Source organism: Listeria grayi (assembly GCF_900638015.1).
Taxonomy (GTDB): Bacteria; Bacillota; Bacilli; order Lactobacillales; family Listeriaceae; genus Listeria; species Listeria grayi.
This window is the reverse complement of sequence record NZ_LR134483.1, coordinates 1,307,844-1,365,514: the sequence shown is the minus strand read 5'-3', so window position 1 is coordinate 1,365,514 and position 57,671 is coordinate 1,307,844. Positions and strand designations below refer to the sequence as shown.

At 41.9% G+C, this 57,671-nt stretch carries 52 protein-coding genes and 1 pseudogene (2 of these 53 cut by a window edge); 7 read left to right on the top strand and 46 right to left on the bottom strand.

What is annotated here, in order from left to right; translation table 11 throughout:
- The 6 genes from cls to EL241_RS06605 form a co-directional block, all read right to left on the bottom strand.
- Window positions 1–865 carry the 5' portion of a cardiolipin synthase gene (gene cls / locus EL241_RS06630; protein WP_036104137.1) on the bottom strand. Its footprint begins 659 nt before the window's first position, so only the first 865 of its 1,524 coding nucleotides appear in the window; its start codon is at window positions 863–865; its stop codon lies off the left edge, out of view.
- A gap of 122 nt (window positions 866–987) precedes the next feature.
- Window positions 988–1,824, bottom strand: a complete 837-nt coding sequence (locus EL241_RS06625; RefSeq protein WP_036104141.1) for an oxidoreductase — start codon at window positions 1,822–1,824, stop codon at window positions 988–990.
- A gap of 67 nt (window positions 1,825–1,891) precedes the next feature.
- Window positions 1,892–2,470 (bottom strand): TetR/AcrR family transcriptional regulator, encoded by a 579-nt coding sequence (locus EL241_RS06620; RefSeq protein ID WP_126320440.1) that lies wholly within the window; start codon window positions 2,468–2,470, stop codon window positions 1,892–1,894.
- Window positions 2,471–2,549: 79 nt separating this feature from the next.
- On the bottom strand, window positions 2,550–3,059 hold the full coding sequence (locus EL241_RS06615) for an HdeD family acid-resistance protein (RefSeq protein ID WP_036104147.1): 510 nt from the start codon (window positions 3,057–3,059) through the stop codon (window positions 2,550–2,552).
- An 18-nt stretch (window positions 3,060–3,077) separates the two neighbouring features.
- Entirely contained in the window at window positions 3,078–4,217 is a 1,140-nt protein-coding gene (locus tag EL241_RS06610) for an ArgE/DapE family deacylase (protein ID WP_036104149.1), read from the bottom strand.
- An 86-nt stretch (window positions 4,218–4,303) separates the two neighbouring features.
- The gene (locus EL241_RS06605) at window positions 4,304–5,089 is read right to left on the bottom strand and encodes a ChbG/HpnK family deacetylase (RefSeq protein ID WP_036104151.1); all 786 of its coding nucleotides are present in this window, start codon (window positions 5,087–5,089) and stop codon (window positions 4,304–4,306) included.
- A 143-nt stretch (window positions 5,090–5,232) separates the two neighbouring features.
- On the opposite strand from EL241_RS06605, the gene EL241_RS06600 reads away from it, so the two are divergent.
- Window positions 5,233–6,078 carry an aldo/keto reductase gene (locus EL241_RS06600; RefSeq protein ID WP_036104153.1) on the top strand — a complete coding sequence of 282 codons (846 nt, stop codon included), beginning with the start codon at window positions 5,233–5,235 and terminating at the stop codon, window positions 6,076–6,078.
- Between the two features lie 41 nt (window positions 6,079–6,119).
- Here the strand turns inward: EL241_RS06600 and EL241_RS06595 are convergent, their stop codons facing one another.
- The 6 genes from EL241_RS06595 to EL241_RS06570 are packed head-to-tail and all read right to left on the bottom strand — an operon-like array spanning window position 6,120 to window position 13,005.
- Window positions 6,120–7,388: a 6-phospho-beta-glucosidase gene (locus EL241_RS06595; protein WP_197721054.1), complete on the bottom strand. Its 1,269-nt coding sequence runs from the start codon at window positions 7,386–7,388 to the stop codon at window positions 6,120–6,122.
- A gap of 19 nt (window positions 7,389–7,407) precedes the next feature.
- On the bottom strand, window positions 7,408–8,460 hold the full coding sequence (locus EL241_RS06590; RefSeq protein WP_052009087.1) for an SIS domain-containing protein: 1,053 nt from the start codon (window positions 8,458–8,460) through the stop codon (window positions 7,408–7,410).
- 21 nt (window positions 8,461–8,481) lie between these two features.
- A complete protein-coding gene (locus EL241_RS06585; RefSeq protein ID WP_036104157.1) occupies window positions 8,482–9,753 on the bottom strand; it encodes a PTS sugar transporter subunit IIC in 1,272 nt (423 codons plus the stop codon).
- A gap of 25 nt (window positions 9,754–9,778) precedes the next feature.
- A complete protein-coding gene (locus EL241_RS06580) occupies window positions 9,779–11,350 on the bottom strand; it encodes a PRD domain-containing protein (RefSeq protein WP_126320439.1) in 1,572 nt (523 codons plus the stop codon).
- Window positions 11,299–11,802, bottom strand: coding sequence for an HTH domain-containing protein (locus tag EL241_RS06575; RefSeq protein ID WP_126320438.1), 504 nt, complete (start codon window positions 11,800–11,802; stop codon window positions 11,299–11,301). Before EL241_RS06575 ends, EL241_RS06580 begins: the two co-directional genes overlap by 52 nt.
- A gap of 6 nt (window positions 11,803–11,808) precedes the next feature.
- A complete protein-coding gene (locus EL241_RS06570; protein WP_036104465.1) occupies window positions 11,809–13,005 on the bottom strand; it encodes an MFS transporter in 1,197 nt (398 codons plus the stop codon).
- A 153-nt stretch (window positions 13,006–13,158) separates the two neighbouring features.
- Between EL241_RS06570 and EL241_RS06565 the strand changes: the two genes are divergently transcribed.
- The gene (locus tag EL241_RS06565) at window positions 13,159–13,695 is read left to right on the top strand and encodes a PadR family transcriptional regulator (protein WP_036104466.1); all 537 of its coding nucleotides are present in this window, start codon (window positions 13,159–13,161) and stop codon (window positions 13,693–13,695) included.
- 32 nt (window positions 13,696–13,727) lie between these two features.
- Here EL241_RS06565 and pflA read toward each other — a convergent pair whose 3' ends face one another.
- From pflA to EL241_RS06450, 23 genes and pseudogenes are all read right to left on the bottom strand, one after another.
- Window positions 13,728–14,468: a pyruvate formate-lyase-activating protein gene (gene pflA, locus EL241_RS06560; RefSeq protein ID WP_003755937.1), complete on the bottom strand. Its 741-nt coding sequence runs from the start codon at window positions 14,466–14,468 to the stop codon at window positions 13,728–13,730.
- Between the two features lie 69 nt (window positions 14,469–14,537).
- Entirely contained in the window at window positions 14,538–16,769 is a 2,232-nt protein-coding gene (gene pflB, locus EL241_RS06555) for a formate C-acetyltransferase (RefSeq protein ID WP_003755939.1), read from the bottom strand.
- Between the two features lie 335 nt (window positions 16,770–17,104).
- Entirely contained in the window at window positions 17,105–17,650 is a 546-nt protein-coding gene (locus tag EL241_RS06550) for a glycerol-3-phosphate responsive antiterminator (protein WP_036104163.1), read from the bottom strand.
- An 18-nt stretch (window positions 17,651–17,668) separates the two neighbouring features.
- Window positions 17,669–19,486, bottom strand: coding sequence for a DNA mismatch repair endonuclease MutL (gene mutL / locus EL241_RS06545; RefSeq protein WP_036104166.1), 1,818 nt, complete (start codon window positions 19,484–19,486; stop codon window positions 17,669–17,671).
- A gap of 20 nt (window positions 19,487–19,506) precedes the next feature.
- On the bottom strand, window positions 19,507–22,077 hold the full coding sequence (mutS, locus tag EL241_RS06540) for a DNA mismatch repair protein MutS (RefSeq protein ID WP_036104168.1): 2,571 nt from the start codon (window positions 22,075–22,077) through the stop codon (window positions 19,507–19,509).
- A gap of 105 nt (window positions 22,078–22,182) precedes the next feature.
- Window positions 22,183–22,536: a YlbF/YmcA family competence regulator gene (locus EL241_RS06535; protein ID WP_036104171.1), complete on the bottom strand. Its 354-nt coding sequence runs from the start codon at window positions 22,534–22,536 to the stop codon at window positions 22,183–22,185.
- Window positions 22,537–22,552: 16 nt separating this feature from the next.
- On the bottom strand, window positions 22,553–23,356 hold the full coding sequence (locus tag EL241_RS06530; protein WP_003755948.1) for a TIGR00282 family metallophosphoesterase: 804 nt from the start codon (window positions 23,354–23,356) through the stop codon (window positions 22,553–22,555).
- A 43-nt stretch (window positions 23,357–23,399) separates the two neighbouring features.
- The gene (locus tag EL241_RS06525) at window positions 23,400–23,903 is read right to left on the bottom strand and encodes a GNAT family N-acetyltransferase (RefSeq protein WP_036104175.1); all 504 of its coding nucleotides are present in this window, start codon (window positions 23,901–23,903) and stop codon (window positions 23,400–23,402) included.
- A gap of 91 nt (window positions 23,904–23,994) precedes the next feature.
- Window positions 23,995–25,563 (bottom strand): ribonuclease Y, encoded by a 1,569-nt coding sequence (gene rny, locus EL241_RS06520; protein ID WP_003755951.1) that lies wholly within the window; start codon window positions 25,561–25,563, stop codon window positions 23,995–23,997.
- Between the two features lie 279 nt (window positions 25,564–25,842).
- A complete protein-coding gene (gene recA / locus EL241_RS06515; protein ID WP_003755952.1) occupies window positions 25,843–26,886 on the bottom strand; it encodes a recombinase RecA in 1,044 nt (347 codons plus the stop codon).
- A gap of 218 nt (window positions 26,887–27,104) precedes the next feature.
- Entirely contained in the window at window positions 27,105–28,346 is a 1,242-nt protein-coding gene (locus EL241_RS06510; RefSeq protein WP_036104177.1) for a competence/damage-inducible protein A, read from the bottom strand.
- 127 nt (window positions 28,347–28,473) lie between these two features.
- Window positions 28,474–29,052: a CDP-diacylglycerol--glycerol-3-phosphate 3-phosphatidyltransferase gene (gene pgsA, locus EL241_RS06505; protein WP_036104180.1), complete on the bottom strand. Its 579-nt coding sequence runs from the start codon at window positions 29,050–29,052 to the stop codon at window positions 28,474–28,476.
- A 78-nt stretch (window positions 29,053–29,130) separates the two neighbouring features.
- Window positions 29,131–30,066 carry a helix-turn-helix domain-containing protein gene (locus EL241_RS06500; protein ID WP_126320436.1) on the bottom strand — a complete coding sequence of 312 codons (936 nt, stop codon included), beginning with the start codon at window positions 30,064–30,066 and terminating at the stop codon, window positions 29,131–29,133.
- Window positions 30,067–30,100: 34 nt separating this feature from the next.
- On the bottom strand, window positions 30,101–30,832 hold the full coding sequence (gene ymfI, locus EL241_RS06495) for an elongation factor P 5-aminopentanone reductase (RefSeq protein ID WP_036104183.1): 732 nt from the start codon (window positions 30,830–30,832) through the stop codon (window positions 30,101–30,103).
- Window positions 30,833–30,992: 160 nt separating this feature from the next.
- Window positions 30,993–32,282: an EF-P 5-aminopentanol modification-associated protein YfmH gene (gene yfmH / locus EL241_RS06490; RefSeq protein WP_003755963.1), complete on the bottom strand. Its 1,290-nt coding sequence runs from the start codon at window positions 32,280–32,282 to the stop codon at window positions 30,993–30,995.
- Window positions 32,266–33,562, bottom strand: a pseudogene (gene yfmF / locus EL241_RS06485) (EF-P 5-aminopentanol modification-associated protein YfmF); the annotation flags it as partial. The pseudogene yfmF and the gene yfmH, both read right to left, overlap by 17 nt.
- A gap of 75 nt (window positions 33,563–33,637) precedes the next feature.
- Window positions 33,638–35,590, bottom strand: coding sequence for a cation:proton antiporter (locus EL241_RS06480; RefSeq protein ID WP_036104189.1), 1,953 nt, complete (start codon window positions 35,588–35,590; stop codon window positions 33,638–33,640).
- A gap of 146 nt (window positions 35,591–35,736) precedes the next feature.
- On the bottom strand, window positions 35,737–36,693 hold the full coding sequence (locus tag EL241_RS06475; RefSeq protein WP_003755968.1) for an ABC transporter permease: 957 nt from the start codon (window positions 36,691–36,693) through the stop codon (window positions 35,737–35,739).
- Window positions 36,690–37,742: an ABC transporter permease gene (locus tag EL241_RS06470; protein WP_003755971.1), complete on the bottom strand. Its 1,053-nt coding sequence runs from the start codon at window positions 37,740–37,742 to the stop codon at window positions 36,690–36,692. Before EL241_RS06470 ends, EL241_RS06475 begins: the two co-directional genes overlap by 4 nt.
- On the bottom strand, window positions 37,735–39,270 hold the full coding sequence (locus tag EL241_RS06465) for an ABC transporter ATP-binding protein (RefSeq protein WP_126320435.1): 1,536 nt from the start codon (window positions 39,268–39,270) through the stop codon (window positions 37,735–37,737). The genes EL241_RS06470 and EL241_RS06465 overlap by 8 nt, the downstream gene beginning before the upstream one ends.
- 353 nt (window positions 39,271–39,623) lie before the next feature.
- The gene (locus EL241_RS06460; protein WP_036104192.1) at window positions 39,624–40,688 is read right to left on the bottom strand and encodes a BMP family lipoprotein; all 1,065 of its coding nucleotides are present in this window, start codon (window positions 40,686–40,688) and stop codon (window positions 39,624–39,626) included.
- A gap of 262 nt (window positions 40,689–40,950) precedes the next feature.
- Entirely contained in the window at window positions 40,951–43,209 is a 2,259-nt protein-coding gene (locus EL241_RS06455; RefSeq protein ID WP_170166147.1) for a DNA translocase FtsK, read from the bottom strand.
- Between the two features lie 153 nt (window positions 43,210–43,362).
- A complete protein-coding gene (locus tag EL241_RS06450; RefSeq protein WP_050777007.1) occupies window positions 43,363–44,250 on the bottom strand; it encodes a YitT family protein in 888 nt (295 codons plus the stop codon).
- 205 nt (window positions 44,251–44,455) lie between these two features.
- Here EL241_RS06450 and trhO point away from each other — a divergent pair, with 205 nt between their 5' ends.
- Window positions 44,456–45,424: an oxygen-dependent tRNA uridine(34) hydroxylase TrhO gene (gene trhO, locus EL241_RS06445; protein ID WP_036104195.1), complete on the top strand. Its 969-nt coding sequence runs from the start codon at window positions 44,456–44,458 to the stop codon at window positions 45,422–45,424.
- Between the two features lie 46 nt (window positions 45,425–45,470).
- Here trhO and fni read toward each other — a convergent pair whose 3' ends face one another.
- Window positions 45,471–46,514 carry a type 2 isopentenyl-diphosphate Delta-isomerase gene (gene fni, locus EL241_RS06440; RefSeq protein WP_036104197.1) on the bottom strand — a complete coding sequence of 348 codons (1,044 nt, stop codon included), beginning with the start codon at window positions 46,512–46,514 and terminating at the stop codon, window positions 45,471–45,473.
- A gap of 12 nt (window positions 46,515–46,526) precedes the next feature.
- Entirely contained in the window at window positions 46,527–46,868 is a 342-nt protein-coding gene (locus tag EL241_RS06435) for a DUF1033 family protein (RefSeq protein WP_003755987.1), read from the bottom strand.
- A gap of 136 nt (window positions 46,869–47,004) precedes the next feature.
- Here EL241_RS06435 and EL241_RS06430 point away from each other — a divergent pair, with 136 nt between their 5' ends.
- From EL241_RS06430 to yidC, 3 genes are all read left to right on the top strand, one after another.
- Window positions 47,005–47,286 (top strand): acylphosphatase, encoded by a 282-nt coding sequence (locus tag EL241_RS06430; RefSeq protein ID WP_036104200.1) that lies wholly within the window; start codon window positions 47,005–47,007, stop codon window positions 47,284–47,286.
- Window positions 47,287–47,359: 73 nt separating this feature from the next.
- Complete coding sequence (locus tag EL241_RS06425) at window positions 47,360–47,641, top strand: hypothetical protein (RefSeq protein WP_050776988.1); 282 nt, start codon at window positions 47,360–47,362, stop codon at window positions 47,639–47,641.
- A gap of 37 nt (window positions 47,642–47,678) precedes the next feature.
- Window positions 47,679–48,503: a membrane protein insertase YidC gene (yidC, locus tag EL241_RS06420; RefSeq protein WP_003755991.1), complete on the top strand. Its 825-nt coding sequence runs from the start codon at window positions 47,679–47,681 to the stop codon at window positions 48,501–48,503.
- 32 nt (window positions 48,504–48,535) lie between these two features.
- Here yidC and EL241_RS06415 read toward each other — a convergent pair whose 3' ends face one another.
- From EL241_RS06415 to EL241_RS06395, 5 genes are all read right to left on the bottom strand, one after another.
- Window positions 48,536–48,883, bottom strand: a complete 348-nt coding sequence (locus EL241_RS06415) for an iron chaperone (protein ID WP_036104202.1) — start codon at window positions 48,881–48,883, stop codon at window positions 48,536–48,538.
- Between the two features lie 53 nt (window positions 48,884–48,936).
- Window positions 48,937–50,394, bottom strand: a complete 1,458-nt coding sequence (locus tag EL241_RS06410) for a HAMP domain-containing sensor histidine kinase (RefSeq protein ID WP_036104204.1) — start codon at window positions 50,392–50,394, stop codon at window positions 48,937–48,939.
- A complete protein-coding gene (locus EL241_RS06405) occupies window positions 50,391–51,071 on the bottom strand; it encodes a response regulator transcription factor (protein ID WP_003755998.1) in 681 nt (226 codons plus the stop codon). Before EL241_RS06405 ends, EL241_RS06410 begins: the two co-directional genes overlap by 4 nt.
- Before the next feature lie 204 nt (window positions 51,072–51,275).
- Complete coding sequence (gene gndA, locus EL241_RS06400; RefSeq protein WP_256595288.1) at window positions 51,276–52,715, bottom strand: NADP-dependent phosphogluconate dehydrogenase; 1,440 nt, start codon at window positions 52,713–52,715, stop codon at window positions 51,276–51,278.
- Window positions 52,716–52,830: 115 nt separating this feature from the next.
- Window positions 52,831–53,868 (bottom strand): M20/M25/M40 family metallo-hydrolase, encoded by a 1,038-nt coding sequence (locus EL241_RS06395; protein WP_036104207.1) that lies wholly within the window; start codon window positions 53,866–53,868, stop codon window positions 52,831–52,833.
- 127 nt (window positions 53,869–53,995) lie between these two features.
- Here EL241_RS06395 and prli42 point away from each other — a divergent pair, with 127 nt between their 5' ends.
- On the top strand, window positions 53,996–54,091 hold the full coding sequence (prli42, locus tag EL241_RS06390; RefSeq protein ID WP_115345574.1) for a stressosome-associated protein Prli42: 96 nt from the start codon (window positions 53,996–53,998) through the stop codon (window positions 54,089–54,091).
- A 152-nt stretch (window positions 54,092–54,243) separates the two neighbouring features.
- Here prli42 and EL241_RS06385 read toward each other — a convergent pair whose 3' ends face one another.
- The 4 genes in view from EL241_RS06385 to lpdA are tightly spaced (at most 24 nt apart) and all read right to left on the bottom strand, a layout consistent with a single transcriptional unit that may run on beyond the window.
- Window positions 54,244–55,497 carry a dihydrolipoamide acetyltransferase family protein gene (locus EL241_RS06385; RefSeq protein ID WP_036104211.1) on the bottom strand — a complete coding sequence of 418 codons (1,254 nt, stop codon included), beginning with the start codon at window positions 55,495–55,497 and terminating at the stop codon, window positions 54,244–54,246.
- 24 nt (window positions 55,498–55,521) lie between these two features.
- Entirely contained in the window at window positions 55,522–56,505 is a 984-nt protein-coding gene (locus tag EL241_RS06380; RefSeq protein WP_036104213.1) for an alpha-ketoacid dehydrogenase subunit beta, read from the bottom strand.
- Window positions 56,506–56,521: 16 nt separating this feature from the next.
- Window positions 56,522–57,514, bottom strand: coding sequence for a thiamine pyrophosphate-dependent dehydrogenase E1 component subunit alpha (locus tag EL241_RS06375; protein WP_036104216.1), 993 nt, complete (start codon window positions 57,512–57,514; stop codon window positions 56,522–56,524).
- A gap of 24 nt (window positions 57,515–57,538) precedes the next feature.
- On the bottom strand, window positions 57,539–57,671 hold the 3' end of the coding sequence (lpdA, locus tag EL241_RS06370) for a dihydrolipoyl dehydrogenase (RefSeq protein ID WP_003756010.1). The gene runs 1,298 nt beyond the window's last position; 133 of the gene's 1,431 nt are visible here — the last part of the coding sequence; the start codon falls outside the window, past its right edge; it ends in the stop codon at window positions 57,539–57,541.

The window sequence follows — 57,671 nt, the reverse complement described above, 5'->3', positions numbered from 1 at the left end:
ATTCCTGTAATTCCATAACTGCCGGACCGGCTAAGCGGAGATGTGTATCCCGCCAAATCACAAAGTCAGGCGTATTACTGCGATACTCTTCGCCGACATTAAGCCCACCAGTAAAAGCAGTTTGCCCGTCAATGATAATGACTTTTCTATGATTACGGAGATTGGCTGTGCGGGCGAACGTCAATGAGCTTATCGGATCAAAAGCAACTGTCTCGATCCCAGCATTTTTGAGTGGTGCTAAAAAGGCTGGTGTGAGCTTGGCGGATCCCCAAGCGTCATACATAAAGCGGACTTTGACACCTGCTTGCGCGCGTTCGATCAAAATATCGCGAATCTCAGTACCGATCGCATCAGCCTTGTAAATATAATATTGCATATGGATATGATTCTTCGCTTCTTTCAGTGCAGCGATTATAGCAGGGAAAGTTTCTTCCCCATTTGTCAAAAGCTGGACATCATTACCGCTGATTGGCTGGATACCAGTTAGGTGTGCGATGCTTTTAGACAAAGTTGGCGGTTCTCCTTCTGAATGATAACTAGGCAAGTGATGTATCTTGTCGGTTAATTTGTTCATTTCTCTAGTTTGATTGGGTAAAAAAATGCGCTTTTGCGGATTTCTTCCAAAAAACAAATAGAAAACAACACCGAAAATAGGAAGAATAAAGATAACCGCAATCCAGGCAACTTTTGAAGTAGTGACGCGACGATCCCAAAGTAATAAACGGATCGTGATAATGACCCCAACGATTTCAACTAAGGTTCCTAAAATAACAATTAGCGTTCCAGAACCAGACCATTGCATGAGAAAATAGCCGATTGCTAAGATAACAAGTACAATAAGTGGTAATTGAAAGCGTTTTTTCATATGTATTCCTCCTTTTTGCGGCATTCTTACAATATGTAAAGAGCGAATTAGAAAGACAATTCCCCCATCCCGCATTACTACCTTTATTATAATGACCTGAAATGGAGGAATACAAGTAATATTTATTTATTTCGTAATAATCGTTTCATCATAGCAGTAATAAAACGGTCATACCAGCTTACCGGAAATTTTCGAGCGATAAATGTAATCATTTTAGCGCTGAAACTAGGTAAATAGCGATATCTTGGTTTATTATCCGAGATTGCTTTGTAAATGAGTGAAGCGATGTCCTCTGCGCTGTCAGAACTTCCAGCAGCATTTTCAAAATTACTGTAAGTATGGATCATTTCATAATAAGCAGAACCTTGACTAGTTGCTGCTTTTGCATTATCAGAGGCGATCGTCCCCCATTCGGTCTTTGTTCCTGATGGTTCAACCACGATCACTTTGATTCCGAAGAGTTTAGTTTCCATTCTTAGTACATCGGAATAAACTTCCAGGGCGTGTTTAGATGCATGATACCAACCACCAGCTGGAGAATAGATTCTTCCTCCAATTGAACTGATATTAATGATCCGTCCTGATTGCTGAGCCCGCATCGTCGGTAAAACCAGTTGAGTGATATTTGCGAGTCCAAATAAGTTCACATCGAACTGTTTCTTAGCTGCTTCTGTAGTCACTTCTTCCAATGCTCCATACTCTCCATAGCCAGCGTTATTGACTAATATATCAATCCGTTTTTCTTCATTCAATACCCGATCGATAAGCGTTCGGTTCGATGCTTCATCAGTGACATCTAGTGCTTGCACGCGAACACCTTGTGCTTTCAATTCTTGTAAACGGTCTACCCGGCGTGCTCCTCCATATACGATAAAGCCTTCTTCTACCAATCTCAATGCGGTTGCCTTTCCGATTCCTGAAGATATTCCTGAAACGATTGCAATTTTCTTTTCTGTCATTTTAATTTACCATCCTTTCAATTATAAGTGAATAATCATTTATTGAAGTGTTGAAGAAAAGCCGATTTTAATCGGCGCAAAGAGATTGAACCACCATTTCGATCAATTCTTCTATTTCTTCATTCGTCGTCACGCGATCATGTACTTGGCGTGTTTCAAGCAAATAAGTAAGGGGGCCAGCAAAGAATGCGTAAATGATATCTCGGTTTTGGGTCACCAACAAATTATGAGTTATGGCATATTCGATGACATCATTAAGTGGTTTAGCGATCTCATCCGCGATTTGATGCGTTTCTGTTGTCACAAATTGCGGATTGGAATGGATCGCACGCATAAATTGAGCTTCGTCCGGGTACTCTCTAAAACGACTGGCAAAGTGTTGCATCGCGGCTCGTATCTGTGCTTTGATATTTGTTTCACTTTGTAATTTTTTCGCCAGCCCTCTATCCATCAATTCTTTTACTTGTAGATAGATTTTACTGAGCATATCGCTTTTATCTTGATAATAGATATACACAGTAGCAGGACTTACCCCTGCAAGTTTGGCGATTTTGGAGATACTGGCATTGTTTAGCCCTTCTTGCTTCGTGATTTGAAATACAGCTTGACTGATCGCGGTAACTTTCGCTTCATCTTTTATTCTCATAGATATATGATAAATGATTATTCACTTATTGTCAACAAGAAAGAATCTCCAAACAATTTAATGCTTGGAGAGATCCTTTTTATTTATGGAAAGCCAGCGCAATCGTCGCAATACCTTCCATTAAGAATAAAATAACAATAATTGCTGTGATCCCGATAACGGCCAAGACCGGATTGAATAAAGTTGCGAACCCGATAACGGCTTCCAATACTCCGACTCCTAGCAACCACGACCATCTACTGCTGCCTAGCTTCTTCACTTCAACGGAACCAACGATCCGCATGATTCCTGAAAATAGGACCCAAAAGCTGAAGACGAACAAAATCGTAGCCATTCCACTGAATTGATTGCTAACAAGCAAGATACCTAGCAAGATCGATAAGATCCCATCAGCCATCACCCAACCACTCAATACCCGATTGCCGGCAAAATAAAGAATCACTTTACTGATTCCTGAAACTAACCAATAAATGCTAAGCAAAACGGTGAGCAACCATACCACTTTTATTGGATTGGACATAAAGTAAAATCCCGATATCACCATAAATAAACCTAATACAATCAAAATAATTCGTTGCCATGCTTTCATCTTAATCTCTCCTTTATTCTATTGTAAAAATTGAGTTGCGATTTCCTTATAGACATGGATCATTTCTAAATAATTCGCGATCTCTACATTTTCATCAACTTGATGCGAAGTCTCATTACCAGGGCCAAAAATGATTACAGGGAATGTGTGTTTCGCCTTCGTAAACTCGGCTGCATCTGTTGTACCGGAAATTCCAAGCAACGGCATTTCGTTACCAATGATTTTTTTGGCAGCACGTTGCGTGGCTGCTACTAAATCAGAAGTCCGATCGCTAAATACAGGTTGTTTATCATAGTTCCATGTCAACGTCAGATTGGTGCCGGAGGATCGATTTAATTTAGCAATAATGGCAGCAAATGCTTTTTTGATTGTTTCATTATCTGCTTCTGGGATCGAGCGGATATTTCCCTGTAACTCTGCCTTTTCAGGAATACTATTTACTTGGTTCCCACCATTTATTACAGTAACATTATGAATAAACGCACCCAACAACTCATTTTCCTGCTTGATCGATGCCACATAGGCTTCGGCCTCATTATAAAAAGCAAGCAACTTGTCAATTGCATTGATACCTAGCTCTGGCATTGAACTATGGGCATTTTTCCCAATTGAAGTAACGGTGTAGTTCATCGAGCCTTTATGTGCATAAACAATGTGATGGCCGCTCGGTTCACCGATGACAAGTCCGTCCAAATCATCTGCATAACCTTGTGTGGTCAGCTGTTCCGCACCTAATTCACCCACTTCTTCGCCCACGGTTGCTAAGAAACGAATCTTGCCGGATAGCGCTGTGTTTTCTTCTTTTAATTCGATCATAGCTATGGCCATTGCAGCTAAGCCAGCTTTCATGTCCGTGGATCCTCTTCCATAAAGGCGACCGTCTTTCTCAGTGGGCTCAAACGGTGGATAGGACCAATTTTTTAGATTCCCTGCGTCAACGACATCCATATGACCAGAAAAGGCCAGGATGCGTTCGGCAGAATCTCCCATTTCACTGATTAGATTAGCGCGTTTGTCTGCATAGGGGACTTTGTGACTGTCGATCTCGTGGGCCTGAAATAAGCTAGCAAGATAGTCAGCTACTTCTTCTTCGTTTCCATTTGTAGAATTAATTGCAATGATGTCTTTTAAGATTTGAATCTTCTCTTGTTGCTCCATGTATATTCCTTCTTTCATTGATCTGTATAAATTTCTATTCCCGATTTGTGTAAATGTAAACAAGCTATTCGCATTAACTTGTCGTCCTATTGTTTCAAATCGCCAAAAGAAATACGCTCAATAGAATGGCTTTCAAACCAATCGCGCACGCGTGGATCACAGATCGTTGCTAATTCTCGGCAGCGAAGCAATGTATAGGAAGAATTATCCAATACAAATTGATCCAAAAAGCCGACATCAAAATGCATTTCCACAATATCGTCTGCTGTTAGATCCAATAACCCAAAATCATCGTCTAGAAAATTAGCCACACTTACTCCCTCATGGATATACGGTAATGCGCCCGCTTCTAAAAGATTAGTAACTCGATGATACCCCTTCAAATCCGGCCACTTTTTATCACCGCTGTACTTTAATGTTGTATGGATACCGTATTCGCGTGCAATGTCAAAAAAAGCTTGATCCACGATTTCATCACCAATCGAATGACAGTCAATGTGCGCAGGATAATGGCCTATTAATTCTTTGAAACGCTCCATTTGTGCCAAAGTCTCTGTCCTGACATCCTCATACACAAATTTCAGCTCTGGATTGTTACGATAATAACGAGAACGATGGAAATGTCCATTTTCATCTACTAATGAAGGGATCTTTCTCGGATCTGCACATGGCTTACCAAGCAAAAAATTCGTATGCTGCCCAATAAACAGCTCCGGATAGTCTTTTGACAATGCGACAGCATGCACCGCTGCATCTAAATTTGGCATCAATAATGTCGATGTGGTAATGCCATCGCGGAAACTTTTGATAATGCCTAGATTGATTGCTTCTGACATGCCAAAATCATCAGCTTCAATGATTACTTTTACCATTTAACATCCTCCTCTTTTAACAAAGCTTACTTAATATAAATCAAATTATTATAGCATAACTTCTCCTCTTTTTTTTCAAATGTTTAGAATTGGCAAAAATAGGAAACATGGATATGGAGTCAAGAAAATGGAGGAGATAAAAAATGGGTGAAACAATTATTCCAACACATACATTACGTGATGGTACCAAACTACCGGCAATCGGATTTGGAACCTACAATCTCAATGGTCTAACAGGTGCCAACAGTATCGCACAGGCGTTACAGAATGGCTACCGGTTGCTAGATACTGCGTTCAGTTATGAAAATGAAGCAGCGGTTGGCGAAGGTATCCGCCGCTCGGGTATTGATCGAAATGAGATCATTGTCACCTCGAAACTTCCTGGCAGACACTATGAACCGCAAAATGCGATTACGGCACTTCAAGAGTCTTTACTTCGCTTACGGTTGGATTATATCGATCTTTATCTACTTCACTGGCCAAATCCTAAGCAAGATCTTTATGTAGAAGCATGGAAAACATTGATCGAAGCAAAACGATTTGGACTTGTAAAAAATATCGGTGTCTGCAACTTTCTACCGGAACATCTAGAACGTTTGCAAAATGAGACCGATGAACTTCCGGTCGTTAATCAAATCGAATTGCATCCTTATTTTTCCCAAGCAGCGCAACGCAAATGGAACGAAGAGCACGATATTTTAACAGAAGCATGGAGCCCACTTAGCCGGACGAAGACAGTAACGAATGATAAAACACTGAAACAACTGGCAAAAGACCGGAATCGTAGTGTGGCACAAATCATATTACGCTGGCACTATCAGTTAGGTGTTCTGCCGATTCCGAAATCTGCTTCCGATAAGCGGCAAAAAGAAAATCTTGCTATTTTTGATTTTGAATTGACGTCAGAAGAAATGGAAACGATCGCGAAATTGACACAACCAGATGGACGTATTAAAAATCAAGATCCCGCAGTATATGAGGAATTTTAACAAAAAAGTCTGGTGCGTCTTGCACCAGACTTTTTTGTTATTTAAAGAAAGAAATTTGGCGAAATATATTCGCGGCTTGATTCCAGTAATTCATCAAGCATTGGTTTTGCTTTACTATAATCGCCGACTAGTGGATGTGCTAGTAAGGCAGTTAAAGCTGTATCATAATTTCCGGTCACAGCTGCTTTTACAGTTAGGCTCTCGTAGTTTTTCACAGCAGCAACAAGTCCATAGATCGCTTCCGGGATATTATTTTGCACAAGCGGCGTAATGCCGTTTTTATTCAGGATACAAGGTGTTTCTACAGAAGCATCTGCAGGTAAGAACGGAATTGCTCTATCATTCAAGACATTTGCAACGATCCACATATCTTCGTCATTATAAATAGCGCTGATGGCCTCCAGTGCTAATTCACTGTAGCCGCCTCCCCCGCGTTTCTTTAGGACCTCTGGTTTGTCATGTTGGTTTTCATCTGCTAACGCTTCATAGATTTCTTTTTCTAACCCTAATACCACTTCTCCACGGGATTTTTCAGCATTTTTTAATTCTGTCAGTTTATCTTCGCGATGGAAGAAATATTGTGTATAAAGACTCGGCAAGGCACCGATGTCTTTCACTATCTCAGGATTCACCGTTTCATGGATATCCGCAACTTTTGCGAATTCCTCGTCAGTCAATTTGCGGCCGTTGGCACGAATATTGTAGGCAAAGTTCATGTGATTCAAGCCAACGAAATCGTATTTGACCTCTTTATATGGTATTCCAAGCGCTTTTTCTACCCATGTTCGTGGACGCATCCCGCCGGCACACAGCGCGATAAATTTAATAGACGAATAGTTGCGGACAGCTTCTGCTAGTATTCCGGTTGGATTTGCATAGTTGATCAGCCAGCCATCAGGGTTGTATGTCTCCATGGCTTTTGCTATTTCGAGAATTGCCGGGATTGTGCGCAGTGCTTTCATGAAACCACCTGGTCCAGTCGTTTCTTGACCGATGATATCATATTTTAAGGGGATCTTTTCATCAAAGGTCCTAGTCTTGTTCCCGCCCACTCGGATCTGTGTCAAAACAAAATCTTGCCCTTTTACAGCTTCTTCCAAGTCTGAGGTATGACGGATTTTTATCGTCAAATCATGGAATTTTGTATAGCGTTCGAGAAATTTGGTCATGATAGAGAGACGTTCTTCGCTGATATCCATTAACGTGATCGTGTCGATCGGTAATTTTGCTTGTTCTTTTGCTAGCCCTTCAATAATTTCTGGTGTATACACACTTCCTGCTCCGATAATTGCAATATTCATTTTTTTCATTACGCTCATCCTTTCTATTCTACTGTTTGGACCCGACAAATTGGAAAAAAGCGGGATGGATTTTTTCATCTGGGTTAAAGCCTGTTTTCAAGGCAAATTCGTTGGCTAATACTTGGAAAACGATGCAATAAATAAACTCAGCACCATAAGCCGATCCGATTTCTCCTAAAGGGATATCGCTCAACTCAGGATCTCTGGCTAGTATCAAGCGATTAGCTGGAAATTGTTCAATATAAGTAGCGACGCGTTCACTCATTTCTTTTTTACTACTTTCTTCAATTACAAGAATGTGAAAACTATCCTCATGAATCAGACGATGTGGGCCGTGGGTGAATTCTTCGATCTCAAAAAACAAAACCGGTACACGCAATGTTTCGAGTAATTTCAGCGTCCCTTCTTTCGTGATTCCCGAAAAGGCATTACTAGTTACTGTTGCATAGGGTAATTTTGACCAGCGGCTGTTTTCTGCCAGCCATTTTTTGGTTTGTTCCTCCGCATTGGCTAATTGTCTTAGGTTAGCGAGAATGCTGGCATTCAACTCTGCTTCTTTTTCTGTAGATAAAGTTCCTTCTGCTTTTCCGATGCGCAATGCGAGCTGGATCAAGCGCATCAATGTAGCGGTAAAACCGATTGACTTTGGTCCGATCGTTTCTTCGCTACACATCAAGTCGATTACATGATCCGCGACTTTGCTGCCTTCGCTCGTAAGATTGGCTGTTAATAATAGACTGGTGTATTGATTTTGTTTCGCTTCTTTCAGCACTGTCATCGTACCAACACTACTTCCTGTCTGCGAGATCGCGATCAAGACATGAGGTTTTGCCGACCAGCCTACTTCCAAGTATTCTGAGGGCGAGCACCGGCGTATTTCTTTGGTGGTAAATTGGTGGAAATAGGATTCTACCGCTTCTGCTGCATTTAAAGAACTTCCTGAACCGACCAGAACGATTGGGACATCTTGTTCTATCAGTTCGCTGATCAGCTCCGTTTCCGCTACAACCAGCGGCTTTTCCCAAATGATCGGCAAGCGCTGGAATTGTAGCCGGATATAATGACTCATTAAATTGATCATTACTATTCTCTCCTTTCTAAATCAAGAAGAAGCTGTCTCTGTAAACGACGCATCGCGTTCAAGTGCTTCCTCTTCTTCCCGTTGTTTTTCAAACAGTTTAAAGAATGGATAATAGATAAGCCCGGTGATCACGAGTGCAGCGGCACCATATACGGCACAACGCCAATCGCCTCCGGAAGCAAGGTATTGCATCAGGATCGGTGGCATTGTCAATGGGACCATGACTACCGGTCGACCGATCAAATCAAAGTACATCAATGTGTAAGTGAGAACTACTAAAGTCATGTTGCTTAAAATATAAGGGATCATCAATACTGGATTCAGCACGATTGGTGCCCCGAATACAACCGGTTCGTTGATCTCAAAGAGACCAGACGGGAAGGATAACCTTCCGAGAGTACGAAGCCCTTTATTTTTCGACATCATCATAAACACGACCAGCATCAGTGTCGCTCCTCCGCCGCCAATGAAGACAAATGTTTCAAAACCTGCTGCAGTAATATATGGCGGTGTTTGTCCATTCGCATATGCATCGACGTTTTTCCCTAGCATGGCTAAGAAAATCGGATCAGCAACGGCCAAGACTGCACCGCCGTGGATCCCGATACACCAAAGCAATGAGCGGACAAGGAAGAAAATAAAGATTCCCGGCAATGTGCCCAAAGAGAATACTAATGGACTGAATAGCATATTTAAAATGGCATTGATATCAACTTTGAATAAAATACTGAGTATCCAAAATAATGTCAGCGAGAAAAGTAGCGGGATCAAGATCGAAAAGGACCGCGAAATTGCTTCTGGAACACTAGCAGGCATTTTGATCGTCAATTTATAGCGGTCGCAAAATCGGCTGATCTCCACGACGACAACGGCTACAACAATAGCTGTAAACAACCCTTTTGTGCCGAAATTATCCCAGTTGATCTGGTAGCTACCATTTTTCAGCAGCTCGGTCTGGACGAGTAAAAAAGAAGTGAATGCCATGACGACATTTCGAATGCCATCTAGTTTGTAAATCTTAGACAGATAATACGTGATCCCAAATAAAGCGATGATTCCGATCATTCCAAAGGTAACATTGACTGGTGTACTAATGGCTTCTTTATAGGGCGCAATGATCTTTTGATAGGCGTCCATTGGAAACTGAGCAAGAATCATAAAGATAGAACCAATGATCGTAAATGGTACTGTCACGATCATTCCGTCTTTGATCGCCATGATATAACGATTCTCTCCGATTTTTAATAGCGGCGGAGATATTTTTGTTTCAAAGAATTTGAGCAAACCATTCATACTGAGCCACTCCTGTCATTTAATTTTAGGTATTGTCATCTTGAACAAACTGTAAGCCGTATAACAAACTTTCTAAAAAAAGCTGATAGTCTTTTACTTCAGTAGTTGTAATGTAATAAATCAAACGAACTTTCGATTGGATCGGCAGTTTGCTTTCTGTCCATTTCACCGTCTTTGCTGGAATCTGCAGATAAATTGCTGGCTCCGTATTTACAGACGTGGCGCAAAAGACGACAGCGATCTGATCGAAAAGGACAATCGGATTTGCAAATGCTTGCTGTGTCGTTTCCGCATGGTCGATAGGAGGCAAATGTCTATAGGCACTTTGCAGAAGCGCTCCTTTATCAAGCTCTTCTGATTCCTGCCAAATTCGATGCTTCATCACACGCTTCTGCAAAGCATCCCATTTTTCTTTCAACAGCATGCTCCGAAACTGCTCTACTGCTCCTTGGATCGCAATATCATGGAAACTATTCGTAAGGTAAATAGTTGTAGCAGAGGGATGCGTGTGTTCATGCTGCTGCTCGCCGACTATAAACAGAACATCCGATGCCGTAACGGCTTGATTCTGTTGATTTCGGTTGATAAACCGCTCGATTTTCATTTCTGGCAAGGCTTTCTCCAATAGTTTTGCCGTCAGTCGCGCGATTTCTAGTTTTGCATGATATAAGATCACAGCGGATTTTGACGGTCGTCTTTCTCTATCAAAAGTAAGAAAAATCACCAAAACTTGACCGATTTCATCATTATCTTGCATCTGCAAACCATATTTCTGTGCCAAACGCCACATTGAAGCTGCAAGCGCTAAAAATGCTTGAGGAAATTTTTCGATCAGTTCTCCTAAATCATCTTGAAAGATCTTGACCCGATAACGTTGTCTCAGCAGCATATCATTGATGTGCTCTGTCAATCTCACTTGTAGTTCTTCATCTACTTCGATCCGTTCATGCAGGATCTCTGCCAGATCTGCTAGCAGGTCCGCTGTGTAAGCGTGAGTGATCGATGTAAAATAGCGCTGCTTGGACGCATCTTTTTGAAAAACGATCAAATATTCGACGATCCGATTTGTATCATAAGCAGGTTGAAACACGAAGCCCAAGCGTTGTTGAAGGTAATATTGAAAATATGCAGCTTCATCTGGAAAATAGTCTAGTGTTTCCAGTTTTTTACAGTCTGCCGCCCCAAACAATTTGATATCGACCATTAAATTGATCAAAAAGCTATATTTAAAGTCACGGTCAAATTGGTAGCCGTAATCCTTCTGCATTTCTTCGATCAGTATCAGGACGACTTCTTTTAAATGGTTGTCGAAGATGATCTTGTCAAGCGGATTATCTGTTTGAAATTCAGCAAGATTATCAAATAGTAATTCTTTTTGAAAACGATGGAACGAATCCAAGATCGCTGTCTTGATATTTTTCCGCCGTCCTTTGATCTGTGTGCCATCTTTATCACGAATCAATTGGAGCTGATATTCCATTAGCTGTGGTTTGATCGTATTCAGGTCAGCTACAATCGAATTCTTGCCCACAAAGTATTTAGCGACTAATTGCTTGATCGAAGTCTTGCGCGTGTAGCCATTAAAATTGAAGAGCAAAAAAAGTTTGAGTTTTCCCGGCGAAGCGATGCCGAATCTTGATGAAGCGCTTCCATTTTTGTTTCTGATCGATCCTTTTTGACAGTGGAAAGTAGCTTCAATCCCCGTCCTCTTTTTCGCAATAATTGATATTGATGCGCCGCAAAGTATGGCTCCATTTGCTGCAAGTAATTTTGAATCGTTTTTGTACTTACATCCAGTCCCGCCGCAAAATATTCGGCCGATTGGTACTCATGTTCATTCAATAATAATTTTAAAAGCGTATACTGATTTTCCTTCAACATTTTTTCACCTGAATTCCTATCAACTTTTAAAACTATGCAAGAAGGCCTTCTTGATAGTTTTATCCTAACTTCTTTTATTCGTTCTGCAAATCCTAATTTTTTTCCAGTAATGAGGTAAAAAAAAATAAACCCCCTCTTAACTATAGCAGTTTTAGGGAGTTTATCCATTACTTATTATTCTGTAACAGCAGTTGTATCTTCAGATGTATGTGGTGTTTTCAATGTGAGGAACAGTAGCCCCATACCAACAAGGCAGATCACAGCTGCAACAACGAACGGTATATTGAAGCCAAATGCTTCGCTGATCAAACCAGAACAAATTGGAGCGAAGGCAGCGCCAAGCCAGCGGACAAAGTTGTATGCCCCACTTGTCACGCTTCGTGCATATGGAGAGTGCTCCATGACGGTCGTTGTGAATACTGCGTTATTGATACCTAGCACAAGTCCGGATAGAACGATCAAGACGATCTTCACGGCTAAACCTGGTAAGAAACCAAGTCCGATCAAAATCAAGGCACAGATGAATAGCGAACCTCGTAAAATTGCTTTGGAATCAAATTTCACTTCCAGCATGTGCGAGATTTTTGCGGATCCTAATGCTAGGCAAAGTCCCCAAGCAAAGAATACGAATCCGATCTTGATAGCGCTCAAACCAAGTACTAACGGTGAATAAGCTAAGATTGTAAAGAAACAATAGTAATAAAACATACCGCTAAATGCGATTTGCAAAAATGGTTTGTACGTAAATAAGTGCAGCATTTGCTTGATCGGCTGTTGTTTGACAGCACTTGGATCAGCAAGTATCTCTTTTTCAGGTTCTTTCACTTTTAATAAGATAAGTAAAAAGGCGATAAAAATCAAACCAGCAGTTGCGAAAAACGGAAAACGCCAAGATTCATTCCCCAGTACGCCACCAAGTAAAGGACCAAATGCCATTCCCAGTCCCATGGCAGCCTCATAAAGGCCGATCGCGTGCCCAGGTGTTCTCGATAAGGAGATCAACATAGTCATCGCTGTAGCTAGAAACATCGAGTTCCCAAATCCCCATCCTGCACGAAAAATCGACAATGCGCCAATCGAATTAGAAAAGCCGCATAATAAAGCGAAAATCGTGACAACGAATAAGCCAGTAACAATCAATTTTTTATCTCCAATTTTATTTGCAATAATACCAATTGGTATCATCATGATCGCCATTGTAAAGATATAAGCCGTAAACAACATTTCTACTTGCGAATGTGATGCACCAATACTTGCTGCGATCGAAGGCAATAACGGATCAACTACCCCGATTCCCATAAATGCAAGCAGACACCCTGCTGCTGTGATCCATTTTGCTACCCCATTTTGATTCGGGTTTTCTTCTATCATTTCTTCATACACTTCCCTTTCCAAATTCTATCTATTATTGTACGCCTGCGGTAAATAGATGTCAATATATACATATGTAAAAACTTACATATGTTAGTATTTTACAATTAGGCCGAAAAAGCTTACAATAATAAAAAAAGCAAAAGGGTGGAAATAATGCCTAATTTACTCGGTTATACACTTCTGCAGATGATTGCCAGGGAATCAACAAATGGTTACGAGCTGGTGCACCGTTTACGGATCATGCAAAACACGCATCATAGTCAGATTTATCCCGCTTTATCAAAATTAGAAGAAGATGGCTACTTGACTGTCCACAGGCAAGCACAGGAAAAACTTCCTGATAAGAAGATCTATGCGATTACAGAAAAAGGGATCGATGCCTTGGCAGAATGGTCAGAAACGCCTTTAAAGAATCCAGTCACTAAAGATGAATTTATTATTAAGTTACAGCTTGATTGGGTCAATAAAAGCCGGACAGAAAGTTTGCTGAAGGAACGTCAAACCTATTTAGAAGAACAGCTGGAAATGGTCGATGAAACACTTCATCATTTTGAAAAACTGCTACATTTAGATACGGATGCTGCTAGGCAAGAGGATATGCCCTACCAAGTATATGCTCGCAAACGAGAATTGCTTGTTGTAGAGTTGGAATGGTGCGAGCGTATGCTAGCCAATCGAGCTAATTAAAAAACGCCATCTATGTTAGATGGCGTTTTTTATTATTTAGCAAACTCTAAAATGTCTTTTGCTAATTTCACACTTGCTTCTTCTGGCGGTTCGATTCCTTCAAGCGGATAGCGAATCCCCATTTCTTTCCATTTATAAACACCCATTGTGTGGTAAGGAAGTACCTCTACCCGCTGCACATTGGGAAGCGTATCAATGAAATGGCGCAAGTTGGTCAAATCATCCACATCATCTGTTTTCGTTGGTACTAAGACGTGGCGAATCCAGATCGGCTGATTTTTTTCTTTCAAATAATTTGCAAAGTCCAAGATCGGTGCATTTGGACGCGTTGTGAGCTTCAAGTGTTTTTCCGGATTGATCTGTTTGATATCTAATAAGATCAAATCGGTCACTTCCATCAAACGATCCAATTTTTCAATAAATTCCGGATCTCTGCTGAAACAGCCACCGCAAGAATCAATAGTCGTATTCACACCTGCTTGTTTGCACAGCGTGAATAATTCGATCAAAAAATCGACTTGCAGCAAGGGCTCTCCACCGCTTACTGTGATACCGCCGCCGGATGCGTCCCAAAATTCTTTATATTTGATAGCCTCATCAAATACATCTTGTGCGGTGCGTTCTGTTCCTTTTCCGATTTTCCAAGTATCTGGGTTGTGACAAAACTGACAACGAAGCAGACATCCCTGCATAAAGACAATAAAACGAATTCCCGGCCCATCTACTGTCCCCATTGTTTCTATCGAATGAACCCTTCCAATTGTGTTTGTCATTTTTTATCCAATCCCTTCTCTTTTCAATCGAGAGGCGGAAAGTCCGCCTCCAGCTTTTGATCACTATTCTTACATGGATTCGTGCATCGTACGGTGAATAACATCTAATTGTTGTTCACGCGTTAATTTGATGAAGTTTACAGCATATCCGGAAACACGGATCGTTAATTGCGGATATTCTTCTGGGTGATCCATCGCATCTAATAATGTATCGCGGTTGAAGACGTTGATGTTCAAGTGATGTCCCATTTTTGTAGAATAACCGTCTAGCATTGCTACTAGGTTGTCGACTTGCGCACTGTCATCACGGCCTAGTGCTTTCGGTACGATCGAGAATGTGTTGGAAATTCCGTCTTGCCCGTATTCATATGGAAGCTTAGCAACGGATGATAAGGATGCTAATGCACCTTTCGTATCACGGCCATGCATTGGGTTAGCTCCTGGTGCGAATGGTTCGCCTGCGCGGCGTCCATCTGGTGTGTTCCCTGTTTTCTTACCATAAACAACATTGGAAGTAATGGTAAGCACTGAAGTTGTATGAACAGAGTCACGATAAGTTTTGTGTTTTTTCACTTTTGTCATGAATGTTTTTAGAAGGTCGACTGCGATTTGGTCAACGCGATCGTCATTATTGCCGTATTTCGGATAATCGCCTTCGATTTCAAAGTCAACTGCTACGCCATTTTCATCGCGGACTGCTTTTACAGTTGCATATTTGATTGCAGAAAGAGAATCGACCGCTACAGATAATCCAGCGATACCAGTTGCCATTGTACGTAAGACATGTGTATCATGAAGCGCCATTTCTAATCTTTCATACGCATATTTATCATGCATATAGTGAATAACATTTAATGTATTCAAGTATAGTTCTGCGATCCATTCCATCATCGCATCGTATTTTTCAAGCACTTCTTTGTAATCTAAAACGTCGCTTGTGATTGGACGGTAAGCAGGTCCAACTTGTGCTTTCGATTTTTCATCGATACCACCATTGATGGCATATAACAATGTTTTCGCTAAGTTAGCACGTGCGCCGAAGAATTGCATTTGTTTGCCGACACGCATTGCGGATACACAACAAGCGATCGCATAATCATCGCCCCATTTAGGACGCATAACATCATCGTTTTCGTATTGGATCGCACTTGTTTTGATCGACATGTTGGCACAGAATTTTTTAAATCCTGATGGCAAGTGTGTGGACCAAAGAACAGTCAAGTTAGGTTCTGGAGCAGGTCCTAAGTTATCTAATGTATGCAAGAAACGGAAGGAGTTTTTTGTAACAAGCGGGATGCCGTCTTCTGAGATACCACCAATGGATTCTGTTACCCATGTTGGGTCGCCAGAGAATAATTCATTGTAATCTGGAGTACGAGCAAATTTCACTAGACGTAATTTCATGATGAAATGATCTACGATTTCTTGTGCTTGTTCTTCTGTTAATACACCATTTCTAAGATCACGTTCTACATAAATATCTAAGAATGTAGAGGTACGGCCTAGACTCATTGCTGCACCATTTTGTTCTTTGATTGCTGCTAGATAGCCAAGGTATAACCATTGGAAAGCTTCTTGAGCTGTTTCTGCTGGGCGGGAAAGATCGAATCCGTGTTTTTCGCCTAGTACTTTTAATTCGCCTAATGCACGGATTTGTTCGTTAAGTTCTTCACGCAAACGGATAATATCATCGCTCATTGTGCGAAGACCTGTGTTGTTCAAATCTTTTTTCTTTTCTGCGATCAAGAAGTCGATACCGTATAATGCTACACGGCGATAGTCACCGATGATACGTCCACGACCATAAGCATCTGGAAGTCCAGTGATGATACCGGATTTACGAGCTGCGCGCATTTCAGGTGTATAGGCATCGAACACGCCTTGGTTATGTGTTTTACGATATTCTGAGAAGATGTGGCTGATCTCTGCATCGATCTCAAAGCCGTATGCTTCTGCTGCTGTTTCTGCCATGCGGATACCACCGAATGGTTGTAAGCTGCGTTTGAATGGTTTATCTGTTTGGAAACCAACGACTTTTTCCAAATCTTTGTTTAGGTAGCCAGGATCATGAGAAGTAATCGTGGAAACGATTTTAGTATCCATATCAAGGACGCCGCCATTATCGCGTTCTTGTTTGGTAAGATCCATTACTTGTTCCCATAATTTATTGGTCGCATCAGTTGGGCCGACTAAGAAGGAATCATCACCTTCATAAAGTCGATAGTTTTTTAGGATAAAGTCTCTTACATCGATTTCCTCTTGCCAAGTTCCACCGACAAATTCTTTCCATTGTTCTTTCATTTAAATAGCCTCCAATTTTTGTTCAATTTTGAGCGTTAAATAATGAGCATAACTATTTGTAAATGTTTACACTGTTATGATACCACATTTCTCAAAAAATGCTACAGTTTTTGAGAAACTTTTTGTGAAAAAATTATTAAATAGGCTAAAAGTCACTAATAGCCCCAATTACTTTTTTACTGCTCTTATTAAAGTGGCGTTCTGTATTAGCCGAATGGTGAAAATTGTTATAATACAGATAAAAACGCTTGTGTACTGTGGCACAAGCGAAATTCGCTATAAACAAGCGTTTTCATCAAACTGTTTTTCATGAAAAAAGTGAGGAGAATTTCCCCTCACAGATTCCATAATTTTTTATTGGAAGTTGTGATCGCGATAGCCCCATTTTCTAGCGCATCGTTCACTTGTTCCTCCGTTTCGATCAATCCGCCGGCAATGAGTGGTATATTCATCATCGCTTTCATGCGTGCGATTTGATTTGGCAAAATACCTGGCAGTAATTCGATCGCATCTGGATTTGTTTTCTCAATCATCGCAATCCCTTTTGTATACGCGCTTGAATCGATCGTAAATAAGCGCTGGATCGCAATAATGTGCTGCTGTTTAGCTTTGATCACAACATTGCTTCTTGTAGAAACGATTCCTGCTGGTCGAATCTCTTGACAAAGATATTCCGCACCATAATCATCGTTTTTTAAACCATTGATCAAATCTGCATGCAAGATGACTTTTTTATTTGCAGACTTAGCCAGATTGACAAGCGATTTTAATTGCGCGATATGCGTTTCCAGCATGACGAGATATTCTCCATCTAAAGCGATTATTTTTTCAATGTCACGCTCTTGGTGCGCTGCAGGGATGATTTTCTGTTGTCCAAACACTTTTGTCCACTCCTTTGGCTACATAACACGTTTAAACATTTTTTCCAGTTCATAAGTGGTATATTCGATAACGACTGGTCGGCCGTGCGGGCAGGTAAATGGATCGCTTGCCTCGCGCAACGTATCCAGCAAAGCCTCCATGTCTTCTTTTGTCAAATAATGGTTGGCTTTGATCGATTTTTTGCAGCTCATCATAATGGCTGTATCTTCCCGCAATTTATGGATACTGATGCTCGGCGCATTAAGCGCTTCGTCAATGATTTCCCGCAAGGTCTCCTCTTCTTGGTCTTTCGGGAACCAATTCGGATGCGAACGAATGATATAACTGTTTTGACCAAATGGTTCCAAGAAAACGCCCACTTCTTCCAGTTTCTGTTTTTGCTCTTCTAACCGCACATATTCATCTGTTGAAAATTCCAACACGATCGGAACAAGTAAATCTTGTAATTCTCTTGCCACTTCACCGATTTTTTCGCGATAAAACTCATATTTGATTCGTTCTTGTGCAGCATGCTGGTCAATGATATAAAGGCCTTTTTCATTTTGTGCCAGAATGTACGTCGCATGCATCTGTCCGATCGGATATAGTTTTGGCAAGCGTTCCGTTGGTGTGATGGTGACTTCTTCTTGCTCTTCCTGCTTTTCTTCTGGACGATCCAGGAGCGCATCTAAACTTTCATATAAAGCATTTTCTTCGGCCACATAGGAATTATCTTGTTCGGGCGGCTGCTTGTAATGAAACGGTTGATCAAGTCTTGGCGGTTCCGACTGTTTTTTATCAAAGTCGATCTGCAGTTGCTCGGAAGCGAGTTTCTGTTTTTTGGAAACTTCACCGCTTGGAATAAGCTGTTGCTGGTGGAAAGCTCCTTTCAGCATTTGTGTGATCAATTGTCCTAATTCTTTTTCTTTGCTGAGTCGTACCTCCAGTTTAGCCGGATGCACATTGACATCCACGATGATCGGATCCATTTCGATCTGCAGGACAATGATCGGATAACGACCGATCGGCAGGAGCGTATGATACCCTTCCTGGATTGCTTTTACAAGGGCAAAATTTTTGATATAACGACCGTTAACGATTGTGGAGACATAATTACGATTGGCCCGGTTGATCTCCGGCAAGATCGCATAGCCATTCACTTTAAAATCAAGGGATTCAGCACTTACCGGAAGCGCTTTGCGGGCGATCGACACACCGTAGATCGCAGCGATCACTTGACGCAGATCTCCATTCCCGCTTGTTTGCAACAGTGATTTTCCGTTATGAGAAAGTCGGAAACTGATTTCCGGATGGGATAGCGCTAGGCGATTGATGATATCTGTGATATTTCCAAGTTCTGTCGGCAGACTCTTTAAGTACTTCAAGCGAGCCGGTGTATTATAGAATAATTGTGTGACTTCGATTTCCGTACCTTTTCGAGCATCACTGCTTATTTCTTCTAAAATTTTTCCGCCTTGGATCGTTAAATGCTTGCCTTGCTTTTCTCCGGTCGACGTGGTGATTTTCACTTGCGCGACAGAGGCGATACTTGGTAATGCCTCCCCGCGGAAACCTAATGTGTGCACGCGGAAAAGGTCGTGCTCATTTTTGATTTTGCTAGTAGCATGACGCAGAAAAGCCGTTTCTACATCTTCAGGCTCGATTCCGCTACCGTTGTCGATCACGGTGATCTTATTTAGACCAGCTTCTTCGATCAAAATATCGATCACGGTACTTCCGGCATCGATCGCGTTTTCCGTCAATTCCTTGACAACGGAAGCTGGGCGTTCTACTACTTCCCCAGCTGCGATCTTATTGGATAAAAGTTCTGTCAATTCAACAATTTTATTAGCCATTTGGCTCACCTTCTTTTTCTTTACATCGTTTTTTGCTGTAACTTGTAAAGTACGTTCATTGCTTCCATTGGCGTCATCTGCATCAAATTAAGTTGCGCGATTTCTTTGCGGAGATCGCGATCTGCTTTTTTAGGAGCAGGGATATCTTCTACTTGGAACATCGCAAGCTGGATGTCTTCTTCTGTTTTTTCTACTTGGGAAGCAGTCTGTTCTTTTTCCGCTTCCAGTTCCGCCAAAATCTGGCTCGCCCGTTTGATAAGATCAGCAGGAAGTTCTGCCAGCTGAGCAACATGGATTCCATAGCTTTTATCTGCGGGTCCCTCTTTTATTTTATGCAGAAATACGACTTTGCCGTTTTCTTCGACAGCACTTACATGGATATTGGCAAGGGATGCAAGTTCTTGATCCAAAACAGTTAGTTCATGATAATGGGTCGAGAATAATGTTTTTGCTTTGACATTTTCATGGATATATTCAATGATCGCTTGGGCAAGCGCCATTCCATCATAAGTTGCTGTCCCGCGGCCGATCTCGTCGAAAAGGATCAAACTGTCTTTCGTTGCATTAACGATCGCATTACGGGCTTCAAGCATTTCTACCATGAATGTACTTTGACCAGCAATCAGGTCGTCTGCTGCACCGATTCTAGTAAAAATCTGATCGAAAACTGGCAAGGTTGCTTCTTCTGCCGGTACAAAACAACCAATTTGAGCGCAGATCGCGGTCAAAGCGACTTGGCGCATATACGTGCTCTTACCGGACATATTCGGACCGGTGATCAATAATATCTCTCGGTCATCATCCATTTGACAGTCGTTCGCTACATAGCTCTGTGCCCCCATGACGCGTTCGACTACGGGGTGACGTCCCTGTTTGACGGAAAGTTTGCCTGTTTCACTCAAAACTGGGCGAATAAAGTGATTCTTTTCGCTGACTTCTGCGAAACTTTGCAAGCAGTCGATCTCACTAACCAATTTCGCAAGAGCTTGCAAGCGGTGGATAAAGGACTTCACTTGCTCACGCACTTCGATAAACAATTGATATTCGAGCTCCACACTTTTTTCTTCGGCTTCTAAAATCAATTTTTCTTTCTCTTTTAATTCAGGCGTGATATAGCGCTCGGCATTGGTCAATGTTTGTTTGCGTTCATAACGTCCTTCGGGAAGATGGTGGGTATTTGCTCTTGTTACTTCGATATAATATCCGAAAACTCGATTAAAACCAACTTTGAGTGACTTGATTCCGGTGATTTCTCGTTCTTTACTCTCTAATTCAGCGATCCAGCTTTTGCCATTGCGGCTGGCATCGCGATAAGTGTCAAGCTGTTCATTGTAACCGTCTTTGATGATGCCGCCTTCGCGGATCGAGATTGGCGGACTGTCAATGATCGCTTGTTCTAAGATCGTCATCAATTCTTCGCATGGATCTAATTTATCAGCAAGCGTCTGCAGGCTATCTGACTCGATCGAAGCAAGAATCGCTTTGATTTTCGGAATCTGATATAAGGAATTTCGCAGCTGGATCAGGTCTCTAGCGTTGACGTTCCCATAAGCCACACGTCCAGCAAGTCGTTCTAAGTCATAGACATTTTTCAGATGTTCGACGAGATCCATGCGCTCAAAGAAGGCACGGATAAAAGCGGCAACATCATCTTGCCTTTGCGTGATGATCTCTTTGTCGATCAGCGGTCGGTCGATCCATTGCTTGAGCAGCCGTCCGCCCATTGCTGTTTTGGTATGGTCGAGTAGCCATAATAGGGTTCCTTGCTTACCTTTCCCGCGATTCGATTCGGAAAGTTCCAAATTGCGTTTCGAATAATAATCCATTTTCATGAAATGGCTCGTTTCATAATGAACCGCTTGCTGCAAGTGGCCAAGATCGCGTTTTTGTGACTCTGCTAGATAAGTAATCAGTTTCGCGACCGCTTTTTGCTCGACTTCTCCCCATTCGCCGTCAACTAAATGCTGGTAGTCAGCTTGGAGCGCGGTGGATTCTTCCAGTGAAATCGTCAGTCCAAGTTCTTCTTTTAAATTATTCGATAAAAGGGCTTGATTGGCGCTGTCGACGATCAGTTCTTTTGCTGATAGTGTTGTCAGTTCATTTAGCAGCTTATTGGTTTCTGCCTGCAAGGTCGTTGCTTTTAATTCTCCGGTGGAAAGATCACAGTAGGCAAAACCAAAACGAGCATCGCCATCACTGTATAATGCCGAGATATAATTGTTTTCTTTTTCTTTTAGCCCTTTTTCATCCATGACCGTTCCTGGCGAAATCAATTGGACGACTTCCCGCTTGACCATGCCTTTGGTGGTTTTAGGATCTTCTACTTGCTCGCAGATCGCCACTTTATAGCCTTTATCGATCAATGTTTCGATATAGCCGCTTGCAGAATGATACGGAACGCCGCACATCGGGATTTTCTCCGTCCCTCCGCCTTCTCTACCTGTCAGTGTGATCTCCAAAATTTGCGATGCTTTCAGTGCATCGTCAAAGAACATTTCGTAAAAATCTCCTAGCCGGAAGAATAAAAAGGCATCTTGATAGTTTGCCTTGATCGTTAGGTATTGGCGCATCATCGGTGTATATTCTGTCATCCCTCATCAGTCCTTCTCTATGTTTTTCATTTCTCCATTATAGCATAATCGCCGTAAATTCTCTTGTCTTGCTCCACAAAAAAAGCCACTTTCCGGAGAAAATGGCTAATCGGCTGATTCCGAAACTTCCACATTGATTTCTTTGGTCACCGATTGGAGCAATTCATTTGCTTCTGCTTGTGCCCGTCTGAATTCGGCAACGATCGGCAAGTTATCGATTTCCGCCTGCACTTGATCGATTTTCTTTTCTGTCAGTTTCATAGCTTCATACTTTTGATAATGCTCCAAATTAACAGCTTCCTTTTGTAAAGCCTTGATCTGCGCTACTTTGGCTGCTACTTTTTTGTTGGCATTGATCTTTTCTTCCGCTAATTTATAAAACTGGATCTCTTCTGTATTTTCAAGCTGCTGTTTCAGCTTTTCAGCTGCCTGCAGAATCTCTGCTTTTGAATAGGTCACTTCGCAAACCTTCTTTCTAATCAAACAAATAAGGATGATCTTCATTGATCAAGACACGCTCGATCTTTTTCGCTTTTCCAGTTGTATCATCAATGTCGATCAGACAGCCGGACAGCACCGTCCTGCCTTCTTTAGGAACTTCAAAACGAGTAGGTAGGGAAGATAAGAAACGGCGTAATACAGCCTCTTTGTTCATTCCCAGCACCCCATCATAAGGTCCGGTCATCCCGACATCGGTCAAATAGGCTGTTCCATTTGGCAAGATGCGTTCATCAGAAGTCTGTACATGAGTATGTGTGCCAACGACAGCACTGACACGGCCATCCAAATACCAACCCATGGCTTCTTTTTCACTTGTCGTTTCTGCATGAAAATCAACAAAAATCAGCGGAGTGCGTTTTTTAGCTGTTTCGATCAATTCATCCGCTTTTCGAAATGGGTCGTCGAGATCCGCTAAAAAAGTGCGACCTTGCAAGTTGATGACGGCTATCTCTACTTGGTTGCTTTTGACAAATACGATTCCAGTTCCCGGGGTAGTGTCTTCGGGGAAATTGGCCGGTCGTACTAAATATTTTGCTTCTTCAATAAATTCAAAGATATCCCGATTATCCCACGCATGGTTTCCAAGCGTTACGGCATTCGCGCCTAGCTCAAGGAATTGTTTATAGATCTTTTCAGTGATCCCTCTTCCTGAAGCAGCATTTTCACCATTAATAATAGTGATCGTCGGTTTGTATTTCTTTTTTAGTTGTGGAAGAAATTCAGTTACGGCATTTCTTCCTAATGAGCCAACTACATCCCCGATAAATAATATTTTCATACGTCTAAAACTCCTATCTTCGTCCAGTATAGCTCATTTTTCTTTATCTATCTAGTCCAACTGTCTGACTGCGACGTTCTAATAAAAGAACATCTCTAAAAATCCCATCCATCTCGCCTAGACGAGGATGTCTGGCCCGCAGCTCGAAGCCGGCTTTATGATGCAGGGAAATACTGGCTACATTTTCCGGGAATATCAAGGATTGCAAAGTCCAATAGCCCTCTTCCTCGCTCGCTTCGATCAACTGTTGCATCAATAGCGAACCAATACCATTTCCTCTTGCTTGGCTGCTTATGTAAATACTGACTTCGGCAACGCCCCGGTAGCTTTCCATACTAGAAAATGGCAATAACGCAGCAAACCCGACTACTTCCTTTTCAAGTACCGCAACTAATCGACAGGTGGATAAATATTTATGATCCCATTCTTCAAAAGCCATTACTTCTTTTTGAAAGGTCGCGTTTTTCGTCAAGATACCTTCTTGATAGATGGCCTGCATAGCCGGATAATCTTCTGGTTGCATCTTTCGTAGTAGCGGCTTGGTCATATAACTTCCTCCTCTTTTTAAAACTGATTATACCCGAAAAGCAGACTGTTCTGCAATCACAAAAAAACGCTGCCGGCTAGCGGCAACGTTTTTATTTGGCATATTCTACTGCTCTTGTTTCACGAATGACCGTTACTTTGATATGACCAGGGTAATCGAGTTCATCTTCAATCCGTTTGCGGATATCGCGTGCTAAACGGTAAGAAGCTAAATCATCGATCGTGTCTGGTTCCACCATGATACGAACTTCACGGCCAGCTTGGATCGCGTAAGATTTTTCTACACCATCATAAGATTCGGAAATTTCTTCCAGTTTCTCAAGACGACGGATGTAGTTTTCCAACGTTTCGCTTCTTGCACCCGGACGCGCTGCAGAAAGTGCATCTGCGGCAGCAACAATGACAGCAATAATCGAAGTTGGATCGGTATCCCCGTGATGGGAAGCGATACTATTCACGACTACTTCATTTTCCTTGTACTTCGTAGCAAGCTCAACGCCGATTTCGACATGGCTTCCTTCAATTTCATGGTCAATTGCTTTCCCAATATCATGAAGCAAACCAGCACGTTTGGCAAGTGTCACATCTTCGCCTAGCTCACCAGCCATGATGCCAGCCAGTCTCGCTACTTCCAGCGAATGATTCAAGACGTTTTGACCATAACTTGTACGGTAACGCAAACGACCAAGGATCTTAATAAGATCGGGATGAATCGAATGGATTCCGATGTCAAATGTCGCTTGTTCTCCGATTTCACGAATGTGTTCATCCACTTCTTTGCGCGCTTTATCGACCATTTCTTCGATACGTGCAGGATGGATACGTCCGTCTTGGACAAGTTTTTCAAGTGCGATTCGAGCAATCTCACGACGAATCGGATCAAAGCCAGATAATATAACAGCTTCCGGCGTATCATCAATGATAAGATCAATACCAGTCAATGTTTCCAGTGTACGGATATTTCGTCCTTCACGACCGATGATGCGGCCTTTCATTTCGTCATTTGGAAGGGTAACAACGGATACAGTGTTTTCAGCAACAAAATCGGCTGCACAACGTTGGATGGCTAAGGATAGAATGTTTTTCGCTTTCTTATCCGCATCCTCTTTTGCTCTCGCCTCTGATTCTCTCACCATAATTGCTGTATCGTGGCTAAGTTCTTCCTCTACCTGGTTCAGGATGATCCCTTTCGCTTCTTCTTTGCTAAGCGCAGAAATGCGTTCTAATTCCACCTGTTCTTGTCGAACCATCTCAGCAAGTTTGCTTTCTTCCTCTTCAATATGTTGTTGTCGTTTACTGATACTCTCCTCTTTTCTCTCAAGTGCAGCTTCTCGCTTACTTAGAGAAGTATCTTTACGGTCGAGGTTTTCCTCCCTTTGCAATAAGCGATTTTCTGATTTTTGTAACTCTGTTCTTCGCCCACGAAGTTCATTTTCGATTTCAGTACGTAACTTATGGTTTTCTTCTTTAGCTTCAAGCAACGCCTCTTTTTTCGCAGTTTCTGCTTCTTTTTTCGCATCTTCTACTATCAATTCAGCAGTTCCTCTGGCAGCTGCTAATTTTTTCTCTGTACTAGACTTAAAGAATACATAACCAACAACGAGACCGACGATTAAGAAAAGCAAACCGGAGATGCTGGTGAAAATAATTAGATTCGTCATCCTTCCACCTCCTTTGCTATTCAATTTATCTTTTGATTATGTCGGTGGTTAGCAAATCCATTGCTAACACAATGTGTATTTTTAGAAACAATTAGAATGGTCTAATTGAAACTGACTTAATGGGTAAGTCAGCCGTATAAAATATACAATTTAATTTTATAGTTGAAAATGTTCATTGTCAAGGAAAGCTATATATATTTCAACTTTTATGTATAAAAATAAGTTGCGCGTATAAATAACGCGCAACTCAGCTAGTTAAAAACGATCCACTTGGCTTTTTTATTCATCTAATAAATCGAGAGTTTCCTCTGTTTCTTCAGCAGGAACTACAGCTGTACCATCGATATCGTATTCTCGTCTTACTTTTTTAGAGATCTCGTCCAGCAATTCCGCATGTTCTTTCAGGAATTGTTTCGCATTTTCACGACCTTGGCCGATTCTTTCTTCGTTATAAGAATACCAAGAGCCACTCTTATTCACGACATCCACTTCGGAAGCCATGTCTAATAGTTCGCCTTCGCGAGAAATTCCTTCTCCATACATGATATCCACTTCTGCCACGCGGAATGGAGGAGCTACTTTATTTTTTACGACTTTGACTTTTGTTTTGTTGCCAATAACTTCTGTGCCTTGTTTCAATTGTTCTGCACGGCGCACTTCTAATCGAACCGTTGAGTAGAATTTAAGCGCACGTCCCCCTGGAGTAGTTTCCGGGTTACCGAACATAACGCCGACTTTTTCTCGAATTTGGTTGATGAAGACAGCGATCGTTTTACTTTTATTAATAGCACCAGAAAGTTTTCGCAATGCTTGAGACATTAACCGTGCTTGTAAACCAACGTGAGCATCGCCCATTTCGCCTTCGATTTCAGCGCGGGGAACTAATGCTGCAACAGAGTCAATGACTAAAATATCTACCGCACCACTACGGACTAAGGCTTCTGCGATTTCAAGCGCTTGTTCGCCCGTATCTGGTTGTGATAAAAGTAATTCGTCGATATTGACACCCAAATTTTTGGCATAAGTAGGATCAAGCGCATGCTCTGCATCGATAAATGCAGCGGTACCGCCTTGAGTTTGTACTTCTGCGATCGCATGAAGCGCAACAGTTGTTTTACCGGAACTTTCAGGACCATAAATTTCAATAATACGTCCGCGCGGATAACCGCCGACACCTAATGCAACATCTATTGCCAAAGAACCACTGGATACGGTGGAAACGTTTTGATCAGAGTGTTCTCCTAATTTCATAATGGAACCTTTACCGAATTGTTTTTCAATTTGTTTTAACGCTTGGTCTAAAGCTACTTGACGATCAGTCACGATTTTGCCTCCTTCAAATAGATAACGAGTAACTATTCTCTTTGTTTTTTTACCCTACACATACTATACATGATTTTAAAGCAAGAAGCAAGGAAAAAGCGAATAAATGTTCGCTTTTTTATTTGTACCGGTACATACCATTAGTATACGTTTAGTAGGGGCAAAATGTCGATGTTTTTTTTAGCAGCGCTAACTGACTTTCAAGTAAAAAAGCAGCTTTATTGTTGGTCTAAATAGTTTTTTATCAGTTGAAATCCTTGTTTGACCGCGCGGTGGCGATTATGGTTGCGATCGCGACCAAATTGATAGAAGAATGCATCGGTTTTGCCATCTGGAGTGCTGAGTCCGATCCACACAGATCCGGCTTTTTGACCTTCTAGCGAGTCCGGTCCGGCTACTCCGGTAAAACTGATACCGATCTCTGTATCAAACTGTTTTTTCACCTGCATTGCCATTTCTCTAGCACACGCTTTGCTGACCACACCATACTTGTTGATCGTATCAGCGGAAACCCCTAATAGTTTTTGTTTAGCTTCTGAGCTATAAGTAACGACTCCACCTGGGAAAATTTGCGAGATCCCTGTTTTTTCGCCTAATGAAGATTGAAATAATCCAGCAGTCAGGCTTTCTGCAGCAGAGATCGTGATATTTTTTTCTAACAGCTTGGAAATCACCACTTCGGCAAGTGATTTATCGCCATAACCATATAAAAATTCCCCATCGCGTCTCAAAATCTCAGCTTCAAGTCCAGCAATTTTTTCTGCTGCTTCTTCTTTTGTTTCACCCGTGGCGGTTATGCGGATCACCACTTCGTTTTCCCCTGCATAAGTGGCTAAAGTCGGGTTGGTTTGTTGATGGATCAGATCTTTCAAATCATCAGCAAGTTTTGATTCACCGATTCCGAAAAAGCGTAGGATCTTGGATTGCAGATGACTGTTCCCCTCTGCTTTCGCCAAAAGCGGAATCGCTTGATTTTGAAACATCGGCTTCATTTCAGAAGGTGGACCTGGCAGCAATACATAGCGGTGTGTTTTCGTTTCCAAATACATCCCTGCTGCAAAACCGAATTCATTTTTAAGCACGGTTGCTCCTTCGATCACCATTGCTTGCAGTTTATTATTTTCGGTCATGACCTTATTTTGCGCTTCATAATAGTGGACGATTTTTTGCATATGTGCTTCATCCACAACTAGTTTTTTTCCTAAATGTTTGGCTAAAGTTTGTTTGGTCAAATCATCTTCTGTTGGTCCTAATCCGCCCGTTAAGATGATGAGATCACTGCGGTCTTCGGCATTTTTAATGACCTCTGTCAGTCTACCCGGATTATCACCGACGGCAGTATGGTGATAGACATAAATGCCTTGATTGGCTAATATTTCAGAGATAAATGCCGCGTTAGAATTGACGATCTGTCCCATTAAAATTTCTGTTCCTACTGCTATGATTTCTGTTCGTGTCATGTTTCCATCCCTTTCCGAATCCTCACTAAAAATAAAAAATAGTGCAGCTATGGACAAGCTGCACTCCAGTTGAAATACTATCCATGTCATAAGCTGAGTAAAGCCGTAACTGCATGACTATACCCACTTACATGGAGCCTTTAAACACACCGCGATTTTTGTAGAAATAGTCGATTCCCGACCAAACTGCAAAAAAGGCACATACATATAAGAAAATCAGATCAACGCGAATCCCTGACCAAGCAAACGGGAAATTATGTAGCAGCATCAACGGAATCGCGATCATTTGTGTAAATGTTTTGATTTTCCCTAATTGTCCAGCCGCAAGAACTTCGCCGCCTTCTACTAATAACAAACGTAATCCTGTTACTGCCAATTCTCTGGAAATGATCAAGATCACGACCCAAGCTGGCGCGATGTTCATTTCGACTAAAATGATAAAGGCAGCAGCCACCAATAATTTATCTGCCATTGGATCGGCAAATTTTCCGAAGTTCGTGATCAAATTATATTTACGGGCTAAATAGCCGTCGAACCAATCCGTTGCAGCCGCAACAATAAAGATGATCGTCGCAACGAGATGTGTGACTGCAATATCTGAGCCTATCCAGTGCACGGTTCCCCATGTATATGGAATAACGGTAATAATAACAAAAATCGGAATCATAAAGATCCGCAAAACAGTTAATTTATTAGGTAAATTCATTTTCATCCCCTCTTTCTTTCCTTTTAAAAATGGAAGAGCACAACTTCTCGTTTAACAGAAGCTGAACTCTTCATCATTTTATTCATCTTTTTGCAACTGGATCGTTACGAGTTGTTTCACAAGGTTTGCCGGTAATTCAAGTGTCTTGCCATTTACTTTTAGCGAAGTAGCCGGAGCATTTCCGATCGTCAACTTTACCGTTTGGCTATCCTTGGCATCCACGGTCTCAGAATCGCCTGGATTCAAAGTCTTTGTGAATAAGCTTGCACCGTTCGCATCTGTTACACTTACCCAAGATTGGGCATTCGTTGCACCAAGCGAGATAGACAACTTGTCGGTGTTTTTAACGTTGAAAGTTGTGCTGTTTCCCTGCGTTTGTCCTTTATCGACGCTTACCTCTTTTTTCTCTTTTTCTTTGTCTTTATCTGCTTCTTTAGAATCGTCCTTGTCCGCTTCTTTTTTGTCAGCATCTGTATCTTTTTTCGAATCTTTTGCGGTATCTTTTGATTTATCGTTATTCGATTCTTCCGTACTGTTATCGACTTTGATCGCATTTTCAGCCGTTTTATTTTTCACTTCCTGCGCGTCGTTCCCTGGACGGTTGAAAACAAATAGCCATACGATAAATAAAATGAATACAATAAAAACAGCGATCAATATCTTCGGCAGCACATCTAAAAAGCGATTACGATGAGCACTTGCTGCGCCTACTTGTCTTGAGGCGATAGAAGCACGTTTCTGCGTCGCACGTGACAATTCTGCCCCTTGTTCGTTTGGTGTTTCCGGAACTTCTTGTTCAAACTCCGCAAACAGTTCTGCACTATTAAGATCCACAGCTTCTGCGTACTGCTTGATAAAGGCCCGCGCGTAAAACTTCCCTGGCATAACAGAGAAGTTTCCTTCTTCGATCGCGATCAGATACCGCTTTTGGATCTTGGTAATTTGTTGTAATTCGTCTAGACTGATTCCTTTTTGCTGTCTAGCTTGTTTCAATTTCTCTCCTAATTCTGTCAATCGTAAACACCTGCCATTATTTTCTTTTCGTTTTTCACATCAGCCAACCGCCGTTGATCCGTAGCACTTGTCCTGTAATATAATGGGAATCCGAACTTGCCAAAAAAGCGACGGCTTCTGCGACATCATCACTTTTCCCAAAATGTCTTAACGGGATCTCTGCTTGGATCGCCTGCTTTTCCCCTTCATCAAAACCTTGATTCATTGTTGTTTCGATATAACCCGGTGAAACAACATTTACAGTCACTCCGGAGGAAGCTATTTCCTTGCTTAAAGCACGGCAAAATGCAATCTGCGCACCTTTCACAGTAGAATAGGCTACTTCCATGGACGCACCAATTTCTCCCCAGATCGAACTGATAAAAATAATTCGTCCTTCTTTATTTTTAAGCAACTTTGGCAGGATACCTTGCAATAATTGCATCGGAAAACGGACATGGATATCCCAAAGTTCGTCAACCGTTGCCATTTCGGTATCTTGAAAAAGCTGATAATAACTATTTCCCGCTGCATGAACAAACAAATCGATTTGAAAAAGTTGCGCCTCCACATGACTCACATCTTCCGATTTCGAAAAATCGGCTTGAATCGGAATCACATCGACCCCTTCTGCTAACAACTTCGGTATCAACTGATCGATCGAGTCCTTGTTCGCCCGGTAGTGTAAATATAAATGAAATCCCTGCTTCGCGAGTTTCAAAGCAATCGCTTGTCCGATCGCGCCGCTAGCACCAGTAATCAGGGCATACTTCACCTTCGTGTTCAAAGCTTGCACACCTTTCTGATCCATTTATTTCATGATAGCATGTCTTGTGTGAATTTGCCATTTTTTCTTTGCTAATTTGATTTTTTTTAGAAAATATTAAACTTTATGTAGAAAACACGAAAATAAGAACGAAGAAATCGCCTTATTTTCGTGTTTTTTATTATTCTTCCGGTATTAATTGAAACGAAGTGATGCGGTCTTCGTGCGCTACAAGTGAAGTTAAAAACTGATTAACTTCTTCCAATGTGACCTCGTTTAAAGCCGGCAAGATATCGAATAACGAGGCATCTCGCATTACATATTGTGTAAATTTATTGGCAATAAACTCCGGCGAGTTCAATGCTCCGAGGAAACCACCGATCCGTTTTTTACGAACCAGATCCAGACTGGCTTGATCCAAGCCTTTTTCGGCAGCTTCTTTCAAGATCGTGAGCACGGCTTCTTTCTGCTTATCAGGATCTTTCGCATCGCCACCGATCAAAACAAAAGAGAAGCTGTCTTGATTGGTGTAGTCGAATCCGAAAGTATCATCGATGATTCCTTCATTATAAAGGGTCAGGTAGTTGTCGGAAGTCGTTCCGAACAGCATTTCAAGTGCCATGTCTGCAACGATCTCATGCTTCACACCGGCAATTCCTTTTAACGGGCCAAAGTCTTCTTTGATACCGATAAGGTTTTTAGCAATCTTGACAGGAAATGCCAATTTTCGTTCAGGAATCGCTACACTAGCAGGCTCTTCAGGGAATTCACGCTCTATCTCAGTCGGTGGCGCAAAGGTCTTGCTGGATTGATTTGCTTTGATTTCTGCTAATAATGCTTCCGGTTCCAAATTTCCTACTACGAATAAGACCATGTTGTTCGGGTGGTAGAAAGTATGGTAACACAAGTAAAGCAGATCTTTGTCGATCTCAGCGATCGATTCCACAGTTCCAGCAATATCGATCTTCACCGGATGGTTGTGATACATGTTTTCAATTGCTCCGAAATACACCCTGAAATCAGCATCATCGTCATACATTCGAATCTCTTGACCGATGATCCCTTTTTCTTTTTCAACGGTTTCTTTGGTAAAATACGGCTCTTGGACAAAGTCGAGCAGCGTTTCCAAATTCTCCGATACATTTGAAGTGCTGGAAAAAAGATAAGCCGTTTTTGTGAAGGATGTAAAAGCATTAGTAAAAGCGCCTTTTTCACCAAATTTGAAAAAAACATCCCCATCTTCTTTTTCAAATAATTTATGTTCTAAAAAATGAGCGATCCCATCTGGAACAGTAGTAAAATCTTTTTCACCAAGCGGGACAAAGCGATTATCGACCGAACCATATTTTGTCGTAAAGATCGCAAATGTTTTATGGAACCCTTCTTTAGGCAGCAAGTAAACTTCTAATCCGTTTTCCAGTCTTTCGTGCACTACTTGCTCTTTTACTTGCTCGAATTGGATTTTTTCCATCAAGCTTCTCCTCCTTTGCTTAGGAAATAGATGGTATCTGGCAAAACATCTGCCATAGCCGCTATGATTTCTGCTTTGGTCACGGCTTTGATTTTGCTGATCCATTCCGAAATAGCCAAATCGCTTGGTTTCACGATATTATTATAGGTCAGTTCTACTAATCCGCCGGCTTGATCGCTTGCTTCAAGCATTTGATTGACTAACAACTGTTTAGTCTGTTCGATATCTTCGTCGGTGAAATCGCCTTGTTTCATTGCTGTTACTTGCTCTTTAATAATTGCAACGGCCTGCTCATAATTTGTTTCTTCGATTCCTGCTTGGATCAATAGATATCCTTTAAAAGAATCGATCCGGCTCGAAGCATAATATGCCAGGCTAGCTTTTTCACGAACATTGATAAAAATTTTCGAGTTAGCAAAACCGCCCAACAATCCGTTCGCGACTTGTAACGGAACAAACTTTTCATCCCCGAAGAGAATGCCAGTTTGATAGCCAAGAACGAGTTTCCCTTGATTGATCGCTTGCGTTTCATGGATCGTATGCACTTTTTCCGGAGCAACCTTAGGAACGGAATGGAAAGCCCGATTTGGTCTTTCGGCAAATGGAAGCAGTTGCAAATGATCGAGCAGTACGCTGGAATCTATATCCCCACACACAAAAACATCGATCACGTCATTTTTCAAAAAATCAGTTTGATAGTAGTCGTATGTTTCAGCAGCAGTAAGGTTATCCAAATCTTCAATGATCCCATTTGCCGAATATTGATAACCTTCCGATTGATACATCTCTTCAATCGTCCGCTTAGCAGCATATGTGATCTTATCATCATAAATACTTTCTAATTGGGACTTCAAATTTTCTTTTTCCCGCTCAAAAGTCGCCTTTTCAAATTGATTGTCACGGACATTTGGATCGAAAAAGATCGTTCTCAAAAAGTGAACAACTTCCCGAAGCAGATCTGTTTTCTCCATTAAGTACTGCGGATCGACAAAGTCGAATACAGCTGAAATGATGTGCTCATCGCCTTTTTTACTTGCAGAAGTATAAAAACTGGCACCGTATAATTCAGCTAATTTACGGCGAAATGCCGTCTGCGTTGGATAAGCAGCGTTATTTGTCTCAAATAGGACCGCCAGTAAGGAGCGTTTTGTCACAGTCGCACGATCAAGCGGCGCACGGAATTTGAATACAATTTTTGTGGTTTTAAATTTAGTTGTCGGTATGATCGTTACATTCATTGCCCCGACCTGTTGATTAGAAATCGTTTCTGGATTTGCCATAGGTAAGCCCCTTCCTTTATTCTCTTGTTCATTGTATCGTACGCATTCCCGATACACAATTTTATTGCATAGCTGTTAGTTGGTAAACGAACTCGAGTTTTCCAAAGCTAGTACATTATCGCGGAACTTCTTCATTTCCGCACGATCGATCTTGCCTGTTTCAAAATATTGCTGGATTAGTTTTCGTTCCTCTTGAATCGCCACATCCATCCATTCCTGTAAAGATTCGCTCGAAAAGTTTCGATTTTCGTTGCCGATGCGTTCGTAAGTAAAAATGTAGCGGTCGATCAAATCTTGTGAAAAATCATTAGCTGGCAGTTTTTCCAACTGTTCAATAATATACGTATTATTAGAACGAATGATTTTATACCGCTGTTTTCTGCGTTCTTCAAAAGTAAGCGGCAGTATATTTAGCGCTCGCAGGTTTTTACGGAAAGCTCTATCGTAGAAAAGATTGGATTTATACTCTTTTTTCTTAGTAAGCCCGTAAAGTCGTTTTTTCAAGCGCCTTAAAGTAGGATACGCTGCCTGCATGGTGATTTCTCTTTTATATAGCATGTGCAGGATATTTTCATATTGCCATTGCATCACAAGTGCGCGTATTTTCCGATTTTCTTCATTATTATCGAAAAAATTATTAAGTGTGAGTATCCGGTCATTATACATGCTGATCACACCGGCAACCTCTTGCTTGTTTTCGTCGGTTTGATAACTTTTTAATTTATTGATTATTTCCCGCAAGATATCTGCCTCGATTTCAGTATCGGATTCTCCCAGTGCCTCAGCTTTTTTAGGGGCAAGCAATGGCATTGTGAAATTAGCAAGTAAGAGCGTTACTGTAATTACCCCGGCAGCAATAAATACGAGCAAGTCTCTGGCGACAAAATCTTGATTTCCACTCAACACAAATGGTAGTGATAACGCACTGACGAGGGTAATTGTTCCTCTGACTCCAGAAACAGTATATAGCAGCGCTTGTTTCAGTCGCTCACCGGGCGCCACTTTTGTGTCGTCGAAATTCCTTGCAAGCCATATCCAAATAAACCGAATCGCTAGCAAGATAGCTGTTATGGCGAAAATATAAAGAAAAACAGTAACATTGCTTACTTTATTTGAGAGCCAGATGGTACGAATGATATGCGGCAATTGTGTTCCTAGAAGAATGAATACCAAGCCATTCAAGCTGAATGTCAACACCGCCCAAGTATTGCGTGACAATAAGTTTAATTGAGCGATACCGGGATCTAATTTGCGATAACTAAAAGAATGAAGCATACCACCACTGACAACTGCTAAAATGCCATTGACACCGATCTTTTCTGCGGTAACAAAAATGAAAAACGGTAATAGTAACTCCATTAAAATAAAGGACACAGCATTTTCAATGCCCGCACTACGAAGCAGCGACATTACTTTGATTTTCAGTGCAGTCATGACAAGTCCAAGCAAAATACCGCCAATCGAAAGCATCAAAAAACTCGTTCCAGCATTTACAAAGGAGAATGTCCCCGTCAAAAGTGCTGCAACGGCAAACTGGAAGGAAACTAGGCCTGAAGCGTCATTGATCAGTGATTCTCCTTCTAAAGTGTGCATCATTTTAGAAGGGATCTTCAATTTCTCGGCAAGCGCTGATACTGCGACAGCATCAGTTGGAGCAAGTGCTGCAGCTAACGCGAAACATGCAGCTAAGGGAACTTGCGGTAAAAGCCAGTGAATAAAGGCGCCTAAAACGCCCACTGTAATAAACACTAATCCGACTGATAAGGATAAGATCGATTTCCGATATTTCCAGAATGATACTTTATCTGCATTCGTTCCATCATTAAATAGCAATGGTGCTAGGAAAAGCAGTAAAAACAATTCGGGACTGATCTCAATCAAATGATCATTTGCTGCTAGTGGTATCGTCAGACATACTCCTAAAAAAACTTGAATGAGCGGGATAGCCACATTTGGCACAAAACGGCTCAATACATTAGATAAAAACACAGCGCTTAACATCAATAAAATGTTCTCAAAAATTTCCATTTGCAATTCCCCTTTTATGTAGGTTTTCTATATACAGTTGTCTCTATTTCAATATGCTTCATCATACAATACTCCGACTGAAAAATCTAATCATAACCGCAAAAAAAGACTGCAATCATAAGATCGCAGTCCTTCGAAAGTTCCCTTTATTTTCCTTTGATATAGTTCACGCCATCTGCTTTTGGTGCTTCGGATTTTCCGATGAAACCAACAAGCGCCAAGATTGTTAAGACATAAGGCGCAATTTGCAAGTAAACATCTGGAATGTTTTGGAACAATGGCAGCGAACCACCAGTAATTGCCAAACATTGGGCGAATCCAAAGAAAATAGCCGCGCCCATTGCACCAAGTGGGTTCCATTTACCGAAGATCATGGCAGCTAGTGCCATGAAGCCTTGTCCAGAAATCGTTGCGTGACCGAAATCAAGTGTAAATGATTGGGCATAAACAGCTCCGCCCAGTCCACCTAGGATCCCAGAAATGATAACACCTTGATATCGCATCCATTTAACTTTGATACCCATTGTATCAGCTGCTAGTGGGTGCTCGCCGACAGAACGAAGGCGAAGACCGAATCTTGTTTTATAGATGATAAACCAAGAAATAATGGCAAAAGCAATCGCGACATAACTCATTACTGGGACATTTTTGAAGAAAATATCGCCAACAAAAGGAATGTTTTTCAAACCAGGAATATCCGGTTTGCCAAAGTAATATTTAATTTGGTCTGTTTGCCCTTTATCGTAAAATACTTTTACTAAGAAGAGCGCCAATCCTGTCGCTAGCAAGTTGATCGCAACCCCACTGATCACATGGTCAGCACGGAAGTTGATCGTTGCAACGGCATGGATCAGTGAGAATAATGCTCCGACGACCATGGCAGCGATCAACGCGATCCAAGGAGTCAAGTTTCCGAAAACATTTTGGAATGTCAGGTTAAAGACGATCGCAGAAAACGCACCGACTACCATCATTCCTTCTAGTCCAATATTAACAATACCGCCGCGTTCAGAGTAAACTCCGCCAAGCGCTGTAAAAATTAGTGGGCCAGCCATTAAGAGCGTGCTCGATACGATTGTCGCAAGCATAACTGTAAGCGTCATTTTACATTCGCCCCTTTCTTGAATTTCGCCATTGCCCAGCGAATAATATAGCTAGAAGCGACGAAGAAAATAATTAATGCAATAATGATGTCGACTAATTCGTTCGGAACACCTGCAATAGCAGACATATTCAACGCACCGATCTTAAGTGCTGCAAACAGCAATGCCGACAGGATGATTCCAATTGGAGAGCTTCCGCCCAGTAATGCTACCGCAATACCATCAAAGCCGATTCCTGGCGATGAACTTAGCACATACGCATTAGCGTAGTTGCCCAGGCCTTCCATAACACCAGCAAGGCCCGATAACGCACCAGCTAGTACCATTGCCATTATGATTGTCTTTTTAACACTCATACCAGCATATTGGGAGGCATTTTCGTTAAAGCCGACCGCTTCGATTTCGTAACCGAATGTTGTCTTTTTAAGGACAAACCACATGATGATCGCGACGCCAAGTGCGATCAAAATCCCCCAGTGAAGAGAAGAATGGGTAGTAATGTTTTGTAAGAAAGTAGATTGCAAAGAGGCAGAACTGTCAATCATTTTCGTTTTATCCAGTCCTTTTGTCAATCGATACTGCACGATGTAATTGAATACATAAAGAGCCGTATAATTGAGCATGATCGTGACAATAACTTCATTCACACGCAATGTTGCTTTTAAAATACCGGGAATGAATGCCCAAAAAGCTCCGAATAGCGCGCCGACGATAATTGCGAATGGCAAGTGGATCCATTTTGGCAAATCATGGAAATTGGTAGCAATAATGATAGAACCGATCCAGCCCATCAGCATTTGACCTTCTGCCCCGATATTGAACAAACCAGCTTTGAAAGCAATCGCTACTGAAAGTCCGATCAAGATATAAGGTGTTGCTTGACGGATCGTTTCCCCAATGTAAAACGGTTGACCTACGACACCTTCAATTAGAGAGGAGTAACCGCCGATTGGATCATAACCAAAGACAAGCATAATGATCGCACCGCAAAGCAGTCCTAAAATAACTGCTGTCACCGGGATAACAAGCGTTTGTACACGTTTAGACATTTTCTTCTACCCCCACTTCTGCAGTTTTAGAACCTGCCATAAGCAGTCCTAATTCTTGTTCCGTTGTTTCTTCGGGTTTTACGATCGCAACGATCTTGCCCTCGTAGATAACAGCGATTCGATCACTGACATTCATGATTTCTTCTAATTCAAACGACATCAATAAGACCGCTTTCCCTTTATCACGTTGCTCGATCAAGCGACGATGGATAAATTCGATCGCTCCGACATCAAGACCACGCGTCGGTTGTGCTGCGATCAAGAAATCCGGATCACGGCTGACTTCACGAGCAATGATGGCTTTTTGCTGATTACCACCGGATAATGATTTAGCTGGCACATATTCGTTGCTTGTCCGAACATCGTATTCTTCAATCAATTTTCTCGCAAAATCATACATGCTGCGGTGATTGATGAAGCCGTGGTTCGAAATCGGTTTTTTATAATATGTTTGCAAAGCAATATTTTCACCGATCGACATTTCCAATACTAAGCCATGTTTATGGCGATCTTCGGGAATATGTCCAAGTCCTGCTTCTGTGATCTTACGCGGTTTTTTATTCTCGATCGATTTGTTGTTCAGCTTGATTGAGCCGCTGGCAACTTTAGTCAGTCCGCTGATCGCAGCCAATAATTCACTTTGGCCGTTCCCATCTACGCCCGCGATACCGACGATCTCACCAGCACGCACGGAAAGGTTTAACCCACGTACGCTTTCCACGCCGCGGCTCTCTTTCACCACGAGATCTTTGATTTCTAGTACATCTTCGCCCGGTGTCGCTGGTTTTTTCTCTGTTTTGAAAACAACTTCGCGCCCCACCATACGATTAGCTAGGTCTTGCGGACTTGTCTCGGAAACATCTACCGTTCCCATCCCTTTACCGCGCCGGATAACCGTTACACGATCACAAACATCCATGATCTCTTTTAACTTATGGGTGATCAAGATGATCGATTTTCCTTCTTTGATCAAGGTTCGCATGATTTGAATCAACTCTTTGATTTCTTGTGGTGTCAGTACGGCTGTTGGTTCATCAAAAATCAGGATATCAGCACCACGGTACAATGTTTTTAAAATTTCTACTCGTTGTTGCATACCGATCGAGATATCGCGAACTACTGCATTCGGGTCAACGCGCAATCCATAACGCTCCGAGATCTCGCTGATTTCTTTGATAGCTTTTTTTCGCTCAATAATACCAAGTTTCGTTGGCTCTTTTCCAAGCATGATATTTTCAGCGACGGTAAATTTGTCGACTAACATAAAATGCTGATGCACCATACCAATGCCGAGATCATTTGCTACGTTCGGATTATTGATCATTTTCTTTTCTCCGCGTACACGGATCTCGCCGCCATCTGGCTCATAAAGGCCAAACAGAACATTCATCAGTGTGGATTTACCAGCACCATTCTCACCTAACAACGCATGGATCTCTCCCTGCTTTAACTGTAAGGTAATGTTATCATTTGCTACAAATCCAGAAAATTCTTTTCTGATTCCTAACATTTCAATAACATAATCCACTTCCTCACGCTCCTTAATTCTTTTTGAATTACGGAAAAACAGCCACACGCGTGATTCTCTCGAATAACGCCGCCTCTCCTCAATCAGCTTACTAAAAGTTTTTGAGTTTTTTATCCGTTTAAAGAATGTCTCTTTTAACTGTGGTGAACAATATAAAATTGCGACATCACTTTATTTTATTTCTAAACCTGGCCTATTGCAATCTAATTTTTGGTTTTAGAAGAAATTATTTGATAATTTTAAATAGTAAAAGGTTTTACCTAACCAGGAAGCGCTTTCAAATTTGATTGAAAAGGAAAGCCGAACGTTGAATTCGGCTTTCGTAAATTGTTTTACTAAGCATTAAAAACGGATCAAGGTTTTTCTGGAACAGTGATGTCGCCTTTTACGATTTTTTCTTTGTATTCATCTACTTTTTTAAGAACGTCTTTAGAAATGTTTTCTTGGTGATCAGATAGACCTACAGCATCTTTGTCAAGACCGTATTGGATTTTTTCGCCACCAGGGAATTTACCATCTTTTGCACGTTTCGCTAAATCTTCTACTGCTACGTCAACACGTTTGATTTCAGAAGTCAATGTTACGTTGTAGCTCTTGCCGTCGTTAGCTGTAACTTTACCTTCGTCCCATTGGTCACGGTCAACACCGATTACCCAAACGCCACGTTTTGGATCTTTTTTCTTCAAGTTTTTTGCTTCAGCGAATACACCGTTACCAGTTGCACCAGCTGCATGGAAGATAATGTCAGCACCGCCGCTGTACATTGTTGCAGCGATTTGTTGCCCTTTATCTGCTTTTGCAAAGTCATTTGCATATTGTACTTCTACTTTCGCTTTCGGGTTCACTGCTTTTACGCCTTTTGTGAATCCAGCTTCAAAACGGTCGATAACGGGACCTTTTACGCCGCCGACAAAGCCGACTTTGTTTGTTTTAGTTGTTAGACCAGCAACAACACCAACTAGGAATGAACCGTCGTTATCTTTGAAACCAATGCTCGCAACATTTTTAAGACCGTCGATTTGGTCATCTACGATAGCAAAGTGTTTTTTCGGATTTTGTTTCGCGATTTCTGTGATTGCATCTTTTAATTTATATCCAATTCCGTAAATCAAGTCATAGTTACTGCGAACTGCTGTGTTCAAGTTTGTTTTGAAATCTGCTTCAGAAGCGGATTGCAAGTAATTGTAACCATCTTTACCTTTTGTTAAATTGTTGTCTTTACCAAATTTAGTGATACCTTCCCAAGCTGATTGGTTGAATGAGCGATCATCAACACCACCAGTATCTGTTACCATTGCTAATGTGAAATTATCACCTTTCTTACCACTTCCGGACTTACTGTTAGCTCCACAAGCACCTAGGATAACCCCAGTAGCTAGGACCAATGATAGTGCTAAAGCAAATGTACGCTTTTTCACCTTTAAACCCCTCCCAAGAGATAAATAGTATGGTTATAATCACCAATTCACGAACATTGTGGAAAAAGTATGAAATTATGTAAAGAGTTAAGCGATTTCCGCTTTGTTTAATGAAAAGGTTTTCTAACTGTTTTTAATATATCATGTAACTAAAAATAAATAAACAACGAATTTCTATTTTTACTAATAGCAGTTTATTTTGAAAATTCATGTAATTACTAAAAAGACACTTAGCGGTGAAATCTCCTAAGTGTCCTGAGCTTTATTCGTTATCTGGAAATGCTTCGATGTTTACTTTTCGGGGTTTACTTCCCTCGTGAGGGCCAACGACTCCTCTTGATTCCATTTCATCGATCAATCGGGCAGCTCGATTATAACCAACGCGAAAACGCCGCTGCAGCATTGAAACGGAGGCAGTCTGCATTTCGACTACCAGCTCCACTGCTTCTTGATATAATTCGTCCTCTGCTTCGCCTTCGACATCTTGGATCTCGTCCGGAATCATCTCTTCGTTGTACTGCGCTTTTTGTTGAGAAACAACATAATTGACGATGTCCTCCACTTCTTGATCCGATAAAAAGGCGCCTTGCACCCGTGTCGGCTTGCTCGCTCCGACAGGCAAAAGTAACATATCGCCGCGACCAAGCAGTTTTTCTGCACCGCCCGTATCGAGGATCGTCCGGGAATCGATCGCGCTGGAAACAGCAAAAGCGATCCGGGACGGGATGTTGGCTTTGATGACGCCGGTAATGACGTCAACGGAAGGACGCTGCGTTGCGATAATCAAATGGATTCCGGCTGCTCGGGCCATTTGTGCTAATCGAGTGATCGCATCTTCGACATCATTGGAAGCTACCATCATCAAGTCAGCTAATTCATCTACTATCACCACAATGTAAGGTAATTCCGGCTGTTTTTCCACATTCTCTTCGTTGTGCCGGCGCACCTGCTCATTGTATCCTTGCATATTTCGCGTACCTGTATGAGAGAATAAATCATAACGACGCTCCATTTCTGCTACTACTTTTTGCAGTGCCTGTGCTGCTTTTTTCGGATTCGTAACGACAGGTGCAAGCAGATGAGGAATACCGTTATAAACATTTAGTTCGACCATTTTCGGGTCGATCATCATCATTTTGACTTCATGTGGTTTGGCGCGCATCAAGATACTGGTGATGATTCCATTGATACATACAGATTTACCACTTCCCGTCGCTCCTGCAACAAGTAAATGCGGCATTTTATCCAAGCTGATCATGACTGCTTCTCCGGAAATATCGCGGCCAAGGGCGATTTGAAGTTTTTCATCCGCTTTGTTTTGTGGGTTGTTTTCCAAAACTTCGCGCAGAGAGACCATCGCGACATTTTGATTCGCCACTTCGATTCCGATCGCGGACTTCCCGGGAATCGGCGCTTCGATCCGAATATCTTTCGCAGCAAGTGCCAACGCGATGTCATCTCCTAAGGAAACGATCTTGCTTACTTTTACGCCGACTGCTGGTTGCACTTCATACTTTGTCACCGCCGGTCCCAGATGAATCTGGGTGATCTTTGCTTTTACGCCAAAACTGTCAAATGTTTGCTCTAATTTACTGGCATTTTCTTTGATTTTTGCGTATTCTTCGCTTTGATCCGTTGGTTTGGCTTTTGCAAGCAGGTCAATCGAAGGCAATTGATAGATCTCATTTTCAAAAGATTCTTGTTCAAACGATACTAACTCCGGCTCTTTTTCTTCGGCTACTGGTTCTTTTTCTGCCGGACGTTCTTCTGTTGGAGGTCTAAAACCGGAAATGATTGGTGGCACCGCTTCGGAACGCTCTGAAGAGATCGGTTCTGCCTCAATGATTGGTTCTGGTTTAACTGCTCTCTCTGCTTGTTTTGCTCGTTTGTTGGTGCGTCTTTTTTCAAAAAAACTGCGGGCTTTCTGACCGATAAAACGACCCACTCCGGCTATTTTTCCTAATTGCTCTCTCACCGGGATATTCGTGATACAGGAAATCCCGATCAAAATGAAAAGGAGCGCCAAACAGATCGTCCCGATTTTTGCGATCAAAAAATAGCCAAGCGCCGTCCATGCTGCGCCGTAGATGCCTCCACCGGTTGAAATGGACTGTGCCGGATGGAATAAATGACTGATCAATTGCTTGGCACTCGAAGTCAAAATAGTACCTGCTTCTCGGTAGTGATCCGCCAGCGGGATATGTAAGAAAATGACGAGTGCCGTTACTAACGCATAGCAACCGACCAATCGTTTTGAGAAAAATGTCGGTGCTTGGCGCTTAACAAATAAATAGCCGCCTAATAAGATTCCTGCCAGCAATAGTAAATAACTTGCGGATCCGACTACTAATTCTCCGAGTGCGAAGAAAAAGCGTCCGATAAACCCAAGGCGGAACAAACCGATCAATCCGACCAAAACAAATATACTGCCTGTTATCTCATAAGAATAGGAGGTTTTTTTTGCATTTCTGCGTGTAGTTTTTTTTCGCTTGGTATTCGTCTTCTTTCGTTTTGTTGCCACTTTATTTCCTCCCTTTCCTTTTTTGCTTATTATACCACAAAACCATATGTATTCCGTCATTCTTTAGTCCTAATAAAGTACATACGTTCGCCGCTTGGACAAAAAATAAAAACGCCGGCGACAGGATGACGTTGGGCGCCTTACCTGTCGTTTTTATAATTTCGGCGTCTTTTGGTTCATAACTCGGCCGCCCTTGATTTCAGACATGCTCCCTCCTACTGCAAGAAAAGCATCTGGATCAATGTCGTCGAGGATCGCTTTTACTTTTACTTCTTCAAAACGAGAAATAATGATGAAAATCAATTTTTGCCCGCCTTCTAAGTAATTACTCGAAGTTTCGATATAGGTCACACCTTTTCCAAGCTGTTCGCCAAGGGCTTCGCCGATCTCTTCATAATAACGACTAATAATAAAGGCACTTTTCCGTTCATCGACGCCTTGAATAACGATATCAATGATTTTGTAAGCTAGAAAATAGGTGATCAGTGAATACATTGCTCTGTCCCAGTTAAAAACCAAGCCAGCTATCAAGAAAATAACGATATTGATGGCCATGATGATCTGTCCTGTCGAAAATGGCGTTTTGCCGTTGACGATAATAGAAACGATCTCTGTTCCATCTAAAGCACCGCCATTACGAATGACGAGTCCCACTCCCAAACCCAGTGTGATCCCGCCAAAGACGGTAGCCAGCAGTAAATCATCGGTTACAGGGTCGACTTTATGTAAGAGCAATGTCATTGCCGACATAACAGCAATGGCATATAACGTACTGATGGCAAACGATTTGCCGATTTTTTTGTAGCCGATAATAAAAAACGGGATATTCAAGACAAATGTCAATATTCCCAGCGGTAGCGGTGTAAGTTGCGAAATAATAATGGAGATTCCGACGACTCCGCCATCTAGGATCTGATTATTAACTAAAAATAATTCCAGTCCGATCCCCATGCAAACAGCACCTACTGTAATCAGTAAGAATCGATAGACGAATGTGCTTAACCGTCTTCTGCGGTGCGCTTTTACATTACGAAGCGCCATTTTTTCTAAATACTGTTCGTTCAGCTGCACAATAACCGAATCCCCACCTTTCTTCTATGTCTTTTTCTTATTATAGCATAAGAAAGCGCTGTTTTTCTAGGTATAATTCCTTTGGACTTGCCACAAAATCGCGGCTATAGTATAGTATATTATGCGCAACTTGTGGAGAATTTTCACAGGAATAAATAATAAGGGTGATAAAAGAATGAATAATTATCAAGTGTTGTTATATTACAAATACACAACGGTTGATGATCCAGAACAATTTGCTAAAGAACACCTCCAATTTTGCAATAGCATCGGTCTTAAAGGACGGATCTTAGTTGCAACGGAAGGTATCAACGGAACAGTCTCTGGAACAATCGAAGCTACAGAAAAATACATGGAGCATATGCATGCCGATAGCCGTTTCCACGACATGGTATTCAAAATCGACCCCGCTGACAAGCACGCATTCAAAAAAATGCACGTTCGGCCTCGTCCAGAAATCGTCTCACTCTCGTTGACAGAAGATGTCGACCCACTAGAAGTGACTGGTGATTACCTTAGCCCTGCTGAATTTAAAGAAGCTTTATTAGATGAAGAAACTGTGATCTTAGATGCTCGTAATGATTATGAATTTGATTTAGGTCATTTCCGAGGAGCCATTCGTCCTGATATCCAAACATTCCGGGAACTTCCTGAATGGGTAGAAGAAAACCGCGAACAATTAGATGGCAAAAAAATCGTTACTTATTGTACAGGTGGTATCCGCTGCGAAAAATTCTCTGGTTGGCTAAAAACAGCTGGCTTTGAGGATGTAGGTCAGTTACATGGCGGAATTGCAACTTATGGTAAGGACGAAGAAACGAAAGGTCAATATTGGGATGGTCAAATGTATGTCTTTGATGAACGTATCAGCGTGCCGATCAACCAAGTCGACCCAACGATCGTCGGACATGATTATTTTGACGGTACACCTTGCGAACGTTATATCAATTGTGCGAATCCGTACTGCAATAAGCAGATCCTTGCTTCGGAAGAAAATGAAGAAAAGTATCTGCATAGCTGTTCGCATGAATGCCGCGTTCATCCCGATAATTTATATGTGAAAAAAAAGGAACTGAGCGAAGCAGAATTAGAAGCTCGCCTTGAAGCAATCGGCGAAACTCTGCAAGCTGAAACGTCTCGTTAATAAAAAAACGCGTGAGCACCATGTAGATGGTTTTGCCCACGCGTTTTTATTTGCTGCGATTTTCCTGCCATTCTTTTAAATGCCCGTATAAAGCGATCGGTGTTTGTCTTACTTCTTGGATATCTTTTGCATTGGCAAGCAAAAATAACGATGTCAATTGTTCTTTCCACGCTTCGATTTGCGCGATCGTTTTTTCGACCCCATGTTCTTTTAACTTCAGCAACAATGGACCAGACATGCCAACCGCATTTGCACCAAGAATCAGTGACTTAAGCATATCAAGTGGATTTTTCACACCGCCGGAGGCAAGAAAATCAACATCTGTGACTAATTGACAATCAAGCAGCGACTGTGGAGTCGTGATTCCCCAATCTGTCAAATAATCATAAGCATGATCGCGCCGACGGTCATTTTCAATCGCTGCAAAATTAGTTCCGCCTTTGCCTCCTACATCGATCGTTTTGACACCGATTCGTTTCAATAATTCCGCTGTTTCCCTCGTGATCCCGAATCCGACTTCTTTGACTATGATCGGAATCGAAAGCTCTTTCTGATACGCTTCGATGCTTTTAAGCCAATGGGCAAAATTGCGATCGCCTTCTTTCATCACAAGTTCCTGAACCGGATTGATATGAATCTGCAGCGCATCGGCTTCGATCATTTCAACCGCACGAAGCCCGTCCGCCACTTTTATTTCTGGGCTGACATTAGCAAATAAGACGCCATTCGGGTTCCTTTTCCGCGCGATTTGAAAGGTGTCTGCTAATTCGGCATTTTTCAAAGCAGAAGATTGTGAGCCAACAGCCATTGGTATTCCAGTAGCTGCGGCAATTTCAGCAAGGTTGCCATTGATTTCCTTAGTATGTCTGCTTCCGCCAGTCATTGCATTAATGTAAAGCGGAAATGGTATGGCGATGTCTGCGATCGTCGTTGATAGATCAATATCTGCATAATCATATTTTGGAACGGACATGCCAATGACTTCTATCTCTTTGAATGTATCGCCCGCCAGCTCTTGATTTTGTTTGAGCGCTAGCGTGACATGCTCGTCTTTTCTTCGTTCTCTTTGCAGGTTTTCATTTTTATCCATTTTCTTCTCCTGTCATTTTTCTTTTCTTTCAAAGTAGGTTTTTTTCTCCATTGCGTTGGGCTGATATACTTCTCCGTCTGCGAGCAGTAAGAGTCCGTGATAATTTTGGATATCATCTTCACAATCTTCGCAGTAGACGACTTCTTCTGGATTCCATGCTGCCAGAAGAATATCTTTTTTGACAGCGTGTTCCGGATATTTTACGCGCCAATCCGAGGCGATCGCATGATATTTTTCCAGCGCTTCGTTTTTATCTTGAAATTCGTAGGTTTCTGTTATTGTTTCTTCCCATTCTTCAAAAAACCACCATGGTTCATAATCAGCTTCTGTTACTAGTACTTGCCACTGTGTCATGGTAAAACCCCTAACTTTTCTTAATGGGTTTATTATAACATACTACATTTAACAAATTCGCATTCTATGTTTTGAAAGCGGGTAAAAAAACGGGTACACTAGAGATATAGCAGATACGAAAGGAATGGTGAGTCACATGACACAGAAAACAGCAATACTACGTGTTACTGGAATGGTGCAAGGCGTGGGATTCCGTTATACGACGAAGCACATTGCGTATAAATACGACATTAGCGGTACCGTCAAAAATTTGGATGACGGCAGTGTGGAGATCCAAGCGCTCGGTGAGGAGTCCAAGCTAGATCAATTTATTGAGGCTGTCAAAAAAGGGCCTTCTCCAAGTGCCCGCATCGAACATGTCTATATGTATATGAACGCTCCCGTCGAAGAGCGCCGTACATTTGATATTATTTACTAATAGTTGTTGAATTAACAAGTCGTTTGGATTATAGTTAGAGAAGTAATCTATAATGATAAAGGAGCGACAATTCATGTTGTTATCCACCCTACAAATATTCCAAGAACCAGATTTCATCGCAATGACAGTCACATTCCTCTTGGTTCTTACTGTGCTAAGGTATTGGACCGTCATTTCGTTTCTGAAACCTTCTATGACAGTGGGACAGGGATTTTTTCCAGCGATCGAATTACCGCTCAATAAGGAAAAGGAAACCTTTCCGATTCTACTGGACTCGCTGATCGTTTGGTTAAGTCTTTTGAAGCGGCAACATACCTTTACGGATGAAGATGCCTCTATTTCCTTTTCTAACTGACGAACATAGATTTTTTAATTAGGAGGAAATAGTAATAGTGAAAAAGAAATATGTCATACTCATGTTAGTCGCATTGGGAGCGCTCTTAGTATTAAGTGGTTGTAGTTTAGACCCTTCCCAAAATCAAGATGGTTTCTTCAATGTTTATTTGATCAAGCCTTTCGCAAGCGTTATTAAATTCTTTGCTTCTTTCTTTGATGGTAGCTATGGGATCGCGATCATTATCACAACGATCATCATCCGTGCCATCATCATGCCATTAAATCTGCGTACGGCAAAAGCGCAAATGGGCATGCAAACAAAGATGGCTGCTGCCAAACCTGAGATCGATGATATCCAAGCACGAGTAAAACGAGCTGCTACGAAAGAAGAACAAGTCAAGATCCAGCAAGAAATGACGCTCGTATATCAAAAATACGACATCAATCCATTGCAAATGGGCTGTTTGCCACTGATTATCCAAATGCCGATCTTGATGGCATTCTACTATGCGATCCGTGGCTCTCAAGAAATCGCAACACATACGTTCCTGTGGTTCAACCTTGGACATCCTGATATGGTTTTGGCGATCCTAGCCGGACTTGTTTACTTGCTGCAGTACTTTGTTTCCATGATCGGCAATACGCCGGAACAAAAGAAACAAATGCGAGTGATGGGACTGATTTCCCCAGCGATGATCCTGTTCATCTCTTTCTCAGCGCCGTCAGCACTTGCGCTTTACTGGGCAGTTGGTGGTCTTTTCTTAGCCGGACAAACATTATTGACCAAAAAACTTTATATGAATAAACATCCGGAAATCAAAGAGATCGAAAAAGAAGAGCAAGAAATCCAAGACATGCTCGACAAAAATAAAGAAAAATAAGAAAAAGCCACTTATCCAGCGATAAGTGGCTTTTATTTGTTTGCCGTTTCAGCAACACGATACTTCGTCATTTTCGTGATCAGATCATATGGAATTGGTTGATCGTATGGAAACTGGACTGTTCCTTTGGACGTTTGATAGTTGGCCAACTCTTTTTGAAAGTGGACGATCGCTTTTGGTGTCGGATAAATCCCTAAATGTTTTTTCGCTGCGGCAAAATGAATCAGATTTTCTCCTTGATGATATGTCGGAATGCCGTAACTTATTTTTTCATTGGCTTCCGGCGCAGCTGCTCGAATCGTCTTCCTTACCTTCTCTAAGATTGGTTGCACTGCCGCAGGAGTATTGGCGATATACGCTTCAACTGTTTGGCTATTCATATTGACTGCTCCTTTCTAAAAAAAGCACCAATGGCAAGCATTGGTGCTTTTTGTTAAGCTTTCTTTTCGATCCGATCGATCATTGGCAATGTGATATGGATGGAGGTCCCTTTATCTACTTCGCTTTCTGCAGAAATAGTACCAAGATAGCCTTCTACTAGCTGTTTCGCGATAGCAAGACCTAAACCATTGCCGCCTTTTTCACGGCTTCGAGCTTTATCTACCCGATAAAAGCGATTAAAGATCTTATCAATTTCTTCGCTGGAAATACCGACACCGTAATCACGGACGGTAATAACCGCCTTATCATTGTTGGCAGTGATCTCCACATCGATTTGCTTGGAATCACCAGAATATTTCACCGCATTATCCATAATGATGATAAGGATCTGCTCCAAATGGTTAAGCTGAATCAGTGCGCTAAGTCCCTTCACCTTCTCATCGAGATGAAAAGTAAACTGCTCATACATCACTTCAAAGTTACGGCATACTTGCTCGACCGTAGCGTTGATATCTGATATTTGTAGTTCTTTTGTTTGTGAAACTTGCTCAGCGCGGGAGAGATCCAGCATTTCCTGGACTAGTTTTTTCATTCGTTCTAGTTCTGTTAACGAAGCATGCAGCGACTCGTCTAAAACGGCAGGGTCATCTTTCCCCCAGCGGTTGAGGAGCTTCAAATGCCCTTCCATGATCTGTACAGGTGTCCGCAATTCATGCGAGGCATCCTCTACAAATTGTTTCTGCTGTTCAAAGCTCGTTTCGATCCGTGTCATCATATCATTGAAGATAACCGTCAATTCGCCGATCTCATCTCGGGAATTTGTTTTTGGTTCGATCCGTTTTTGAAAGCCATTTTTACGAATATCATTCATTGTTTTTGCCATTTTTGTGAGCGGGTTTAGGAAATTTTGCGCTAACAAATACCCTAACATACCACTTAGAAACAATGCAACGGCGCCAAGCACAATGATAGTGATAAGTAGTTTGTTCATCATCTTATTATAAGAAGTGAGCGGATTGACGACTTGGGCATAGCCGATGATCGTGGAATTATCACGGCCAACGATCGGCATTTGGGCAATGATCATTTTTTTACCGTCGATCTTTGGTTTACTTGAAAAAGAAAAGCCCGTATTATTCATAAAGTATTTGCTGAAATCATGTTTTGCTACTTCTTTACTCTGTAGGAAGATATATTTATTGATAAAATCGCCGTTCGCATTGTACGTGATCAACACTTGATCCTGGATCTTTCCGCTCACACTAAGGTTTTCACGAAAAAGTTCCATGACTGCTTGCGAATCATTAAGATTGCGTGCTTTCAGCAAACTAGTCGTAGAAGCTAACAGGTCGTTTACTTTTTTCTCTTCTTCGTTTAGCAGCATTTGGCCGATCCCTTGAAAAATCGCGTAAGAAAACAAGAAAAATGTCAGAAAGATCGCTGCGCTCGCACCAAATGTCCATTTAAATTTCAGTGAGCGGCTTTTTAATGAGAATACGCTCTGCTTCATGTACGCATCACATATCCCGTACCGCGTACTGTTTGGATATAGCTCTCTTCGGAAGGATGGTCGATTTTATTCCGCAAATAACGGACGTATACATCGACTACATTCGTCTCCACCTCAGTTTCATAGCCCCAAACTTTATTTAACAATACTTCTCGAGTCAGTACGATATTGATATTTTCCATCAATGTCAACAATAACTCGTATTCACGCTTCGTCAGGTCGATGATCTCATCGCCACGTTTGACGATACGGTTTTCTTTTTCAACAACGATATCCCGATATTCCAATGTGGTCTGTTTTGCGGCTTCTTCCGCATGCTCTACGCGTCGCAATAAAGAGCGCAGACGTGCCAGTAATTCTTCGATCGCAAATGGTTTAACGATATAATCATCCGCACCATGATCAAGTCCAGAAACACGGTCGATCACGGAATCACGGGCAGTGATCATGATGATCGGTGTTTGTTTGACCTGGCGTAAGCGGCGACAGACTTCTACACCATTCAAATGTGGTAGCATCAAATCGAGCAGGATCGCATCCCAGTCTTCATTCAAAGCAAGTTCCAAACCGCTGCGTCCGTCATTGGCAACTTGTGTTTCGTAATTTTCGTGTTGCAGTTCTAGTTCAATAAACCGCGATAAATTCTTTTCGTCTTCTATGATTAAAATTCTACTCACTAGTCTCTTCCTCTCTTTCGAGCATTCCTATTTCTATTGTAACGAACTTTTGGTTAAAAACAACTAAAAATAGGCGGAATGATAAACATTTCTTGCTAAACTCAGCAAGTTATCAGAATAAGTCGTTTTTTGTCATGGAATTCTCATTTTATGCATAAAAAAAGAGCACCTAGACACCGTTCGTCTAAGCGCTCTTTCCAATAATTATTCTTGGATTTCTGGCCATTCTGTATGGAAGATGCCTTCTTTATCCACACGTTCATAAGTGTGAGCACCGAAGTAGTCACGTTGTGCTTGGATAAGGTTAGCAGGTAATACTTCCGCACGATAGCTATCGTAATAGCTGATTGCAGCGGCAAATGTCGGTACTGGAATACCAGCTTTGACTGCTTCTGCAATGACATTACGCAAGTCATCTTGATAGTTATCCGCGATGTCTGTGAAGTATGGATCCAATAATAGGTTGTTAAGATTTTTGTCGTTATTATAAGCATCTGTGATTTTTTGTAAGAAACGAGCACGAATAATACAGCCGGCACGGAAAATCTTCGCGATCTCACCATATTGCAAGTCCCAGTTATATTCATCGCTGGCAGATTTCATTTGTGCGAAACCTTGTGCGTAAGATGCGATCTTACTGAAGTATAGGGCACGGCGTACGGATTCGATAAATGCTTTTTTGTCGCCGCTGAATGCCGCTTTTTTAGGACCTTTTAGGATCGAACTTGCATGAACACGTTCTGTTTTAAGTGCTGAGATATAACGGGCAAATACAGATTCTGTAATCAAGGAAAGCGGCACGCCAAGATCTAATGCGCTTTGGCTTGTCCATTTACCTGTACCTTTTTGTCCAGCTTTGTCTAAGATGATATCAACGATCGGTTTGCCAGTTTCTGGATCTTTTACTTTTAAAATATTTTTAGTGATCTCGATAAGATAGCTATCTAGTTCGCCTTCATTCCATTCTTCAAAGACATCTGCTAATTCTTCATGAGATAGACCAGCAACATCTTTTAAAATGTGATAGGCTTCGGCGATCAATTGCATATCTCCATATTCAATACCATTATGCACCATTTTTACGTAGTGTCCAGCACCGTCAGGGCCGATGTAAGTGACACATGGTTCTCCGTCTGCTACAGCTGCGATTTCTTGTAAAATAGGAGCAACTAGATCGTACGCACGACGTTGACCACCAGGCATGATAGAAGGACCTTTTAGCGCACCTTCTTCACCGCCGGATACACCAGTGCCGATGAAGTTGAATCCTTCTTCGCTAAGTTCCTTGTTGCGGCGGATCGTATCTTCAAAGAAAGCATTTCCGCCATCAATCAATATGTCCCCTTCATCAAGGAAAGGTTTCAAGGCATCGATCATCATATCGGTAGCTTCTCCAGCTTTTACCATAATCAGAATGCGGCGAGGGATCTCAAGGGAACCAACAAACTCTTCTAAACTATAAGTCGGAACCAATTTTTTATCTGCATTTTCTTCCATTACTGCTTTTGTTTTTTCAGAAGAACGGTTAAAAATAGATACGCTATGTCCACGACTTTCAATATTCAAAGCCAAGTTGCGTCCCATTACGCCCATTCCGATAACGCCAATTTCTTGTTTTGCCATGTTTTTATTCTTCCTTTCCAATATAATTGAACAATATTACTTGTTCTCTTGTGATGTTAGCTAATTCTTTCAACAGTATTTACTATATCAAAGAAATAGAACTCTCGCAATGTTTCAGCTTGATGTTTCTCTTCATTTAATCTACCGCTTTTGTGCAAAGTGAGCAAACTAATGCAGCTAAAGTTTGCAAGTTATGGATCGATATATTTTCTTCGGCTGTATGCATGTTGGCAAAGCCTGCTGCAAGAAGCAGTGTCGGTTTTCCTTTTGCATTCCAAATATTTGCATCGGTGCCGCCTGATAATTTCATTTCATATAAAGGTATATTAGTGGATTTGCGTAATAACTGGATCGCTGGATGCCCATTTTCAAGTGCAAAACCAGGGTAAATAATTTCCAACTCGCTTTTGACAGCACCTAGAATTTCTTGTTGTAGCATCGTTACAGCTTGATGGAGATAAGTAGACAATCCCGTCACTGCTTCTGGTGTCTCTATACGGACTTGAAGCGTGAAACTAGCTGCTACCTTGCCAAAAAACTGCTCGACTTGCCAAGTGATTTTGCCAGGATACGCTTTTAAAATTTGCAAAAATCGTTTGGTTAAAGTGGCTCTTGATTGCATCTCTGGCAAATCCATGTCGATTGTCCAGATAAAAAGGCTGTCGCTGTAGGACTGGTATCCTCCCACATCTCCTGGAGCATCTAGACAATAGCCAAATTCAGCAGCAATTTTCTCAGCGGGAAAACGTTTGCTCCCGATCAGTCCGGCTTCTTCTTCTGTTGTAAAGATCCAGTCTATTGGCCCATGTGCCACCTCTGCTTTTACGAGATATTCCATTGCCGCAAGCATCGCTGCCACCCCAGCTTTGTCATCTGCTCCCAGATATCCCCCATCTTCAGCGCGAATGACTCCTTCTGTGTTACGAACTCCATTAAGATGATCTAGAAAAGTACTTGTATCTAAATGGCTTAAGAAAAACAAATGTGGATGATCGCCATAGCTTCCTTCTTGATGGACTACAAGACAGCCTGATTCCTTCGCTTCCGCTGTAAGCTTTAATCCCAATGTTCTTGCTTTCGTCTCTATGTAAGCGATCAATTCATCTTCACCACCCGATGGAGTTGCCATCTTGGCGATCGTTAAAAAATAATCGATTGCGTTTGTTTCTATCACGTTTTGCTGCCTCCTTTTTTCTAGTATACCAATAAACCTATTTAATTTGCAGAAATGACTTGCAGTTTCGTTTATTAATCAGTAAAATAAGGGTAATGATTCAGTCGGGAAGGAGCAAAATGCTTTCATGTCTAACAAAAAATTTGTACGTTTTGTGGTTATCTTGATGTTAGTCGCAATCGTGGCTTCTAGCGTCATGACTGGCGTTTTAATGCTTTTATAGTTTTAAAAGACCCACTCCAGGAGTGGGTCTTTTTGCGCTTTACTGGTGCAAAAAAAGAGTAGTACAAAGCGTACTACTCAAAAACATCTAGGGAGTTTAGGGGTATGGATCTAGATGTATGATACTTTACCCGCATGCCTATAAATCAAACCTTAATAAATTTCTGTATTTGCTTCGGAAATCTTTTCGATATTCGCTTTCACAGCTTGCAAGAACTTCCCTGCGATCAGCCCATCTAATATACGATGATCGATGGAAAGACATAAGTTGACCATATCGCGTACAGCGATCATTTCATCAATGATGACCGGACGCTTTACGATAGACTCTACTTGCAAAATAGCTGCTTGCGGATGGTTGATTATCCCCATCGATTGGATCGAGCCGAACGAACCCGTACTGTTGACAGTGAAAGTTCCGCCTTCCATATCGCTTGAGGTCAATTTGCCGCTGCGAGCTTTATTGGCAAGTTCGGTGATTTCTCTGGCAATACCTTTGATCGATTTTTCATCGGCATGCTTGATCACTGGCACATAGAGCAAGTCTTCTGTGGCAACGGCGATCGAAATGTTGATTGCTTTGCGTTGGATGATCTTTTCGCCAGCCCAAGTGCTGTTGAGTTCAGGAAATTCTTTCAGCGCTTGTGCAACTGCTTTGATGAAAAAGGCAAAGTAGGTAATGTTGTAACCTTCTTCTTTTTTGAATCCCGCTTTGATCTTATCACGGTAACGAACGAGGGACGTTGCATCCGCCTCTACCATCATCCATGCATGCGGAATCTCTTGTACGCTTGTTACCATGTGCTTCGCTATTGCTTTCCGAACGCCGCCTACAGGAATCTCTTTATCACCTTGTTCAGTAGTTGCCACAGTGCTAACAGTAGCCGGTTTAGCTGGTTCTGATGCTGAGACTTTTGTTGCTTGAACTGTTTCGGTCTGTGGGTTTTCCACGTAACGAAGAATATCTTTTCTAGTGATTCGACCGCCTTTCCCAGTTCCGGAAACTTGCGCGAGATCAATATTATGTTCCCCTGCTAAACGAAGTACTGCTGGCGAAAAACGTCCAGTTGCTGCCGAATTTTCGCTAGCTATTTCTGTTTTCGGGGCTTCCTTTGGTTGTTCTTGTTTCGGTTCAGAGGTTTCTGTGCTCTCAGTTGTTCCTGCTTCCGTCGTTTCGATCGTACAGATCACTTCACCGACTTCTAGTGTTTCGTCTTCTGCAGCGATTAATTCTTTGACGATACCACTGAAAGAAGATGGTACTTCTGCTGTTACTTTATCTGTCAAAACTTCTGCTAAGGCATCGTATTTTTCGACTTTGTCTCCGGGAGCGACCAGCCAGCTGCTGATGGTTCCTTCTGTCACACTTTCACCTAATTTGGGCATCGTTATTTTTTCAATTGCCACGTTATTTCACTCCTCTATCCACGATTAGAACTCTGCTAATTCCCGCATCGCCGCTTCTACTTTTTCAGGATTGATCATAAAGTATTTTTCCATTGTTGGTGCAAATGGCATCGCCGGTGTATCTGGACCTGCAAGTCTATTTATTGGGGCATCCAGCTCAAACAAGCAATGCTCTGCAATGATAGCAGCAACTTCGCTGATGACGCTTCCTTGTTTATTATCTTCTGTTATTAATAATACCTTACCCGTTTTTTTAGCAGCCTCAATGATAGCCTCTTGGTCAAGTGGATAAATCGTCCGCAAGTCGAGAATATGACTGCTGATTCCATCTTCTGCCAAAATTTCCGCGGCTTGCTCCGCAAACGAAACAGCTAGTCCATAAGTGATGACTGTAATGTCGTCTCCTTCGCGAACTACATTTGCTTTGCCGATCGGAACCGTATAATCTGTTTCCGGAACTTCGCCTTTTAATAAGCGATAAGCCCGTTTATGTTCAAAGAAAAGCACAGGATCTTCGTCGCGGATGGCAGCTTTCAATAATCCTTTCGCATCGTAAGGATTCGATGGTACGACAATTTTAAGACCCGGTTGCCCAAAAAAGACTTTTTCAAGGGATTGTGAATGGTATAAAGCACCATGGACACCGCCGCCAAATGGAGCACGGATCACGATCGGACAGCTCCAGTCGTTATTAGAACGATAGCGAATACGCGATGCTTCGGAAATGATTTGGTTGACTGCTGGTAGGATAAAATCGGCAAACTGCATTTCGGCAACAGGACGCAATCCGTACATTGCTGCACCGATCCCAACCCCTGCTATTGCTGATTCGGCAAGCGGTGTATCTAAAACGCGGTCTTCGCCAAATTGGTCATAAAGGCCAACCGTCGCTTTAAAGACGCCTCCTTTTTTACCGACATCTTCTCCTAAAATAAAAACGTTATCGTCGCGCTCCATTTCTTCGCGCAACGCCATTGTAATGGCATCGATATATGATATGACAGGCATTTGTTTGTATCCTCCTTTACTTCGCGTCTTCTGCATAGACATGACGTAGTGTATCTTCTGGAGCTGCATAGGCAGCATTTTCGGCATAATCTGTTGCTTCATTGACTTCTTGATTGATGGCCTTTTCCATTGTTTCAATAGCTGCTTCATCTAAAAAGCCGGCTTCAATCAATTCTTGTTCAAATATTTTAAGCGGATCTTTTGTTTTCGCTGCATCTACTTCTTCTTTGGAACGGTAAGAACGATCATCGTCATCGGAAGAATGCGGTGTAAATCGATACGAGACGGTTTCGATCAACGTTGGTCCTTCGCCATTTCTAGCGCGTTCAACGGCACGTCTGAAAGCACTGTATACACTTGCCATATCATTGCCGTCCACGCTTTCGCCAGGAATGCCGTAACCGATCGCCCGGTCTGCTAATGTTTTGGCAGCGTATTGTTTTTCTGCTGGAACGGAGATCGCATATTTATTGTTGTGGATCACAAAAACGACTGGCAATTTATGTACACTCGCAAAGTTGATCCCTTCATGGAAATCGCCTTGGTTGGAAGATCCTTCCCCTGTAGAAGTATAGATCGCAATATCCTCTTTTTTCATTTTTGCTGCCAGACCGATTCCTGCTGCATGCGGGAATTGCGTCGTTACTGGCGAACTTTGAGTGACGATTCGATTTTTCTTTTGACCAAAATGAGCAGGCATTTGTCTGCCGCCGGAGTTTGGGTCTGCTGCTTTTGCAAAAGCAGATAGCATCAATTCCTTAGCTGTCATCCCAAAAGCAAGTACTACAGCTAGATCGCGGTAATACGGAAGTGCATAATCTTTTTCAAAGTCAAAGGCAAAAGCAGCACCGATCTGTGCAATTTCTTGTCCTTGTCCGGAGATCGTGAACGGGATCTTCCCGGAACGGTTAAGCAGCCACATCCGTTCATCTAATTTACGTGAAAGTAGCATCACCCGATACATTTCCACGGCTTTTTCTTTTGATAAATCAATATCTTTCAAATTCATTTGTTTCTGTCCCTCCTTTGATCTTTATCCGTGAACCGCATTTCCGTCTACTGCCAGAGCAGCTTCATTCAACGCCTCTGAAAGCGTAGGGTGCGGGTGGATCGTATTGCCGATCTCCCATGGAGTAGCGTCCAATACTTGTGCTAGCGCAGCTTCA

Bases quoted from the DNA above. Each gene is read 5' to 3' on its own strand.
- EL241_RS06625 (WP_036104141.1), bottom strand. From the start codon at position 1,824: ATGACAGAAAAGAAAATTGCAATCGTTTCAGGAATATCTTCAGGAATC.
- EL241_RS06620 (WP_126320440.1), bottom strand. From the start codon at position 2,470: ATGAGAATAAAAGATGAAGCGAAAGTTACCGCGATCAGTCAAGCTGTA.
- EL241_RS06615 (WP_036104147.1), bottom strand. From the start codon at position 3,059: ATGAAAGCATGGCAACGAATTATTTTGATTGTATTAGGTTTATTTATG.
- EL241_RS06610 (WP_036104149.1), bottom strand. From the start codon at position 4,217: ATGGAGCAACAAGAGAAGATTCAAATCTTAAAAGACATCATTGCAATT.
- EL241_RS06605 (WP_036104151.1), bottom strand. From the start codon at position 5,089: ATGGTAAAAGTAATCATTGAAGCTGATGATTTTGGCATGTCAGAAGCA.
- EL241_RS06600 (WP_036104153.1), top strand. From the start codon at position 5,233: ATGGGTGAAACAATTATTCCAACACATACATTACGTGATGGTACCAAA.
- EL241_RS06595 (WP_197721054.1), bottom strand. From the start codon at position 7,388: ATGAAAAAAATGAATATTGCAATTATCGGAGCAGGAAGTGTGTATACA.
- EL241_RS06590 (WP_052009087.1), bottom strand. From the start codon at position 8,460: ATGATCAATTTAATGAGTCATTATATCCGGCTACAATTCCAGCGCTTG.
- EL241_RS06585 (WP_036104157.1), bottom strand. From the start codon at position 9,753: ATGAATGGTTTGCTCAAATTCTTTGAAACAAAAATATCTCCGCCGCTA.
- EL241_RS06575 (WP_126320438.1), bottom strand. From the start codon at position 11,802: ATGGATAAACTCCCTAAAACTGCTATAGTTAAGAGGGGGTTTATTTTT.
- EL241_RS06570 (WP_036104465.1), bottom strand. From the start codon at position 13,005: ATGATAGAAGAAAACCCGAATCAAAATGGGGTAGCAAAATGGATCACA.
- pflA (WP_003755937.1), bottom strand. From the start codon at position 14,468: ATGACAAACACAATTGGAAGGGTTCATTCGATAGAAACAATGGGGACA.
- pflB (WP_003755939.1), bottom strand. From the start codon at position 16,769: ATGAAAGAACAATGGAAAGAATTTGTCGGTGGAACTTGGCAAGAGGAA.
- mutL (WP_036104166.1), bottom strand. From the start codon at position 19,486: ATGGCTAATAAAATTGTTGAATTGACAGAACTTTTATCCAATAAGATC.
- mutS (WP_036104168.1), bottom strand. From the start codon at position 22,077: ATGACAGAATATACACCGATGATGCGCCAATACCTAACGATCAAGGCA.
- EL241_RS06530 (WP_003755948.1), bottom strand. From the start codon at position 23,356: ATGAAAATATTATTTATCGGGGATGTAGTTGGCTCATTAGGAAGAAAT.
- EL241_RS06525 (WP_036104175.1), bottom strand. From the start codon at position 23,903: ATGACCAAGCCGCTACTACGAAAGATGCAACCAGAAGATTATCCGGCT.
- rny (WP_003755951.1), bottom strand. From the start codon at position 25,563: ATGACGAATCTAATTATTTTCACCAGCATCTCCGGTTTGCTTTTCTTA.
- EL241_RS06510 (WP_036104177.1), bottom strand. From the start codon at position 28,346: ATGACACGAACAGAAATCATAGCAGTAGGAACAGAAATTTTAATGGGA.
- pgsA (WP_036104180.1), bottom strand. From the start codon at position 29,052: ATGAATTTACCTAATAAATTAACTGTTTTGCGGATCTTTATGATTCCG.
- yfmH (WP_003755963.1), bottom strand. From the start codon at position 32,282: ATGGAAAAAATCCAATTCGAGCAAGTAAAAGAGCAAGTAGTGCACGAA.
- EL241_RS06480 (WP_036104189.1), bottom strand. From the start codon at position 35,590: ATGGAAATTTTTGAGAACATTTTATTGATGTTAAGCGCTGTGTTTTTA.
- EL241_RS06475 (WP_003755968.1), bottom strand. From the start codon at position 36,693: ATGACGCTTACAGTTATGCTTGCGACAATCGTATCGAGCACGCTCTTA.
- EL241_RS06470 (WP_003755971.1), bottom strand. From the start codon at position 37,742: ATGTCTAAACGTGTACAAACGCTTGTTATCCCGGTGACAGCAGTTATT.
- EL241_RS06450 (WP_050777007.1), bottom strand. From the start codon at position 44,250: ATGGCGCTTCGTAATGTAAAAGCGCACCGCAGAAGACGGTTAAGCACA.
- trhO (WP_036104195.1), top strand. From the start codon at position 44,456: ATGAATAATTATCAAGTGTTGTTATATTACAAATACACAACGGTTGAT.
- fni (WP_036104197.1), bottom strand. From the start codon at position 46,514: ATGGATAAAAATGAAAACCTGCAAAGAGAACGAAGAAAAGACGAGCAT.
- EL241_RS06435 (WP_003755987.1), bottom strand. From the start codon at position 46,868: ATGACACAGTGGCAAGTACTAGTAACAGAAGCTGATTATGAACCATGG.
- EL241_RS06430 (WP_036104200.1), top strand. From the start codon at position 47,005: ATGACACAGAAAACAGCAATACTACGTGTTACTGGAATGGTGCAAGGC.
- EL241_RS06425 (WP_050776988.1), top strand. From the start codon at position 47,360: ATGTTGTTATCCACCCTACAAATATTCCAAGAACCAGATTTCATCGCA.
- EL241_RS06415 (WP_036104202.1), bottom strand. From the start codon at position 48,883: ATGAATAGCCAAACAGTTGAAGCGTATATCGCCAATACTCCTGCGGCA.
- EL241_RS06410 (WP_036104204.1), bottom strand. From the start codon at position 50,394: ATGAAGCAGAGCGTATTCTCATTAAAAAGCCGCTCACTGAAATTTAAA.
- prli42 (WP_115345574.1), top strand. From the start codon at position 53,996: ATGTCTAACAAAAAATTTGTACGTTTTGTGGTTATCTTGATGTTAGTC.
- EL241_RS06380 (WP_036104213.1), bottom strand. From the start codon at position 56,505: ATGCCTGTCATATCATATATCGATGCCATTACAATGGCGTTGCGCGAA.
- EL241_RS06375 (WP_036104216.1), bottom strand. From the start codon at position 57,514: ATGAATTTGAAAGATATTGATTTATCAAAAGAAAAAGCCGTGGAAATG.